This is a genomic window from Streptomyces sp. NBC_01176, from assembly GCF_045039825.1.
Taxonomy (GTDB): Bacteria; Actinomycetota; Actinomycetes; order Streptomycetales; family Streptomycetaceae; genus Streptomyces.
Window position 1 is genome coordinate 345,645 of sequence record NZ_CP108601.1, and the last position, 57,671, is coordinate 403,315.

Annotated in this window: 32 protein-coding genes and 3 pseudogenes (2 of these 35 cut by a window edge); 20 read left to right on the top strand and 15 right to left on the bottom strand. The window is 70.9% G+C overall.

What is annotated here, in order from left to right:
- The 9 genes and pseudogenes from OG199_RS44910 to OG199_RS44950 all read left to right on the top strand — a co-directional run.
- On the top strand, positions 1 to 27,096 hold the end of the coding sequence (locus tag OG199_RS44910) for a hypothetical protein (protein ID WP_405834979.1). 31,842 nt of this gene lie to the left of the window's left edge; only the last 27,096 of its 58,938 coding nucleotides appear in the window; its start codon lies beyond the left edge, outside the window; it ends in the stop codon at positions 27,094 to 27,096.
- Positions 27,097 to 27,138: 42 nt separating this feature from the next.
- Positions 27,139 to 27,546, top strand: a complete 408-nt coding sequence (locus OG199_RS44915; RefSeq protein ID WP_405834981.1) for a hypothetical protein — start codon at positions 27,139 to 27,141, stop codon at positions 27,544 to 27,546.
- Between the two features lie 147 nt (positions 27,547 to 27,693).
- Positions 27,694 to 28,371 carry a type VII secretion system-associated protein gene (locus tag OG199_RS44920; RefSeq protein WP_331728277.1) on the top strand — a complete coding sequence of 226 codons (678 nt, stop codon included), beginning with the start codon at positions 27,694 to 27,696 and terminating at the stop codon, positions 28,369 to 28,371.
- 293 nt (positions 28,372 to 28,664) lie between these two features.
- Positions 28,665 to 29,539, top strand: a pseudogene (locus OG199_RS44925) (IS5 family transposase).
- A 187-nt stretch (positions 29,540 to 29,726) separates the two neighbouring features.
- Positions 29,727 to 30,605, top strand: a complete 879-nt coding sequence (locus OG199_RS44930; RefSeq protein WP_331728279.1) for a GNAT family N-acetyltransferase — start codon at positions 29,727 to 29,729, stop codon at positions 30,603 to 30,605.
- Between the two features lie 204 nt (positions 30,606 to 30,809).
- Entirely contained in the window at positions 30,810 to 31,724 is a 915-nt protein-coding gene (locus OG199_RS44935; RefSeq protein ID WP_331728281.1) for an NAD(P)-dependent oxidoreductase, read from the top strand.
- Positions 31,725 to 31,863: 139 nt separating this feature from the next.
- A complete protein-coding gene (locus OG199_RS44940) occupies positions 31,864 to 33,504 on the top strand; it encodes an AMP-binding protein (RefSeq protein WP_405835045.1) in 1,641 nt (546 codons plus the stop codon).
- A 119-nt stretch (positions 33,505 to 33,623) separates the two neighbouring features.
- Positions 33,624 to 33,929 (top strand): hypothetical protein, encoded by a 306-nt coding sequence (locus OG199_RS44945; protein ID WP_331728285.1) that lies wholly within the window; start codon positions 33,624 to 33,626, stop codon positions 33,927 to 33,929.
- A 43-nt stretch (positions 33,930 to 33,972) separates the two neighbouring features.
- The gene (locus tag OG199_RS44950) at positions 33,973 to 34,263 is read left to right on the top strand and encodes a hypothetical protein (RefSeq protein ID WP_331728287.1); all 291 of its coding nucleotides are present in this window, start codon (positions 33,973 to 33,975) and stop codon (positions 34,261 to 34,263) included.
- Positions 34,264 to 35,308: 1,045 nt separating this feature from the next.
- Here OG199_RS44950 and OG199_RS44955 read toward each other — a convergent pair.
- Positions 35,309 to 35,482: a hypothetical protein gene (locus tag OG199_RS44955; RefSeq protein ID WP_405834985.1), complete on the bottom strand. Its 174-nt coding sequence runs from the start codon at positions 35,480 to 35,482 to the stop codon at positions 35,309 to 35,311.
- Positions 35,479 to 36,333, bottom strand: a complete 855-nt coding sequence (locus OG199_RS44960; protein WP_331728291.1) for an alcohol dehydrogenase catalytic domain-containing protein — start codon at positions 36,331 to 36,333, stop codon at positions 35,479 to 35,481. Before OG199_RS44960 ends, OG199_RS44955 begins: the two co-directional genes overlap by 4 nt.
- Positions 36,334 to 36,671: 338 nt before the next feature.
- Here OG199_RS44960 and OG199_RS44965 point away from each other — a divergent pair, with 338 nt between their 5' ends.
- From OG199_RS44965 to OG199_RS44990, 6 genes are read left to right on the top strand one after another with little or no spacing between them, the layout of a single operon-like run.
- The gene (locus OG199_RS44965; RefSeq protein WP_331728293.1) at positions 36,672 to 37,007 is read left to right on the top strand and encodes a nitrile hydratase; all 336 of its coding nucleotides are present in this window, start codon (positions 36,672 to 36,674) and stop codon (positions 37,005 to 37,007) included.
- Positions 37,004 to 37,312, top strand: a complete 309-nt coding sequence (locus tag OG199_RS44970) for an SH3-like domain-containing protein (RefSeq protein WP_331728295.1) — start codon at positions 37,004 to 37,006, stop codon at positions 37,310 to 37,312. Before OG199_RS44965 ends, OG199_RS44970 begins: the two co-directional genes overlap by 4 nt.
- A 4-nt stretch (positions 37,313 to 37,316) precedes the next feature.
- Positions 37,317 to 37,997 (top strand): nitrile hydratase subunit alpha, encoded by a 681-nt coding sequence (gene nthA, locus OG199_RS44975; RefSeq protein ID WP_331728297.1) that lies wholly within the window; start codon positions 37,317 to 37,319, stop codon positions 37,995 to 37,997.
- 32 nt (positions 37,998 to 38,029) lie between these two features.
- Positions 38,030 to 38,881 (top strand): aquaporin, encoded by an 852-nt coding sequence (locus OG199_RS44980; protein WP_405834987.1) that lies wholly within the window; start codon positions 38,030 to 38,032, stop codon positions 38,879 to 38,881.
- A gap of 5 nt (positions 38,882 to 38,886) precedes the next feature.
- Positions 38,887 to 39,327, top strand: coding sequence for a hypothetical protein (locus tag OG199_RS44985; RefSeq protein WP_331728303.1), 441 nt, complete (start codon positions 38,887 to 38,889; stop codon positions 39,325 to 39,327).
- Complete coding sequence (locus OG199_RS44990; protein WP_331728306.1) at positions 39,314 to 40,444, top strand: HoxN/HupN/NixA family nickel/cobalt transporter; 1,131 nt, start codon at positions 39,314 to 39,316, stop codon at positions 40,442 to 40,444. The genes OG199_RS44985 and OG199_RS44990 overlap by 14 nt, the downstream gene beginning before the upstream one ends.
- Positions 40,445 to 40,571: 127 nt before the next feature.
- Here the strand turns inward: OG199_RS44990 and OG199_RS44995 are convergent, their stop codons facing one another.
- From OG199_RS44995 to OG199_RS45015, 5 genes are all read right to left on the bottom strand, one after another.
- Complete coding sequence (locus OG199_RS44995) at positions 40,572 to 40,892, bottom strand: MoaF-related domain-containing protein (protein WP_331728309.1); 321 nt, start codon at positions 40,890 to 40,892, stop codon at positions 40,572 to 40,574.
- A gap of 378 nt (positions 40,893 to 41,270) precedes the next feature.
- The gene (ykgO, locus tag OG199_RS45000; protein ID WP_266944344.1) at positions 41,271 to 41,393 is read right to left on the bottom strand and encodes a type B 50S ribosomal protein L36; all 123 of its coding nucleotides are present in this window, start codon (positions 41,391 to 41,393) and stop codon (positions 41,271 to 41,273) included.
- A 38-nt stretch (positions 41,394 to 41,431) separates the two neighbouring features.
- On the bottom strand, positions 41,432 to 41,692 hold the full coding sequence (locus OG199_RS45005) for a type B 50S ribosomal protein L31 (protein ID WP_331728315.1): 261 nt from the start codon (positions 41,690 to 41,692) through the stop codon (positions 41,432 to 41,434).
- Positions 41,693 to 41,752: 60 nt separating this feature from the next.
- Positions 41,753 to 41,917, bottom strand: a complete 165-nt coding sequence (rpmG, locus tag OG199_RS45010; RefSeq protein ID WP_266684581.1) for a 50S ribosomal protein L33 — start codon at positions 41,915 to 41,917, stop codon at positions 41,753 to 41,755.
- A 262-nt stretch (positions 41,918 to 42,179) separates the two neighbouring features.
- On the bottom strand, positions 42,180 to 43,160 hold the full coding sequence (locus tag OG199_RS45015; protein ID WP_331728324.1) for a LysR family transcriptional regulator: 981 nt from the start codon (positions 43,158 to 43,160) through the stop codon (positions 42,180 to 42,182).
- Positions 43,161 to 43,338: 178 nt separating this feature from the next.
- On the opposite strand from OG199_RS45015, the gene OG199_RS45020 reads away from it, so the two are divergent.
- Positions 43,339 to 43,839: a cupin domain-containing protein gene (locus OG199_RS45020; RefSeq protein WP_331728327.1), complete on the top strand. Its 501-nt coding sequence runs from the start codon at positions 43,339 to 43,341 to the stop codon at positions 43,837 to 43,839.
- Between the two features lie 299 nt (positions 43,840 to 44,138).
- Here OG199_RS45020 and OG199_RS45025 read toward each other — a convergent pair whose 3' ends face one another.
- Both OG199_RS45025 and OG199_RS45030 read right to left on the bottom strand, forming a co-directional pair.
- Positions 44,139 to 44,858 carry an MFS transporter gene (locus OG199_RS45025; RefSeq protein ID WP_331728330.1) on the bottom strand — a complete coding sequence of 240 codons (720 nt, stop codon included), beginning with the start codon at positions 44,856 to 44,858 and terminating at the stop codon, positions 44,139 to 44,141.
- Entirely contained in the window at positions 44,843 to 45,346 is a 504-nt protein-coding gene (locus OG199_RS45030) for an MFS transporter (RefSeq protein WP_405834991.1), read from the bottom strand. The genes OG199_RS45025 and OG199_RS45030 overlap by 16 nt, the downstream gene beginning before the upstream one ends.
- 411 nt (positions 45,347 to 45,757) lie before the next feature.
- Here OG199_RS45030 and OG199_RS45035 point away from each other — a divergent pair.
- From OG199_RS45035 to OG199_RS45045, 3 genes and pseudogenes are all read left to right on the top strand, one after another.
- Positions 45,758 to 46,222, top strand: a pseudogene (locus OG199_RS45035) (transposase family protein); the annotation flags it as partial.
- Positions 46,223 to 46,292: 70 nt separating this feature from the next.
- Positions 46,293 to 46,805, top strand: coding sequence for an ISAs1 family transposase (locus OG199_RS45040; RefSeq protein WP_331728340.1), 513 nt, complete (start codon positions 46,293 to 46,295; stop codon positions 46,803 to 46,805).
- Between the two features lie 539 nt (positions 46,806 to 47,344).
- Positions 47,345 to 50,068, top strand: a complete 2,724-nt coding sequence (locus OG199_RS45045) for an AAA family ATPase (RefSeq protein WP_331728343.1) — start codon at positions 47,345 to 47,347, stop codon at positions 50,066 to 50,068.
- Between the two features lie 412 nt (positions 50,069 to 50,480).
- Here the strand turns inward: OG199_RS45045 and OG199_RS45050 are convergent, their stop codons facing one another.
- The 4 genes from OG199_RS45050 to OG199_RS45065 are packed head-to-tail and all read right to left on the bottom strand — an operon-like array spanning position 50,481 to position 54,148.
- Positions 50,481 to 51,056 carry an ATP/GTP-binding protein gene (locus tag OG199_RS45050; RefSeq protein WP_331728346.1) on the bottom strand — a complete coding sequence of 192 codons (576 nt, stop codon included), beginning with the start codon at positions 51,054 to 51,056 and terminating at the stop codon, positions 50,481 to 50,483.
- A complete protein-coding gene (locus OG199_RS45055; protein WP_331728349.1) occupies positions 51,037 to 51,435 on the bottom strand; it encodes a DUF742 domain-containing protein in 399 nt (132 codons plus the stop codon). The genes OG199_RS45050 and OG199_RS45055 overlap by 20 nt, the downstream gene beginning before the upstream one ends.
- The gene (locus OG199_RS45060) at positions 51,435 to 51,860 is read right to left on the bottom strand and encodes a roadblock/LC7 domain-containing protein (RefSeq protein WP_331728352.1); all 426 of its coding nucleotides are present in this window, start codon (positions 51,858 to 51,860) and stop codon (positions 51,435 to 51,437) included. The genes OG199_RS45055 and OG199_RS45060 overlap by 1 nt, the downstream gene beginning before the upstream one ends.
- On the bottom strand, positions 51,860 to 54,148 hold the full coding sequence (locus OG199_RS45065) for a nitrate- and nitrite sensing domain-containing protein (protein ID WP_405834994.1): 2,289 nt from the start codon (positions 54,146 to 54,148) through the stop codon (positions 51,860 to 51,862). Before OG199_RS45065 ends, OG199_RS45060 begins: the two co-directional genes overlap by 1 nt.
- A 380-nt stretch (positions 54,149 to 54,528) precedes the next feature.
- On the opposite strand from OG199_RS45065, the pseudogene OG199_RS45070 reads away from it, so the two are divergent.
- Positions 54,529 to 55,493 (top strand): annotated as a pseudogene (locus OG199_RS45070) (ISAzo13 family transposase).
- Here the strand turns inward: OG199_RS45070 and OG199_RS45075 are convergent.
- Together OG199_RS45075 and OG199_RS45080 are read right to left on the bottom strand one after the other, a co-directional pair.
- The gene (locus tag OG199_RS45075; RefSeq protein ID WP_331728355.1) at positions 55,450 to 56,241 is read right to left on the bottom strand and encodes an IS5 family transposase; all 792 of its coding nucleotides are present in this window, start codon (positions 56,239 to 56,241) and stop codon (positions 55,450 to 55,452) included. The pseudogene OG199_RS45070 and the gene OG199_RS45075 overlap by 44 nt on opposite strands.
- A gap of 476 nt (positions 56,242 to 56,717) precedes the next feature.
- Positions 56,718 to 57,671: the 3' portion of an alcohol dehydrogenase catalytic domain-containing protein gene (locus OG199_RS45080; protein WP_331728360.1), read on the bottom strand. Its footprint extends 75 nt past the window's final position; 954 of the gene's 1,029 nt are visible here — the last part of the coding sequence; its start codon lies off the right edge, out of view — the gene reads right to left on this strand; it ends in the stop codon at positions 56,718 to 56,720.

Here is a 57,671-nt window from a genome sequence, read left to right on the forward strand (position 1 = left end):
ACCGAGGGCATGCTGACCCGACTGCGCGAACTCGTCGCGAGCGGCGAGCCGCACGCGCGGGGAGCGGAGCAGATCGCGCCGTTCCTCGGCGGGCCAGGCGTGACCGGCACATCCCTGCGGGTCCAGTTGTACGAGCCGTTCACCGTCTCCGCCGGCGTCAACACCTCCCTGGACAACGTCCGGGTCACCACCGAGAGCCACTCCTCACGTGCCGACACGGCGATGAGCCCCACCGTCGGTGTGCAGACCGGTTTCCCCCTGACCGGCGCGGGTGACGCGGGCATGTCTGCCGGGTCGGCCCTGGCGGGCGACCGCCCGCAGGCGGGGCAGTCCACGGGCGCCTCCTCGCAGCTGCGCGATTACCTGCGCTCCGGCACCACCGGGGAGTCCGTGGACGGCGCCGGGGTGACGAGCTACCAGGTCGCGGCGGTCGCCAAGGTGACCGTGCAGGGCCCCACCGGCGAGCGGCGGTACGTCGTCGGCAACCTCTACCTGCACACCGTCGAACGTCCCCCGGCACCCGCCTTGAACCGGGCCGAACTCTCCGCCGCCGCGGACGACGCCGTACGGGCCGTTCGCCGCCACGCGACCCGGCAGGTGGACGGCGCGGGGCACGAGACCGGCTTGTCGGCCGGGCACGAAGCCGGCTCGGCGGCTGAACACGCGACCAGCCTGCTGGCCGAACTGCGCAACGCGATCTGGCAGCAGGCCGGCGCGGGAACCCGGCCCGCGGTGCTGCCGACGGACCTGACCTGGCACCCGGTCGGCGACTGGTCGTCGCTCGCCTCCAGGCTGGGGGACCTCGGTCCGGGCGCGCTGGCGCTGGTCCGGTGGACGGACTCGGACACGGGGCAGACCCGGGCGCTGGGCGCGTACCTGACGCGTGCGCGAGACACGCTGTGGACGGACCTCGATGCTCCGGCCGGAGAGCGGACCACCCCGCTGCAACCGGGCCTCTCGCCCGCCCGCGCGCTCGCCGTGGTGTTCGACGCGAGGGGCACGCAGGCCGAGACCGCCGGACGGGCCGGGGCCGGGGCACAGGAGCGCTCGGCGCAGGACGAACCGGGCGCGCGGTCGCAGGACTCCGCGGACACAGGGGTGCGGGATGCTGCGGACACACCGCTGCAGGACTCCGTTGACACGGTCGAGGAGCGCATTCTCCAGGTGATGCGAGGGAGCGCGGCGCAGCAACGGCCGGAGGCGGAGGGGGACCGTGAACCGCAGCTCCTGGAGGAGCCTGCGGCACAGCGTCCCGGGCCCGCGGTATCCACCGGCCTCCGCGCACTCACCGACCTGGTGGACGCGGTGGCCGACGGGGCCGAGCGCGAGCGGCAGGCCGCCCCGGAGGAGACGCGCCCCGGCCTCAGCGACCCCGCGTGGTCCGCGTTGCTGCTGGAACGCCTGATGGCGGCCCGGTACCCGGGAGCCCCCCTGCCAGACGGCCTGCGGCTGCCCGGCGGGGCCGACCCGGCGGCCACCGCCGACGACTCGGTGCTCGGCGCGCCCGGCACGGCGGCCCGGCTGGCGCCCGGTGAGGGCTGGGCTCAGGTGGAGTCGTGGCAGGCGCTGGCGGACGCGACCGACGGGGCGGGCCCGAACGCGACAGCACTGGTGCTGTGGAGCAGTCACGGTGCCTGGCACGCCTTCGCGTACGCCGCCGGGGCGTGGATCGAGATGCAGGGACCCAGCGGGCGCAGGGTGACGACGGAGCCCCCCGCCCGGGACGCCGTGCACGCCCGGGCCGTGGTGGTCGGCGGGGACGGCCTCGACGACGGCGGTGGCACGCGGCAGGGACGGCCCGGCGACGGGTCCGGCGGGTCCGGCGGGTCCGGAAGGCCGCCCCGGGGCCGGGGCGGAAGGGACACCGACCAGGACCGGTCTGCCCCGGCCGCGGACCACGCCGCGCAGCCCCCTGGCGCGTGGCGTCCGGCCGATTCACGGCATCCCTTCGTCGGTATGGCGAGTACGGACGCGATGATGGTGGCCGGTCTCAGGGCGGCGGCGGCCCAGGCTCTCGTGGAGGACAAGGGGGCCCAAGCGCAGCAGCTGGTCCGGGCGCTGGAGACCTATTCCGGGACCGCCGTCGACCGCGGGGACGCTTCCGGCACCGCCGCCGTCGCCGGTGCGGACGTCACCGAGTCCGTTGGTCGCGAGGAGGAGCCGACCGGGGCCGGGGAGGCCTCGGGGCTGCGAGACGGTACGGGCGGTGCAGGCAGTGCGGGCGGGTGGTCCGCGCAGCAGGCCCCGGCGCCCACCGAGCCCGCCGACGTGGTGCACAAACCGGCGGACGTCACCGCCGTGACCGGTGAGACCGAGGCCGAGAGGACGGCGCGGGAGCAGAACCCGGCGGCCGGGATGCCGGACGTGCGGTCGGCGGACGGGTCTCCCGGTGAGCGGACCCCCGCGGCGGGGACGTCCGATGCGCAGGTTGCGGTGGCGGGGACGTCCGATGCGCAGGTTGCGGTGGCCGGGTCGTCCGATGAGCAGCTCACGGCCGACGTCACTCCCGGTGAGCAGGCGCAGCCCGCGACCCGCGTCCCCTGGTACGCCGAGCACGGCATGCTCGGCTCAGGCACGGTCCAGGGTGTCGCCGAGTGGACGTCGGAGCAGGCCCGGCGGGCGGCCAAGCCGGTGGTCCGGGGGATTGCGGATGCCGCCCTCGCCGCGCAGGTGCGGGCCGAGGTCGCCGCCGTACTCGCGGGCAACGACCCCAAGACCTGGGGCGATCTGCTCGCCCTCGGCGCGCTGCGCGTCGTCGCCGGCCGGCTGGTGTGGATCCGCCCGGTGCCGGCCGGCATGGAGCCCGTACGGGAGGCGGACGTCCCGGAGGATGTGCGCAGCTACGGGGTGCGGTTCAACTCCACCGCGGCCGCCGTCGAGCGGTCCAGGACTGTCACCTCCGGCGTCGATCTGGTGCTGCTCACGGCGATAAACGTCGCCTCCGCCGCCGCCTCCGCGGTGGTGCTCGGCGCGCCGACGGTGATGACCGAGGCCGGGCAGACCCGGTCCCGCGGCGTGCGTCAGACAGTGATCAGCGGGAACAAGCTCTTCCTGGAGGGAACGAACAAGTTCACCGCGGGCGTGAAGGTCCGGCTGTTCGTCGACGGCGTGGAGCACACCGTGGACGAGACCGTAAATCGCGGCCTCACCATCGGCCTCCCCACCGTGCAGTCCGGGCCCGGGGAGCCGCGTCCGGGCCCGCGCGAAGCCGCCGAGGACGCGCTGCCCGGCGCCGCCCGGCCGCGGCTCGGCGGCGAGGTCCTGCACGCCGTCGACGTGACCCCCGTACTGGCCGACCAGCAGAACCGGCTGCGCACCGCAGGAGTGCACGCCGCCACGGCGCGCAAGGTCATGGAGGAACTGGGGCGCTGGGTCAACGAGCGCACGGTGATCAGCCGTTACAGCTGGCTGTCCACCAGCGGCGACTCCTCCAACCGCATCAGCCACGGCATCCTCCTGCGGGGTCTCGACGGGTTCGAGGGCCACATCCGCATGGACCTCTCCCCGCAGAGCCTGCGGTTCCTCGGCATCACCGACGGAGTGAAGACCCGCGCGGACCTCGGAGTGGGGCTGACGACGATCACCGGCGGCGGAGGTGAGAGCGCCGCCTCGCTCACCTTCGGAGTCAACGCCACCGGCCTGGTCGCCCCCGCGCTCGCGCAGCCCGCCGGCGCACACCACGCCGAGGTCAAGGGCCTGGCCCCGCTGGTCACCGTGACGGCCGGCACGTCCCGTGGCTGGCACCACCGCCTCACCTCGCAGCCGCTGACCCACAGCATCCTCAACACCAAGGAGAGGCAGGCCCGTTACGAGGCGGTCCTCGACTTCGGGATCACCTGGACGTCCTCCACCCACAAGAGCCTGGAGACCCCGGCCCCCGCCGTGCAGGTCGACGCCGACCTCGGGGTGCCCTGGCGCGACGGACGGGGCGCCGCCGACTTCGAGGAACGCACACTGGGCGCGGTCCGCACGCCGTACGTGGCCGAGGCCCTGGCCGCCCCGCAGGCACTGCCCACGCCGGTCGACGCCCAGCCGCACGTACGGGCGCTGCTGCGGGTCGCCGGTGTCCGCCCCGGCCCCCTCCTGGGCCGTCCGGACCGGCTGCTCCGCCCGGACTACCGTCCCGTACGCGATCCTCGCGAGCCCCTGGCCCTGGCGAGCCGCCGCGGCCTGGGACACGCCGTCGCGGCGGCGCTGCCCGGCGCCGAACTGGTGGAGGACGGCTTCCGGGCACGGCTCGCCGAACTCGCCCGGCAGGGCCGCCTGGGCCGGGTCGACTGGGCCGCGGTGGACCGCCAGCTCGCCGTGCACTTCGGCCGCCCCGCCCTGGAGGGCGACCTGACCAACGTCCTCGCGGGCGTCGGACACACCCTCCGGGTCGGCGGACGCGAGGTGGCCTTCACCGTCCGCGCGCACCTCCTCGACTCGCTGCGCGTCACCTCGTACCCGATGGTCTTCAACACCCGGGCGGCCGTCGGACAGTCGGTGACCGGCGGCACCGACAGCCGGTGGACGCTCCAGGCGGGTGCCGGCGGCGCCGTCCGTATCGGGCTGGGCGGCGCGGTCCGGCTCCAACTGGGCGGCCTGCGTCTGCTGGGCCGCGTCACCGGCGGCTCAGGCGACCACTTCACCGGGGCGGCCAAGACCTACCGGCGCATGGAGAACACCGGCGACGTCGACGAGCACGTCATCGACATCGCCTACGAACTGTCCCTGCGGATCGGGGACGAGACGCCGGACCCGTGGTGGCTGGAGCGGCCCGGCGACCTGGTCGCCCAGATCGTCGTCCCGCACGAGCACGTCCCCGCCTCACCGGTGCCCGGGGAGCAGGCGCTTGCGGCGGGCACACTGCGCTGGGCGATGCGCCGCTGGCCGGCCGACGTGGAGATGCTCGACCTCTCCTCGGGCGCCTTCGGGCTGTACCCGTCGTTCCTGGTGATGCCCGCCCTGCGGCAGACGGTCGCCGACATGTACGAGCGGCTCCACCCCAGGGTCCCGCTGCCGCGCGAGATCGCGGAGATGCTGAGCCCGCAGTCACTGGCCGCCTACTTCGACCAGTTCACCGGCGAGCGGGGCCGGACGGTCGACTTCCAGGCGCCCGACGGCTCGCGCACCACAGTCCGGATGAGGCTGCGCCTCTACGACCCCAGGAAGCTCGCGCCCACCGAGGGCGAGACCGAGATCGAGCAGTACTCCCAGGCCGTCGAGCGCCACACCAGGCCGGGGGAGACCGGTTACTCGGTCGAGTTCCAGGCCGTCGCCGGCCCGCAGATCCGGTTCGGTTCGGACTCCGGCGGCGACGCCGAGGTCACCGAAGGCCACGAGGCCGGCGAGGGCACCGGCCACCACGGTGGCGTATCCGGCGGCCGGGTGACCGCGATGGCACAGGGCATGGCCAGGCTGAACCGGGCCACCGCCCGGGAACACGACGAGGGCTTCATCGACGTCACCCGCGCCACCTACGCCGGAACACCGGACACCTACCGCACCGACCCCGTCTTCGAAATCGCCCTCAGCAGGACCAGGGGCGGCAGGACCGTCGAGGTGGCCCCCCGCTACCTGCGCTTCGCCGACGCCGTGGACCTGCTGGTGCCCCAGGGCCGGGTGGCCGACATCCTGCCGTCGCGCGCGGCGGCAGGACGGAACGGGCAGTCGTCCTCCGAAACACTGGCCCCCGCACCGGCCGTGACATCGACCCCAGCACCGGCCGAAGCACCGCCGGTCGCCCGCGGCTACCTCAACGACGGCCTGCTGCCGCGCACCGCCGCCCACCCCGAACTGCTGCGCGCCGACGGGGTACTCGACGAGGTCGTCAAGCGCCTGGAGTCGCGCGGGCTGCTGCGCCGCCGCTCCGGCGACGGGGCCGGCCCCGCCGATCCGCTGCGGCGGTCGCTGGAGGCCGTGTTCGCCTCCGAGGCACTCGTCGCCCGCCTCGGCAGCCTGCTTGGCAACGGCGTGTGGGTCTGGTTCCCGGTCAAGGTTTTCGCCGGTGCCACGGAGTATGTGTGGGTGCGGGTCTCGGTGGAGAGAGTCGAACCGGCCCACGCCCACCAGCACCGCCCCGAGGTGAAGCTCACGCTGCGCGGCGAGAGCCTCGAGGGACACAAGACCTCCCAGAAGCGGGGGAACACCGTCGGCGGCGGAGGGGTCTTCACCCTGCGCGGCGGGGACCACGACTCCGAGAGCGGCCAGCAGGGGCATGTCGGTGTCGACTACGCGGCGGGGTACCTCGCCGCCCAGGTCTCGGCGGGGACGGAACTGGCGAAGAAGGTCGCCATTCTGCGAGCGAACACCCGTGACGGCTCGCACGCGTTCGAGCACCAGCTGGCCTTCCGCGTCACGACGGGCACCACGCACGAACTGCCGCAGGCCGCGGCCGCCTTGGTACGGGGCGTCGACCTGCTGACCGGCGCGGTCGCCCGCGCCGCGGACCGGGGCGACGAGTGGGAACGGTTCCGGCAGGCGCACCGGCTCTGGACCTGGTACGACGACGGCCGCGACGACGACGGCCACGACCAGCTCATCCCTGGCAGCGTCCGGCTTCTGGTCCCCGACCACCTCACGACACCCGCTCAGCCGGGGGAGACACTGCCCACGCCGTTCCGGCGGATGTACGGCGAGAACCCGCGCTGGAACCTGCGACGGCCTGCCGGCACCGGGGCGGAGGCGCGGCCCGAGTCCCTTCCCGAGGCGCTTCCCGAGGCGCTGCGGAAGAACCTCCACACCTGGGACGTGCTCGCGGCCGACGCGGTCAACCGGTGGGCCAGGGTGGCGGCGCTGAGGTCCGCACGCACTCCCGACCTGACCGCCGAACTCGCGCGGCCCGACGGTACGGACTTCATGACCACGGCCGGCCTGGACTACGCGCGCCGCACCAGCGGCAGCTCGATGCGCCCCGACATGGAGAGGCTGCTCGAGTACCCGCATCAGTACGAGGTCCCGGTCGGCGGCCGGACGGTCCGGGTCGGCTTCCGGCTGACCAAGGCGCAGCTCCTGGGCCCGGCGGACGGCGTGCAGTTCAAGGCCCGCCGGTACCAGCAGCACGACGACGACCACGAGCGCACCGAGCAGCGGGTGAGGGGCTTGCACCACGGCGGGGGCGCGGACACGGGCGGTGGCGAGGACGGATATGCCGTACTGGGCCGGACCCCGTACGAAGCCGGCGTCATCAACGAGGAGAAGCTGGTGTCCGCCGCGGCGGAGACCGAGGAGCACAACAAGGAAAGCGTCCGCAGGTTCCGCCTCTACCGCTTCGACGTCACCGTCGTCATGGAGGCGGTCGACGGCCCGCCCAGGACGCTGGAGGTGGATGTCCCCGGCGGCCTGACCGGCATGCTCCCGCTGAAGGACGGCAAGCTCGTCGACGGCCTGGAGGAGTCGCTCCCCCACCTGTTCGCGCCTGCCCTGTTCGCGCCCGCCGGGGCCACGACGCCCGCGTCGGACACGGCTCCAGTGGCAGACGCGGCTTCCGCGACGAACGCGGCTTCCGGGGCGATCCCGGCTCCTGCCGCGGCCACGACTGCCGTGGCGGAGAACGGGGTTGGGCAGGCGGAGGCGGAGGCGGAGACGAGTACGGTTCCGTCCGCCTCCGTTGATACCGGGGGTCCGGTGCGGTTCGTGTCGAGGGGGCGGCTTCCGTCCATCGCGGAGGGAGACGAGCCGTCGGAGTCCGGGGTGGCCGAGCCCGGAGTCGGGCAGGCGCCGGTGCGGGCAGGGACAGCGGCAGACGCGGGCGCGGACGCGGGCGCTGTGCCGTCCGCTTCCGCCGGCGCGGAGATTCCGGTGCCGTCCGTGTCGAGGGGGCGGCTTCCGTCCATCGCGGAGGAGGACGAGCCGTCGGAGTCCGTCGCGGTGCCGGGTGAGGCCGACGGGCGTCCGGACGCGACGGTGACCGGAGCCATGCTCATCGATGAACTCCTCTCGCGGTCGCGGACGGCCCTGTACGGTGACCGGCCGGTCGCGGTGTGGCTGCCGGGGTCCGACGCCTCGGCCTCTGCGGTGGGCCTCGACCGGGCTGCCCTGGAGCTGTTGCCGCATCTGCTGCCGGACAACTCCGTCCTGGTCCTGGGCGAGCCCCGTGACGGCGGCCTCGCCGTCGGCGGCCGGCCGGTGAGCACCGAAGGGCTCGCCGCCCTGCTGTCCGCGGCGGCTCCCGGGTACGTCCCGGTGCTGGCCGCACCGGGCGCCCACCGGTTCGCGGTGCCGCTGGCCGAAGCCCTGGGAATGCCGGTCGTCGCCACCGCCGGCGGTGTGCGTCTGGACCCGGCCACCGGCACGCTGGGCGAGGCGCAGGCGGGCGTCACCGGGCAGGCGGCGGACGCCCGGCCGAGGGAGGGGTTCCGGCTCTTCGACGGCGAACATCCCGACGGGGTACCGCTGTTCCAGCAGCGGCGCACCGCGCCGTGGACCCCGCACCGAGCCGACGACGCCGCTGACGCGCACAGTGACGGTGACGGTGAATCCGGCCCGGCCGCCGAAGCCGCGGCCGACGGCGACCCGGGGCAGCACGTCTCGCCCGACGCCCGGCCGATGTTCGGCGACCCGGTCGAAGTGGACCCCGCGGCGCGGTCGATCGGCATCCCCCGGGGTGGGCTGCCGGGCGTGCCCGAAGTGATCCGGCGGCTGCGGGCGTTGGCCGAGAAGGCCGGGGCGGGCGTCACGGAAGACGTGTGGAACCGCCTTCCCACGCGCCTCGACTACCCCTACCTGCTGTCGGCGACGGACGAGTCGGTCGGCGGTCTGATCCTCACCCTGGACCGGGCCGAGGTACTGATCACGCTCGACCCGCACGACCCGAGGGAGGTGCGGTACCCGGCCGCGGCGTACGACGGGGCACCGACCACGGAGGCCGCCCCCGCGAAGTCCGCGCAGCCCCCGCTCGGTACCTCCGACGCCAAAACGCGCGCCCCGGACGCCGCAATGCTCGCCCTCAGGGCCGGACCGCAGGGCCTGGTGCCCGAGCGTGGCCAGGCGGCGGAGGGATTCCGCATCGTCGGAGGGATGAACGCCTCGTTCGCGACCGGCGCGCACGTGCAGTCCCACTCGGGGCCCACGAGCGCCACCCGCGCCGCGGTGTCAATGTCGTACGGCATCGGCCTCAGTCCCGGCGTGCTCCAGGTCGCCAGGGTCGGTGTGGGTGTTTCGGGCACGGCCAACGCGTCGGCCCGGTCCACCAACCGCCTCGGCGACGCCGAGGGCGGCCAGGTCGAGGTGTCCACGGACACGTCGACGCTGATCGCCTACCGGCCCGGCTGGTCGGTGCGGCTCCGCACCGACGCCACGCGCGGCTGGGACAGCATCGATCCGACCCCCGTGGAGACCGAGGACGGCCGGCGCCTGCTGCTCGCCCTCCCGGACCACTATCTGGGCCGGGCGCCGTCCCAGGTGACCGCGGTCGGCGCCGAAGTGCTGGAGCACCGGCTGCCCGCGATGCACTACGCGTCCGGCCTGACCGGCCTGCCCGCCCTGTTCGACCGGATCGCCGCCGCGCTGGACCGGCAGGGGCTGAGCCTTCCGATCGGCAGCGCCCCGCGCCAGGAGCTGCTGCACAAGCTCTGGCGTCTCCAGTCCCACCTGGACGAGACCGTCGGAACGGGGCACGGCCATTCGTTCACGCTCCACGACAGACACGGCAGGCCGGTCGCCACCGTCGAGCTGCACACCGTGCGGACCTCGCGCGGCGAGCGGGTGGGCGTGACGAGCAACAAGGCCCACCTGGAGCGGGTGCGGACCGCGATCGACGGTACGGGCGGCAGCCACACGATCGGCAACTCCAGCACGCTCACCGTGCCGTCGGCCGAGCTGAACCTGCTGCACGTGCCGACGGCGAGTCCCGCCCTGGGGCTCGGTGTCTCCGCGTCGCTCTCCATGACCTGGTCCAACTCCGACGGCATATCCGCCGGCCGGACCGGCCTGTGGGTCGTGGTGTCGCGGGAGGTGGGCCACACGGCCGCCTACCGGCTCGAGCTCACGCACAGCGCCGTGGTGGCGGTACGCGGTGGCACACCGGTCAGGACGCCGGCGGTGCCCGGCCAGGCACTGGTGCGGCTGCCCGAGTCCGACGCCCTCAAGTACGGCTTCCCCGTGGACGAGGAGGCGCTGCGGGGCACCGTCGTCCTGCAGGAGACCCCCTCGGCCGGTGCGGAGACCGAGCGGGGCCGCCGTACGCCCGACGACGGGCCGTGGATCACCGAGCTCGACACGGTCACCGATGCCGCCGAGCTGGCGGAGCTCGGTGAGCCGGTCCGCGGCTCCGTCGCCGAGCCGTCGGAGCGCGGTGCGTCGGCCCGTGGTTCCGTCGCCGAGCCGAGGGAGGACGCCGAGCCGTCGGACGGCTCGGAATCGGTCTCCGCCGCCGGTCGGGTGGTGATCGTCCGGGAGGGGCCGCTGGGCCGCACGGTGACGTACGAGGCCGGTCTGCTGAGGGGCACCGGGCGCCGCTCGGGCGATCCCGAGCACCTGGACGTCCCCCCGCACGTGGCCGAGGGCCGCGGCGTCGGCATGGGCCTCGTCGACGTCGACGAGAAGACGACGAGCACCCTGTACGAAGAGCTGGCGAAGAAGCTGACCGGGCTGGGCTTCCTGCCCGAGGACCACAGCGCACCGTTGGCCGGGAACAGCCGCTGGACGCACGCCACCGAACTCGACAGCCAGCTGGAGAACCTGGAACTGCTGCGCAAGTACTTCCGGGGTCCGCGCGGCCTGGAGTCGCTCTACGACGAGATGCACAAGGAGAGGGGCTTCCGGTTCACCCTGTACGTGCGGCGGGGTGTCCTCGCGACCGACCCGCTGGACGCCGTCCGGATCACGATCGCGGCCAAGGCCTCCGAGGACGCGCCGCCCCGGTTCGAGGGGTCGACCGACCGGATGCACGTGGTCAACCTGGGCATGGGCATGGACACCGCGAGCCAGTCCACGGCAGGCAGCCGGAAGGTCGCGCTCGGCTTCCGGTTCAAGGCTCTGTTCAACCAGCTCAAGGGGGCCGCGACCGGCGTCGACCTGTACCGGCAGGTCGGCGCGGGGGAGAACGTCTCCTTCCTCGGCAACCGGCCGGAGCTGCTCGAATACCACGGAGTCGTCAACCAGTTCACGCTGTTCAGTGACTACACGGTCACCCTGGAGCTCCAGCACAGCGGTGTGCGGGGCCGGCTGCGGCCGGGGGCGCGCGATCCCGAGCCGATCTCGCTGCCCCGGCAGGAGGCCCTTGCATACCTGCTGCCGCTCGGCCACGTCGGCCGACCCGGCACCTCGTCCGCCTCATCCAGCTCCTCCGCCTCGTCCCGTCCGTCCGCGCGGCGCACCCCGTCCTCGGTGCTCGACCGGGCGGTGGTCTACTACACCGACGCGAGCGGACTGCGCGAGGCAGCCGCCTCGGTGCTCGGGGATCTGACCGGCCCGCAGGGCCACGCGGACCCTGAACTGTCCGCATTCACCAGCACCATCCAGGTGCGCGGCCACCTGAAGGAGATCCTCAACAGGCATTACGCCACTGACCAGTTCTTCGACCCCGGTTGGTTCGGCGACACCTTCGCCGCGGTCGACATGCGGGGCAGCATGGGGCCCTCCGTCTTCGCCGGGGCCACCGAGGACCAGTTCGTGATGGGCGTCATCAGGTTCGCCCTGAACCAGGCCGGCACCACCGACACCAGTTCCCAGGGCCTGAGGTGGGTGCAGGCCGACGTCACCGTCGGTGGCCCGGTGGGCTCCGAAGGCACCGGCTCCGTCCAGGGCAAGACGGACGCCGGGCGCAATCTGCAGTGGAACGCCTCCACCACCGAGACACGCGCCGCCGCCCGCGAGCTGATCCAGCTCGACTTCAACCGTGCCTACGCCTACCGGACCTCCGTGGACTTCACCGTCACCGGCCGCCGGGAGGAGCACGGCAAACTGCGCCCGCAGACGAGCCGTTCGGACCGGCGGGAGGTGAAGGGCCGTACGGTCGTCTACCTGCTGTCCGAACCGGAGGCGCTCGCGCAGTACGCCGCGGACAACGTGCCGGTCTCCGACGAGCAGCTCGTCGACGTGATGAACCGCTGGTACGCCGGAAAGCTCAGGCTCAGCGGCAATACCGTCGCCGGTGTGCTGACCCGCTGGACGGCGGAGGTACCGGAGCCGGGCCGCAGGCCGCTGGACGAGACCGGCCAGGCGGCGGCGGACGCCCTGGCCGCACTCGTCGCGGACCGCAAGGCCCTGGCCGGGGCACTGGAGCACCTGCACCGCAGCGGCGCCCTGCCTGTCCTGGACGCGCGGACCAGGACCGCCTTCAACCACCGCTTCGCCCTGGACCTCGCCGAGCCGGGCGTCGGCTTCCCCGGCACGGGGCTCCCCGAGTACCTCACCCGGCAGGATCCGGGCGGCAGGATCCTCGGCCACAGCGGGGTGCACTCCATCCGCTACGACGACGGCCGCTCGACGTTCGACATCGTGCGCGACCAGGTCGATGGGGTCGCCCCGGGACTGCTTGCGTCCCGGCCCGAGCTGTGGACCGGCGACGGGCGCCGCATCGGCCGCCTTCAGGGCAGCGTCGACTCCCTGCAGGCCCTGCTCGCCGAGGGCCGCGACGCGAACATGTGGGACGACCTGCTCTCCTCGAACGGGCAGGCCTTCTACCTGGTCAACCCGATCGGCTGGCTACTGTCGGACGTCGTGGAGATCAAACTGTCCGCCGTGCTCACGTCGGCCCCCGAAATCCACGACTTCCGGCCCGACACCGGTCTGGAGAACTACTCGCACGCCGCCATGGCCACCGCCGTCGGCACCTCGCACGACTCCGCTCAGACGTTCACGGCGGGCAAGTTTGGCGGCGGGGAGGCGAACGCCGACGGGCACGCGGTAGTAGGTCTCGCGGAGGGCCGCCACCGTGGTGTCTCCCAGACCGCGGCGGACACGGACATCCGGACCGCCTACGACTGGAACGGCACCTACCTGGCCCGCGTCCGGCACGCCCTCACCGTCGAGGTCCGCCGCCTCGACATGGCGGGCCGGCCGCTGAACAACTGGCTGGCCGGGCTGTACCGCGGCCTGGACTCCGCTCGCTCCGCCACCAGTGTCAGCAGCGTCTCCGGCGTACTGGACCTGCAGATCCCTCGCGGCATCGGGGAGTTCCGCCCCATGTACGGTCCGCGGGCTCTGCGCGATCCGCGGCCGCTGCCCGCGCTGCCCGGCGACGTTTTCGTGGCAGGCGCCCTCCTGGACGACGGACTGCCGGCCGCCCTCGCCCTCATGAAAGATCTGTTCGGCCCCGACGCGGACGGCGCGAAAACCCGCACCAGTCTGACGATCCCCCAGCTGATGAGCCGCGGCCAGCTGGCCGGTCACATCCTGAAGGCCTCGGCAGGGCAGCGCCACCTGCTGACCCCCGGGCTGTACGTCCCCGGCCACACGTCCAAGAGGGCCGAGCTGTACCTGCGGGGCGACCTGTACGACCTGGAGATCCTCGGCCCGGTCCAGGGCACCGGAACCGGCCGTTACAGCAAGCACCAGGACGGCACCGCGGTCAACGCCGCCAACGACCGCTGGCGGCCCTCCGCCAGTGCGGGCGCCTCCGGCGCCGGGATCCTCCACTCGCACGACCCCGCGCAGTCGCCGGACGGCCGCGCCTACCCGCCGTACACCGCGGGGGGCGACACCAGCATGTCGCGGAACACCGGCAGCGGCCTGGCCGGCACGGGCAGCGAGAACCACCGGCGCGAGCAGCACATCAAACAGCAGGGACCGGTCTTCCTGGTGCGGGTGCGGGCGCGCTACTGGCTGGAGGCCGAGCCGTACGTCCGGCGGCTGATAGGACCGGTCACCCGGGGGAAGACGCAGTACAGCGACCCGTTCACCGGTGATGTCTACCTGGAGCTGTTCCAGGCCGAGGCCGACGAGCTGCGGGTCCGGCTGGCGAAGTCGCCCGAGCCGGCCGACCGCGCGGGCCGCGGCTGGGCCGGTCTCGACGGCGCGCCCTCCTTCGACCTGGCCGCCCTGATGGCCGGGGCTGCGTACGAGCCCGGTATCACCACGGCCCGGCTGCACCAGGTGGTGGCCCGCCGTGTCCGGGCCGGGACGGACGGCCGCCCGGACGCGGTGGTGCTCCGCCTGGACCGCGCGGCGCTGAACCGGCAGACTCACCGGGCCGTGCTCCGCTGGGCGGTGGACACCCTGAGCGCGGACCTGGCCGACGCCCGGTCCGCCCACCCGGACGTCGACGAGCCCGAGAGCCTCGCGCGTTACCGGACGCTCCTGGCGGCGGGGCCGACCACCGATCCGGGGTCGACCACCGATCGGGCGACGGTTGCTGATGCGGGGACGGTTGCCGGTTCGGGGACGGTTGCTGATCCGGTCGTGGCCGGTGCCACGGCCGCGGCCATCGACGAGGCCGCCGTCCACGAGGTCGTCCGCGAGGTCAACCGCGTCCACGACGAGCTGACCGTGGGTCCTGACAACGCTGTCATCGGGCCGCTCCCGCTCCCGCCGGTGGTCTCGTTCGCGGCTCTGTCCGTGGAGCACCTGGCCCGGGACATCGCCCACGAACTCGACGCGCACATCCGCGTTGACATCACCGAGCCGGACGGCACGGTGCACAGCGACTGGGTCCAGCCCTCAGGCCTGATGCACGCCTCCGACCCGCTCGCCCCGCCCGCCGAGACGGACCTGCCCACTGCCCGGCAGACAGAGGTCGCCGGGCAGCCCGCCTCCGAACAGCTCGAGCAGCCTGAACAGCACGTGGCCGTGGCGCTCAGGGGAGAGGACCGCGCACGCGTCGACCGGGCCTTCCGGCTCTGGGACTCCTCCGCGTCCGATGCGGTGGCGGACCTGGAGCGGCTGCTGACGGAGGCGGGGCCGAGCGCCCGCGCGCTGGTTGTGCCCGAACGCCTCGCGGGCGGACCGGGCCACCCGCTCTACGCGGTCAACGTCCGCGGCCGAGTGCGGTGGTTCGACCACCGCTCCGGTAATGCCCTGGAGGGGCCTACGGGAGTGGAGGGCACCGTCCGGTCGCTCGACATGGACGCGCAGGGCACGCTGCTCGACCGGTCGCGGCAGGCACCGCAGCAGGGGGTGGAAGCGGTCCGCTTCCCGATGCTGAGCGTCGGCGCGGACCTGCTCGGTCTCCTGGGGCCCGACCTCGGGGCCGACGTACGGGACGACCGGACCGGCCAGGAGCCCACGCCCCGGACCTGGGCCGACGAACTCGAAGCCGACGCGGCCGGATTCCGGCCCCACCGGGAGTCGTACGCCGATGACTTCCCGCGCACCCGCGAGGATGCGTGGACGCGTTACCTGGCGTCCCACGAGCGGGTCTCCGAGGTCCACGCGCAACTGCGGGCCCATCGCGTCGCCGCCGCACGCGGGATTCTCTCCGCCGGTTCCGACGCGTCCGCCCGGCAGGCCATCGGGTGGGCTGCGGCGAAGCTGAGGCTGTCCGGGGACGAGCGGGCTCTGAGGGCGTGGGGCCACACCGATCCCGAGGCACTCGTCAGCCGACTGCGGGAGTGGCAGGAGCAAGAGCAGGGCCCAGAGCAGCGTCAGGAAGCGGCGCAGGCGCAGATGACGGCTAGCGCGGCCGGTACGCGGGCCGACGCGGACGCGCCGCGGCGGACGACGGCCCTGGAGACCATCCCCGAGGAAGCACAGCCGCCCACGACCGGTACGCCGCTGGCGGCCATCGCCGAGGAGGCCGAGCTTCCCGCTGAGCCGCCCATCGGTACGGCTCTGCGCGGCGACGAGGCACCCGTCAGTACGCTGCCGGGCAGTCGTACCGATGATCTCTCGAACGGTGCCGACGTCCGGGAAGACAACCCGGACGGTGACGACGCCCGGGACGACGCCGACTTGGACGCGGGCGGCAGGACGGGCGTTCTTCGGAGCGGCGGCCCGGACACCGCGGGCCCGTCCGGTGGACACGCGCGGGAGCTTGCCCACGCGGACCCCGACCTCGCCCCCGCTGCCGACCACGGGTCTTCGCCCGCCCTCGGCACAAGTCCCGCCACCCCGGCCGACCCTGCCACCACGGCTGCCCAGACCGGTCGTACCGGTCGCGCCGACCGGCGCCGACCCAGCCCGCTGCTCCTGCCGGACAGCGCCCCGTCTCTCCTGCCAGACAGCGAAGCGTGGCCCGGTTCGCCGCTCGCCGGACTCACCGACGACTACACGGTGGTGCGCGCGGACGGTGCGAAGGCCGGTGGCGTCTTCCGCCGGATCACGTCCGCCCGACTGTCCGACGGCACCGCTACGGACTCCGTCGGCACGGCGAGGTACGCCAACGGCACCGCGAGGGACTCCGACGGGACCGCGACGGACTCCGTCGGCACGGCGAGGTACGCCAACGGCACCGCGAGGGACTCTGACGGGACCGCCCCCGGGCGCCTGGTGACCGTGGAACAGCACATCCTCACCGAGGACCACCCCAGGCTGCGGGTGTCGGGGGACGGCACTCTGGCGGTCGGCGAGGGGGAGGAGGTCCAGGAAGCGTTCGCCACCCGCAGGGCCTTCGAGCGGGCCTCCGCGGCGTTGCGCGCGGCCGGCAGCACCGTGGAGCTCGTCCTCGACCAGGACGTGTCGATCGCCCTGCGGCACAACGGTGCCGACCGGGTGCTGTTCCGGGTCCGGCCCAAGTCACCCCCCACCACGGACGTCTGCCGGGACGTGGCCAGGGACGTACTGGGCGGCGCCCCCGACCACCTGGTGTTCCGGGACGCGCGCGGCGTCATCGGCCTCGGCCCGATGAACGCCGCCGACGGGCTGAAGGTGAGCGAGATGCACCGGCTCGCCGCGGCCGTTACGGACGTCGCGGACGGCAGCCGCACGACGGCCCGGACGCCCGACGTAGCCTGGGCCGCGGAGAAGGCGAGGGGCGGCAGCCGGCCCGAGGCCCCGCCGACCCCGCTGCCGGGGCGGCGCTACGGTGCCCAGCTCGGCGCGCTCCCCGGGTACTCACCGCAGGGGCGGGCGTTGGGCAACACAGCCGGAAGCGTGGGCATCAACGACCACGCATGGGCCGAGATCGGCGAGGCGTACCTGACCCAGTCCATTGGCGCGTCCGACGAACAAGGCGGCTTCGTACTCGGTAACTACGCCGAGGCGTACCACCCGGTCGACCATCCCTTCGGCTACCACTTCGCGGCGCCGGTCCTTACCAGCGAGGACGGCGACTCGGCGGTCACGCTCGAGAACTACGCGCGCGGCGGGGGCAGGCGGCGTCTGCTCACCGAGGCGGTGGAACGGAACCTGGCGCTTCACGCCGACCGGCTCGAGGAAATCGAGGCCGCGCACCAGGACCAGGCGAACCGACTCCAGCCGGGGCGAGAGCGTGACGCCGCCGCCGCGTCCAAGGCGGCCGCGGCCAGCCTCCGCCTGCTGCGCGACGCACGCTCCCGTTCCGCCGAGGTGCGGGGGCTCGACGGGGCCGAGCAGGCCGACAGGGAGGCCGAGCGGGCTCTCGGGCGCGCCGTGAGCTCCCTCGGAGCCCTCTCGAACAAGCTGGGGCTGTTCCGGCCGGAGGAGCTCTGGCATCTGCGGTTCGTCAGCCGGCGTCCGCAGGAAACCTTCCACGACGCGGTGGCGGGGATGAATCGGCAGGACCGGCCCGGGATCGAAGTCGCTCCGCTCACCGCGGTGGTCGTGGGTGCGCACCGGCCACCGTCGGGACCGTCCTCCTGGTTCACCTTCGCCGAAGGGCAGATGCGGCTGTCGAAGGAGGAATCCAGAGGACTCGACCACCTCGCCGCTCGGGTGGCCCGTGTCGGTCTGTGGAACCACGCGCACGGCCTGCCGCTGCCGGTCGTCAACATCTCGGTCGGCGGCAACGGCAGCCGTGACAGCTTCGCGTCCCTGCCCGGCGTGGGGGACCGGGCCAGGCGGACCGCCCAGGCCCGCCTGAACTGGCTGGTCGCGGACTTCAGCGAGCGGCTGCAAGCCAGTCTCCGCATACTGAGGAACGGCCAGGGGGCCGTCGGCGGACCGACGGCCCGCGAATTCACGATCCATTCCCACAACCGGGGGCGTGACCTTCCGGGCACCACCCTTCCGAGCACCGAGTCTCGCCCCGAACTGCGCCGGCGCGCCGTGTTCGACGTCGATATGCATCCCGCGAGCGAGGGCCACCTCTCCCCGGCGGCCGAGGACACCCTCCGGTATCTGGCCCAGGGGTCTGCGCAGGTGGCCTCGCTGCTGAGCGAGTCCGCGGCACACCCGGGGGCGCTGTGGCCGGCGACCGCGGTCAGCGCCTCCGAAGGCGTTCCGTCGCCACGGCCGGTCTCCGAAGACGGCGGCCTGGACATCGCAGGCCTTCTCGGCGCTTCGCTGTCGCCGCTCCTGCCGTCCTCACCGACGGGCCACGACGCCGCACCGGGCGAGACGGGCGACGGGGCCGCCGGTCTCTTCCGCCCGCCCGGCTCCGTCGGCGCGCCCGAGCCCACCGATGTGCCGCAGCACGCGGACCGGCCCTCCGTCGCCCCTGGCTTCCACACCGCCCCACCAGCAGGGCAAGCCGAACGCCTCGACCTGGACGCCCAGTCGGCGCCGCAGGGTCTTCCCGCCCAGCGGGGACCCGCCGCTTCCACCCTCCTCGGTGACCAGCTGCCGGTGACCGTGACGGATGTGACCAGTGCGGCGAACGGGTCCGACGGCACTGGTCGAAGCGGTTTCAGACCGGGGGGGAGCCGCCCCGTGGATTCGGATCGGTCGAGTGAGCCCGGCGAGAGTTCTGGGCGGGTGCGGCGTCCGATCCACCCCGCCCGGCCGCACACCTCTGATGAGCCCGGCCAGACGCGGCTCGACTATGCGCGTCTGCATCCGGACGAGCAGCGCCGACTGTTCACCCAGGCGTCCGGCTACTTGCCGTCACGACCGGTGATCGGCCGTGACGCCCGGTCCGAGGCATTGCGGGAGGCCCATCGGAGACAGGTGACCGAGGTCGCCCAGGTCCTCCACACCCAGGGCAGGGACGCCGCTCTGCGACGGGCGGGGCGACTGGCCGCCGGCTCCGCCGCCCGCGTACTGCCCGGCGGATCAGCGGGCTCGACCGGTGAGGCCGGTTCCCGGACCGGAGAGCCGTCGCAGCGGCCGGACGCCGACCTCGATGACCTCTACGGCCCGGTCGTCGGCCCCAAGAAGGTCAAGGACCATGAGCTCTACCCGGGCGAGCACGGCACCGTGCGCCCCAATCCGCTGCTGACGAACCTTGATGAGGTCCCGCCGACCCTGCTGACCGCCGACCGTGGCGCCGCGTGGCTGTATGTGGTCACCGAGGACGGTGACATCGCGCTGGGCACCGAGAACGTCACCGGGGTGATGGGCGAGGAAGAGTTCCGTACGCTGCTGGAGGGTGTGCAGCGTGCCGAGCCGGACATGACGCCTCAGCGGTTGCGCGAGTTGCTGGACGGTGTCGGTCACACCGGTGTCGTCGTCCAGTTCGGGCGGGATGGTGACAGCCTTGTCGGCCTAGGCCGGGTGGCAGGAGAGTTCGCCTGGAACGAGAAGTCGGGAGCCTGGACGGTCAACGACAAGTCCGGCCGCTACATGAGCGCCAAGGTGCGCCCGGGGCTGACCGCCGAGAAGAGTGCCCAGTGGCTGGCCAACGTCGCGAGCCGGTTCAGCGACCGGCTGGGCGTCGAGGTCAGGCCCGTGCCGTACAAGGAGCGACCGGAGGCAGCCACCGTCCCGGCCGAGGAGCAGTGGCCGGAGCCTGTTTCCGGGGACGCCGCCGCGTTCCGGGGGCAGTCGGCGGAGCCCGTTTCCGCGGACGCCGTGACGGCTCCGCTGCCGACCGCCGCATCGGTGACGGCCGCGCCGGAACAGCCCACCGTCCAAGCCCGGTTCAGCTCCGCCGTCGCGAACTTCGGCACCGTTCGGGACGGCACGCAGGGCATGGTCCACATCGAGCCGGTGCCCGAGGAGACCGTCGTCTGGCTCCAGGACCAGGTCATCCGTCAGGTCGAGGGCGACCGGGGGGCGGACGAGGACGTCCGTGCCGCCGTGCGCGCCAGGCTCACCTCCCCCTTCTTGAGCAGCGAGTGGGCACGGCTGTTCAGCCGGTACGGCCTGCCCCTGGAAGTGCCCCGCCGGGGCGACTCCGTGTGGGCCGTCCTCCGGTTCACCCTGTCCGGTCCCCGCGCCGTCTCCCCGCAGATCGAGCGGATGCCGGAAGGACCGCCGGTCGCCGTACAGCGATGGGTGTTCGGCGTCAGCGAGACCGGCGGTACGGGCAGCACCGGCAACCTGCGTTCGGGGAGCCTGGCCCACGGACACACCTGGCAGCTCCCGCAGACCGGTTGGCTGCGGCGGGTGACGCTCAGCCCGAGTCTCAACGTCACCGTCAACCAGCGGACCGCCTCGCTCACGACCGGCATCACCGACCAGCCGATGCTCCTGCTGCGCAACCGCGAGCCCCAGGAGCGATTCGCGTACGACATCCACGCGCAGCTGCGGGTGACCGACTCGCTCCGGCAGGCGCTCACCACGGACCAAACCGGAGAGCAGCCGCAGACGGGCCGGACCGGAGAGCAGTCCCACACCGTCCGGACCGAAGACCAGTGGCACACGCCCCGCACCTCCGTGCCCGGCGCACTGACCGTGTGGTTCCCCCAGCACCTCGTCGACAGCGAGGCCGACCCCGCCACCCTGACCGGCCAGGACCCCGCCAATCGCCCGGCGTCGATGGAGACGCTGCTGGAGCGGGTGCCGCTGTTCGCGGTGGAGAGCGTGCCGCACGCCGACGAGTTCCTCGCCGACGTACTGAACTCCTTCGAGCGCGAACTGGCGGACATCTCGGAGTCCTCGCTGGACGAGCTGCGCCACTTCCTGGGCGAGGGCAACCTGCGCGGCAACCTGCCCCTGATGTACGGCGGCCGCCACACCTCGCCCACCCTGTTCGCCCGGGACGGCTCGGTCATCGGCATGCTGCGCCTGCGCAGCGAGCTGTCGCAGCGCACCGGCCCCGACGCCCTCGCGGGGCCGCCCACCCGGAACACCGTGCTGGAGTCGCACGTGATGCGCTCGGTGACTCTGGCCGGCAGGGCGGCGGCCACCAACGCGGCCGGTGTCGGCTTCAGTCTCGGCCTCGGCTTCGCGGCCGGCCCGTCCGACCCGGTCACCGGCACCGGGCAGATCGGTTTCACCCTGAGCGCGCAGGCCGGGGTCCAGCAGCAGATCACCCACACCCTCGGCTCCGGCGGCAGCGCCAAGACGTCGCACTCGCTGCGGACCGGCAAGCCCCTGCTGCTGGTGCGTGCGGACGCCGTCCACCACGTCACCCTGGTGCGCCCCGACGGCCCGGAGCACGTCCCGGCCGCGGGTACCCGACTGGCCGGTGCCACCACGTACCCGCTGATCCTTCGGGTGCCGTCCGAGGCCACCGTCACGGGCGTCCCGACGACCGTCCGTCATCTGCCGCCGGAGGTCCTGCACCTGCGCTCGCTGGGGGTGCTGACCACCCCGCTGAACGTCGAGGGGACCCGTCCGCTCTTCGACGACCTGGAGGCCTGGCTGGAGGAGCACGGCTTCCTGCCGCCGCGGCAGGACCGCAGCGCCTCCTGGCTGCGGATGCCGACCGAGAACGCTCTGCAGCTGGCGCGACTGAACAACGTACGCAAGCTCGAACAGCTCCGCTCCGGCGTGGGACTGCGCGCCGGACTCGACCAGATGGTCGAGGGCGGTCAGACAGTCCGGTTCGAGGTACCCGCGGTCACCGGAACCCGGCGCCTTGCCTTCCGGATCACCGCGGAACGCCGTTACCTGACGGACGAGCCCCACGGCGGGGTCACCCACGTCGCCGACCTGACCGGCGTCCAGATGCTCAACTACACCGGCTCGACCGTCCCCGGCGACGAGCAGGTCACACGCGTCCCCCGGGCCTACACCGGCACCGCGCGCGCCTCGCTGGACAACCCGTTCGACCGGCATGGCGACGCGGGGCTGCGGGGCGTCGCCCCCGAGTACACCCACATCCGGCAGACCTCGACCGCGACCGGCTCCAGCGCGGGAAGCGGACACGAGTTCTACGCCATGAGCCCCGGCGCGGACGGCATTCGGGTGCATAGGATCCCCGCCACCTACCGCACGTGGACGTCCTACAGCGACGGACCCGCCATGGCGCCGGGGGCGGCCGACGGGCACGTGACCATGGCGCTGCCCACCTACCGGACCCTCGACGACGCGGCCACCGCGGTGCTGCCCGCCCCGCCGGCCCCGCGCCCGCTCACCGCCGCGGACGCGAACGGACCGGCCGGCGTGCTGCGACTGCCCGAGACGGCCTGGGTGGACCGGGCCGCGGGCAGCGAGCCAGTACGCGAGGCGGTGCGGCAACTGTTCGCCGACCTCGACCGCGCGACCCCCACGGCGTGGGACGGCGTGGAAAGCGGGGCAACCAGGGCGACCGGAGAAACCGGGGAAGCGACCGCTTCCGTGGCTGCGGGGACCGACGAGGAGGCCGGTGCCCCGACCATGCCGGGGCAGTGGCCCACCACGGCGCCGCGCTGGACCGCTGCCCAGGCTGCGGACGTCGTGCGGCAGGCGGGGCGGCGGGCCGGGCGGGAGACCGGGCGGCTCGCGACCGGGGCCGGGATCCTCGACCCCCACGGCATCGTTCAGGAGGCCGTGGACGCGGGCCTGTCCCCGCACCACCTGACCGGCCACGCCCACCGGATCTTCAACGACTCGTACGTGGTGGAACTCCACGGCGTCGGCAGCTCCGGGGCCGTCTCCGGCACCCATGTCGTGATCGAGGTCGAGGGCCGCCTGACGGACGTGCGGGCGCTGCCGCGTCCCGGAGTGATGGACTACGAGCGGTGGATCCAGTCCGTCGACGCCGCCGCCCACACCGAGAACTCCGCCCGCGGCAACACCTACGGCCTCGGCGTGGAGGGCGAGTACGGGAATCCCGGGCGGTCGTTCACCCCGAGCGGCCGCTACACGCTCCGCAACACCGTTACCGACGGCTCCACGGTGAACGACAACTCCGGGGTCTTCCGCGTCAGCAGCGAGAACGACGTCCACGCCCACCGCTTCGCCGCCAAGGCAACCTACCGGGTCACCGTGCGGGCGGGCCGGAACAACGCGGCCGCCGCGGCGCTGGCCGGCGGACCCCGGTACGAGGGCAGCCGCATCGTCGAAGTGCCGGACGGCGTGGAGTTCCTGCTCTCCGACAACGACCTGGTCAACCACCCGGAGTTCAGGCTCGGCGACGTGCCCGCGCCACCGTCACCGGGCCCGTCGGACCGGCCGCTGCCCTCCTGGTTTGTGCGCGGCGGCGGACAGATCGGCTTCGGGGCCGTCACCGAGGTGCGCCCCGTGGGCGGCCGGTCCGCGTTCGAGAAGACCGTCCGGGGCCTCCTCGAACAAGTCGCCCCCGGGTCGACCGTTCCCGGCACTTCCGGCTACGTGCCCGGCGTTCTGACGCGCATCAACGAACACGCGACGTCGCTCGGCCTGCGGACCCTCGTCAACGCGGGCCCCCACGGCCACACCGCCTTCCACTTCGTGTATGGGTCCTGGCTGGGCCCGATGCTGGTCGAGGTCGCGCTGCGCGCCCGGCCCGCCCAGGACCTGGCGTCCGCCCGAGGCCGGCTCGCCGTCGGCAAACCGGGTCTGGACAACATCCTGGGACACACCAGCGGCGACGGCAGCGCACTGCCCGTCCCCGGCACCACCCGTCGGGCCCACACCACCTCGGTGGCCAACGCGCTGGAATTCTCACCGCTGGTCCAGAGCGACGGCCGCGCCTTCCGGACCACCCTGTCGGCCGCACGGCAGACGGGGGCCACCGAGACGGCCATCTCCACGCGTGAACGCCGTGCCTGGCAGCGCAGCATGCTGAGCGTCACAGAGGCCGACCTCCTCTACCGCTACGAAGTGACGGTCAGCTCCCGGATCCTGGACGAGGCCTCGCTGCCCGGAATGGCATGGCGGCTGGCCGCCGCCGCGGGCACGCTCACCGGCCTGACGGACTGGACAGCCTCGGTGTACGGGCGACTCCTCGGCCCCGTGGAGAACCTGACCGGGCCGCTGCCCCGGCCCCTCCAGCGGGTGTCCGGCGGCGTCGACGCCCACGTGGTGCACCGCTTCAACGGATCGGAGACCCCCGCCGTGGCGACGGCGCAAGCGCCGGACGGGCAGGCGGTCCAGGCCGGGGAGGCGGGCCAGGCCGGGCAGGCGGTGCAGGACGCGCAGGCGGGCCGGGCCGGGCAGTACTCCCGTATCACGCCGGCCGTGTACACCGACAACCCCGCCGGGCCGCTCGTAGCCCAACCCGGAGAAGTCGCCATCGACATGGAGGTCCCCGCCGCGCTGCGCCAACGCCTCTCCGGCTCGCCATGGCTCCCCGACCTGCCCATAGCGGTGTACGGCTTCGACGGTCTGCCCCACATCGACCAGGCGCTGCGCGCGGTCGATCCGGCGCTGGGAGACCGGCCCGCGCTGCCCGCCTCGGCATCGGTGGAGGGCATGCTGGTCCGACTCACCGGGCCGGTCATGACCGGCAGGGCAACCACGCTGTCACCGGCCGCCACGGCGCCGTTCCTGGGACAGCCGGGCACCGCAGACGTGTCGGTCCAGGTGTCGCTGTACGACCCGCACACCCTGACGCACAGCGTGGACACCGCCATCGACCGCGTCGAGATCTCCACGGACGGCTACTCCTCCCAGACAGACCTGACGACCTCCCCCGCTCTGGTCCTCGGCCACAGCGGCCCGCTCGACAGCGCCGACCGCCTCGGCCCCACGGTCCCGCTGCTGGGAGACCGCACCACCGCCGGGCAGACCCACACGTCCTCGGCCCCGCGGCGCGAAATGCTGCGCTTCGGCACCCCGAAGGCAGGTGAGGCGCGAGGCGCGCGCAGCGATCTGGTCGAAGCGATCGCCGTGGTGCGGATCACCGGACCGGGCGGCGTCACCCGATGGGTGACGGGCACGATCGTGCTGCGCACGTTGAACCCGCCACAGGCCTCGGTGTCCTCTGATGGGCAAGGCGAGGGCCGCGCCGAGGCAGTCGTGATCGTGGAGCCGGTAGCGGGGAGCACCGCTCCGGACGAGCCCGCGCACGATGACGCGTCCACCCCGGACCAGGTGATGTCGGAGGAAGACCGGATCGCGGCGGAGATGATGGGGCGGCAGCCTCGACGCGGATCCACCGCGGAGCGGGAGCGGGCAGGGGACCTTGGGGCAGGCTCATCGGGCACCGCACCGGACGCATGGGAGCCGGATCCGGGCACTGGGCGGTCGGTCCCCGCCGAGCACCCCGCCGAACTGGTCGAAGTGCCGGGCCTGAGGCTGGCGTTGAGCAGCGGGGAAACTCCCGTACAGCTCCAGCAGAGCCGCCGGCAGCTTTCAGGCACACCGCTGGTCGCGGGACCCAGCCGACTGCTGGGGCACGACTTCAGGGTGGCGGGGCCTGCCGTGGGGCCGCTCGACATCGCCACCTTCTACGTGGCGAGATCGGCCGGCCCGCAGGGAGGATTCACACAGGAACGTGTGAGAGCCCCCTGGCATGTCTCGACCTTCCTCTTCCCGTACGTCGTACTCCTCGACAGCGTGCAGGAGCGGGTGCGCGTGCGGACGGCCGACGGCGACACGGACATGGAGCACGCGGAGTTCGCCCAGCTCCTCGCCTCCCACCTCGCCGCCCAGCCCGTACGCCCGGGAGCCCCGATCGTGCTGCTGCTCGCAGGAGGCGGCGGCGAGGACCTGACGCTGCCGCGGCTGGTGGCCGCCTGGACGGAGCGCGAGGTATGGGCGCACTCCGGAGCCGTCGGTGTGCTGCCGGACGAGCGGCTCTCGCGCATCGTGCTCGTCGGTGGCGGCGCAGGACGGCCCGAGGGCCGGTGGATACGGACCCTGCCCGACGATCTTCGCACCGCCGTGCAACCCTACGGGGGGCAGGAGTTGCCCGGCCAGGCGCCGGCGGACTGGATCTCCGATCTCACCGGGCAGATGATCCCGAATGCCTCCGTCCACCACTACACAGTGGTCGACCACCTGAACCGGCCGGTGGGCCGGGCATCCCTGAACGCGGTGGACTGGGCCAGGGCGGAAGCAGCTTTGGGGCAGCACCCCCTGCCCCTGTCGGAGTTCTACCTCACCGGCCGCGCCATAGGTGACCGCTTGTTCGTCCGCGGCCTGCCCCAGCGCCGGCTTCCGTGGAAGCAGGACCTGCCGGACACGACGCCGTACTATTTCATCGCGCATGGAACCGAGAACTACGTACAGTTGCACCGTGGGAGGGCGGGCACCGCCTCGTTCAGCGGCACCGACACAGGGCGGTGGCTGAGGCGCCGACCCAGTCTGGAACGGCGGCGGCCGCGAGATCCGATCGTCCTGCTGGCGTGCTCCACCGGTGGTCTGACCACTGCGCCCGAAGGGAACGCCGCGCAGCAGGTGGCGAACGAGACCGGGCGCACCGTGTATGCGGCGACCGGCAAGGCTCGTTTCGAGTTCATCGTGGAGGACACACCGGACGGCTATCTGGGTGAGTGGCTGGTGTTCCATCCCGGCCACCCACAGGACCGGCACCTGTACGCTCCCGGCCGCCGGATAGTCGCCCCCCCGTTCGAACTGCAACCGGCCGCCGCTGGCGGCGCCGGAGGCTCGGGCCCGTTCGGCGTGTCCTTCGACGCGCCGGAGGCGACTTCACACGAGCCTGCCGCGCAGGGTGCCCGGCAGGACGAGGCACACATCGGCGATCCCATGCTGCAGGCGGCCCTTGCCGGGCCGTCCAGCACCGCACGGAAGGGCACCGTGATCCCGCAGCGGCCCCAGGGCGCCGACCTGGCCGTACCGGCACCGTGGCAGAACGTGCTCGACAGGGCCCGCGATGCCGTCCGCGGCATGGACGACACCGAACGCCGACGACTGCGCGCCGACGCCGAGGACATCATGGCGGCCCATGGCCTGGACGGGCCGTGGCCGTCCCAGACAGGCGGCGCACAGGGAGAATGGTACGGGCGGCTCCGGGACGCGGTGGCCCACTGGCTGCACGAGACGGGCCCGGTAGCCGCCGGGACACTGGCGCGGAACCTGCGCGAAGCAATGGACCCGAGACTCCAGTACGGCCTGCGCGGCGGCTCGACGGACCCGCTCCCCACCGGCGGGACCGACCCGCTCACCGACACCGTGCAGGAGTAACCCCTGCTCAACGGGCTGGGATCCGAGGTGGTCCGCCGGGCCATGGACATGGGCGGCCGCTCTCCTGGAGCTGTCGCCGTCGGCACGCCGGGCGCTGGGGTGGTGCCCGCACTCGCCGAGGCCCTGGCGGACGAGCCAAGGCTGCGCGGCGAGTTGGAGCGAGTGCCTTGGCTCGCGGGCGTCCTGGCGCGCAACGACCGGCTGCTGGACGACGCACGTGGCGAGAGTGCGCTGTGGCGTGCGGCGGTGGCGAGCGAGGTGCTGGCAGACGCGCTGATGCCGGCCCTGAGCCGGAAGCTGACGGGGCCGACCGCCCTGCTCGACCAGGATCCACAGCTCGCGGAGCGGTTCCTCGGCTCATCGTGGCTGCTGGAGTTCGCAGCCCGGGGCTCCGTGATCGCCGACGCGCTGCGCCAACTGAAGCGCGAGCGAGCCGCCCTGTTGATGTAGGGCGTCCACCGGGAGGTGCTCCGGACGATGGAGGAGACCGTGGCGCCGACGCGCGCCACGGCCGGGCCGGCCCGGCCGTCCGGGCGCGACGCGGAGACGACCAGACACGACCACCACCGTCGAGGACGGTAACGAAGGAGACAGCAGATGGTGAACGGCGACAGCGACCTCGGACCCGCGATGGCGGACGCCGAGGCGCAAGAGCGAGTACCGGAGGCCGGGGCGGCAGCACGCCCCGGCCTGGAGGGTGCTCCGGCGATGTCCCCACAGCTCAGGGAGGCCGCCCGGCTTGCCCCGGAGCACTGGCTCGCCATGACGGACCCCGGATGGACAGGCGAGGGGCCCCCACCGCCGTTTGCGGTGATGGGACAGGTGAGGTCCGGACCGGATGGCGAGATCCAGGAGTGGCGGGCGAACGATGAGCACCGGCCGTCGCCGGTGACGCGCGGCTGGCCGGCGCCCACGGACGAGATCGACGAGGCGATCCAGCTCGCGGTCACCGGTTACGGGCCCGGCGAGGACGTCGTCCGGCTACTCGCCACCGCCGAGGTGGCCTTCCCGGTCGATCCGGCCGGACAGCCGCTAGTGGGATCGACCGTGGACGGAATCCCGGCCCTGCCGGTCTACACCTCCGCGCCCCAGGTCGCCGCCCTGGGACGGCTGGCCCACGAGGCCATGCCAGTCACCCGGCTGCTCACCCTGCTCACCCCCGGGCAACGGCTGCTGGTCAACCCGGAGGGCGCCGCCTGCCTACTGATGGAGTCCGAGGCGCTGACCCGGGCGGAGACCGGGACCGAGCAGCCTGCGGGTGGTGGCGGGGGATGAGAGACGACACGGACCTCCGGAGACGCACAGGTGCGGGGCGTGCGGTTGAAGCGACGGCAAGTCATCGTCCGGCGCCTTGACGGGTCGTCCGGTCCGAAGCTCTGGCGGGTCGTCCGACGTCTACCGGCGGGGGCGAGGCGGCAGTGCCTCCCCACACTCGCATGACACCTTCCTGCATCGCGTCGCTCACACGTGTGATGACGTTGGGGGAATGCGGCCCGCCACGTCAGTGTGCCGTTCGCCACTAGGGCCTGTTGCGAAAGTCGATCTTGGTCGTGGAATGATCATGCGCTGTGGCGCGTGGAGATCTGACGGACGAGCAGTGGGCCAGACTGGAGCCGTTGTTGTCGAAGGGAATGAAGCCTGGCCGGCCGCCGATATGGCCGAGGCGACAGCTGGTCGACGGCATACGGTGGCGGACCCGGACCGGGACGCCGTGGCGGGATGTGCCCGAGCGGTACGGGCCGTGGGATCGGGTCTACGACCTGTTCCGGCGCCGCCAGCGCGACGGCACGTGGAAGCGAGTCTTCACCGAACTGCAGGCCCAGGCGGACGTGAAGGACCTGATCACCTGGGATGTCAGTGTCGACTCGACGATCTGCCGCGCCCACCAGCACGCTGCCGGAGCGGTCAAAAGGGGGCTCTTCAGAAGGAGCCGCCCGGCGGCGTTGAGGTCGAGCCGGACGACCCCGGTCTCGGGCGCTCGCGAGGTGGTCTGACCACCAAGGTCCATCTCGCGGTCGAGCAGGGGCAGAAGCCCATGTCGATTGTGATCACGGCCGGGCAGCGCGGGGATTCCCCGCAGTTCGAACCGGTCCTGGAGAACATCCGGGTGCCACGGCAGGGACTGGGGCGTCCACGCAAGCGGCCGGACAGAGTGCGTGCCGACAAGGCGTACGGCTCCCGGAAGAACCGTGCCTACCTGCGCCGACGTGGGATCCGGTGCACGATCCCGGAGAAGAAGGACCAGGTCCGCAACCGTAAGAAGCTCGGCTCCCGCGGCGGCCGTCCACCGACGTTCGACAAGGCCGACTACCGCGAGCGGCACGCGGTCGAATGCGGGATCAATCGCCTCAAGCGCCACCGGGCCGTGGCCACGAGATACGACAAACTCGCCGTCCGCTACGAAGCAACCGTGCTGGTCGCGGCCATCAATGAGTGGCTGTGACCCCGCGGCCGCAACAGCCTTCAGTTAACCCTTTGCCGAGGAACCGATAGACCAGCTACGTTCTCCCAGCCGTCCATGTTGATCCGGACCGGCACTGTCGACGAGGAGGTGTGGAGCACATGCGCAGGAGTGCCCAGCAGTTGAGCCCGCGTACTGACCTTTGCCACCTCCTCACGACGGAGACACCTTGTCGCTCCGCATCACCCCACTGACCGACCCCGCTCACGGGGCGCACAGCCGACGCCTTGCATGGCTGGCGTCCGACGCCGATGCCATCCCTGTCGGGACGGCCTTTCTGCGCCTGTTCGATGGCGGACAAGAGCACCTGGCCGAACTGACCCTCCACGTCCATCCCGTGGAGCGCCGCAAGGGCGTCGGCTCCCGGCTACTCGACACTGCCGTGGCCGCCGCCCGGGATAACACCCGACGCTGCGTCGTAACGCAGGCCGGGGCCGGATCGCCCGGCGACCACTTCCTGCCGGCCCGCGGCTTCCGCAAGGTCCTCACTCTGAGGTACTCCCGCCTGCCCCTGGCCGATGTGGACATCCCCTCCCTGGCAGATATCATTGAGCGTCCGCATTCCGGCTACCGGCTGGCGTCCTGGCAGGGAACCGTCCCCGACGATCTCGCCCAGACCTTCGCCGACTCACGTCGTGCCATGGACGACATGCCCATGGAGGACACCGACCACGGCACCACGACCTGGGACGTGGACCGGGTCCGGGCTGCGGCAAAGGCCGTCGAACAGCGCGGCGACCACCTGCACACCGTCGTCGCCATCGACACCTCCAACGGCTCGATCGCCGGGTTCACCGAACTCGTCGTGCCCGGCGGCGGCACTGGTGATGCCCAGCACTACGGCACCGGTGTGCTGCCCGAGCACCGCGGACACGGCCTCGGCCGCTGGATGAAGGCCGAGTCGATCCGACAGGCCCACGGGCACTACCCGGACCTCGGCGGCCTCCTGACCGACACCGCCGACAGCAACACGCACATGAGACACATCAGCGACAGCCTCGGCTACCTGCCCACTCACACGACACTGCAGTATCAGCTCGACCTGTAGAGACGAGCGGACGGGCCGGACCTGGGCATCACCTCGTCCGGCCCGTCGGCACTTTCACAACAGGCCCTAGGAGGCCAACACGCTTGTGGAATACACCAGTTGGGCGGGCGCGAGGAGTTCCCGGTCGATTGGCACACATCAGCTAACATCACTCGACCCATGACACACGTGTGTCCGTAGTCGCAGCGAAAGGCCCAGGCACTCATGCAAGTTGGCTTCATCGGCCTAGGAGTTATGGGGCAGCCAATGGCGCTACGCCTTGCCCGCTCCGGCACGCCCTTGGTGGTGTGGAACCGGACGACCGCCCGGACTGCCCCTCTGCGCGGAGCCGGCGTTGAGGTCGCGACGGATCCCGACGAGGTGTTCGCCCGTGCGGATGTGGTCGTGGTGATGCTGGCTGACGATCACGCCGTCGACGCGATTCTGGGCCGCGGCGGCCCGCTCTTCGCTGCCCGTGTCAGGGACCGGACGGTAGTCCACATGGGTACGACCTCGCCGGAGTACTCTCGCGCACTGGAGGCCGACATCCGTGCGGCGGGGGGAAGTTACGTGGAGGCCCCTGTCTCGGGCTCCCGCGTGCCCGCGGAAAGCGGTCAGCTGGTTGCGATGCTGGCCGGCGAGAAGCGGGACGTGGACGCGGTACGGCCGTTGCTCGCGCCCATGTGCCGTGAGACGTTCGTCTGCGGTCCTGCTCCCAGCGCACTGTTGATGAAGCTGTCGGTGAACCTGTTCCTGATCACTCTGGTGACCGGGCTCACCGAGGCATTCCACTTCGCGGACCGACTGGGGGTCGACCGGACGATGTTCTGCGACGTCATGGCTGCGAGCCCGATGGCAAGCTCGGTCTCCCTCATGAAGGCACCCAAGCTCCTGGCGGAGGACTTCGAGGTGCAGGCAGCCGCCCTGGACGTGTTGAAGAACAACCGGCTCATCGCCCAGGCAGCCCAGTCGTCCGGCGTCGCCTCCCCGCTGCTCGACGTATGTCACGCACTGTTCGAGGAGACGGTGGGTCTGGGACATGGCGCCGAGGACGTGATGGCGGTCCTCCGCGCACTCGAAGCCCGCACGGGTCGAATGGTGCACGCCAGGGCGGTGGACTTCGACTCGTCCCACTGTTGAGCACCCATCCGATATACGGAGGACAAAACCATGTATAAGGAGGAGAACGACCGTGCAACCTGCGAAATCGCCATGGGACAAGACCGCCGAAGCGGAAGCTGATGGGTTGGGATGGCTCGGGCTGAGGCCAGGACAGGACATGCTACGGACCTACCGCACTTCGGGGGTCTGGCGGAATGAAGGGCCGTTGGCAGACCTCCGGAAGTGGCGCGAGGAGATTCCGGAAGCAACCGCGATAGTCGCTTACCGAAACGGGGCGGATTTACGTCACCTTACCTATCGAGAATTCAGTCAGCAGGTGGAACGCTTCGCCGGTGCTCTGAGTGCTCTCGGGGTGGTTTCTGGAGACGCCGTGGCAGTCCAACTGCCGAACTGGTGGCAGGTGAGCGCATTGCTGTTGGCCTGCGCGAGAGTAGAAGCCGTTTTCACGCCCGTCATGATGACCATCGGCCCACGCGAGCTTGAACGGGTCCTCAAGAGACTCGGTGCCGTTATATGTGTGACGGCCGACCGATGGAATGACGCCGATTATGCGCGGCGGGTGGCCGAAATGGCCCCCCGACTCCCCGAGTTGCGGCACCGGGTGGTACTCACCGACGGGAAAGCTCCGGAGGGCGCGGTGCACTTCGGCCACCATTTCGAGCTGACCGCGTGGGAAGCAGAACGAGGAGCACTTCAGGAGGCGACTGCCGACGATCCGGACCGCGTGGCCGTAGTCCTGTTCACCTCGGGTACCTCCGGTGAACCGAAGGGAGCGCTGCATACGTTCAACACGCTTCATGCGGGAGCCACGCCCGTTGTTTCGGCCGAGGGGTTGGGGTGCCAGGACCGATTCTTCACCACGCAGGCACTCACCCACATGTTCGGGGTGATGTACAACATCATGATTCCCCTCCTGGCTGGCGGCACTTCGGTACTGTTGGACACCTGGGCCCCCGAGAGGGCGCTGGAGATCGTCTCGGAAACCGGGACCACTGTCCTGGGGGGTGCGCCCCCGTTTCTGACCGCGCTGGTCGATGCGGACCGGGCGAGCGGAAGGCCGCTGCGCTCGCTGCGCATGGTGCTCTGTGGCTCCACGACGATCCCCAGCCAGTTGGTCGCTTCCGTCCCACGCATATGGGGGGTCCCCCTGCGGAGCTTTTGGGGCATGACCGAGGTACCTGGACATGCCTGGACCCGGCGTGACGATCCCCCCATGTGGGCCCTGCACAGTGACGGGCGGCCAGGCACCGGAATCGAGCTTGATTTCCGGCCCGATACCGAGGCGCCGCCCACCGCAGAGCAACCAGCTCGCCTTTTCGTCCGCGGAGGCGGCGTCTGCCTGGCGACATTCGGCCGTGACAGTGGTCAACTGCGCGTGACGTCCCAGATTGACGACGGCTGGTACGACACCGGTGACCTGGCTGTTCCGGACGGGCGGGACGGCCTGCGCCTCATAGGCCGGACCGCGGATCGCATCGGCGGCTCTTTCATGATTCCTGTCAGAGATGTCGAGACCGAACTACTGAGGCATCCCGATGTCGAAGATGTCGTCCTCGTCGGTTACCCGGATACTCAGGCAGGTGAACTCGCCTGTGCGGTCGTCGTACCCGGTGAGGCCGCTCCCACTCTGGCCGGCCTCCGGGAGTACCTGTCCGCGCGTGGAATGACCCAGTGGTACCAGCCCAGTCGGCTGGAGCTGGTGACGGAGCTGCCTCGAAACGAGACCGGCAAGGTTCGGAGAGACCTGCTCCGAGCTCAGGTGAAGAAAGGGCATCTGAAGAACGGGTTGCCCACGTGACGGCGTGCGATGGTGCCGATGAGGACGAAGGTGCCGACGGATGCCAGTCGTCGATGCCGACGCTCGCCGTCGTCACGTTCAGGGACTTCGCGTAGCGTCCGGTGCCTTGGCGGCGACGGGTGCTGACGCCACCGGCCCGCGAGCTCCTCACCGGGTACCAGGCTTGGCAGGCCACCGAGGCCACCGAGGCCACCGACGACGACCTGTACGAGCTGATCGGCAAGGTGAACGAGGTCCACAAAACGCTCCGCGGGGACACATGCTCCGTAGGGCCGGTGAGCCTGCCCGACGGGCTGAGGTACGTGGAGCTGAACTGGGACCACTGGCTGCGCGTCTTCGCCCACGAGGCCGGCGTCCCCGTATGGCTGAGCTCACCGGGCCCGACGGCCGCTTCCACGGCAGGGCGGACCCGCCGGCCGCGTTGACGCCTTCGATTCGCGTCAGCGCGGGGACGTACTGAACCTGACCGTGGAGCAGGCCGGGCAGGCCGGACTCCTGACGCCCGAGCAGGCCGATGCCGTCCGCGACGCCGGCCCGATCCCGGCCGAGCTGGTACGGGCGTACCGTACCTCGTGGGCGGGCGGCAGGACCCTCGCGGAGCGGGTGTCGCTGGAGGTCGACCAGCGGCTGGGCGAACGAGTTCGCCTGGCCCTTCGCCCCCTGCCCGGCGAGGGCGCCGATGCGCTGGGGGTACTGGCGGCGGTGTCGCTGGCGGCTGGCCCGGGCGCCCGGGGGCTGGTGGAGACGGACGGCCGGTAGGTGTACGCGGTCAACAACCGACCTCCCTCCAGTTCTCCCTTCGAGATCGACGCCGCGGGCACGCTGCTCGACCGCGTGTCGGGCGACGGGTCGCCACTGGTGATGCAGGCGGACGGCGAAAGGCTCAGATCTTCTTAACTGCGCTTTGGAGCCGACCTGTTCGACTTCCTGCGGCGCTACGGCCCGGAGCACCCCGCAGCGGCCGACGAGCGGGACGGGCGTACGGTCGGCGAGCCGACGATCACCCGCGCGGTGCAGGCGCGTGTCCTGGAACCGATCGCCGAGGAGCCGGAGCAGGCCCAGTCGCAGGCGCGACACGACGGTCCCCACGACAAGGACCCGGACGGCGGCGGACCCGGAGGCTGGGGACCGAAGGCCGACGGTCCGCGGGACGGCGACGCACCGGGCGGCGCGGACCTCCCGGCAACGCCGCACCCGGACGCGGAGCTGGCCCGGTTGCGGAGCCCGGGGCGGGCGCGCGTGCGGACGGCGGAGCGCGGCCGGCGGGCTCACGGTGGGGGAGAACCCGGCAGGACAGCGTGTGGCGGTCGGCGTGTCCGCGGTCGTGGATGCCGGTCACCGATTACGGGCCCGGCGAGGACGTCGTTCGGCTGCTCGCCACCGCCGAGGTAGCCTTCCCGGTCGATCCGGCCGGACGTCCGCTGGTGGCGTCGACCCCAGACGGCATCGCGGCCCTGCCGGTTTACACCTCGGGCGGTCAGATCGTCGGGCTGGGCGGGCTGGCCCGCGAGGCCCGGTTGCGCTCCCTGCTCGCTCCGGAGCAATCGGCTGCTTGTGATTCCCGCGGGCGCGCGGCCTGCCTGCTGTTGGAGATCGAGGCGCTGCTCGCGGCGGACGCCGAGGCGCCGGCGGGCGCAACCAGGGAGCCGGCCGCGGCTGGAAGGGGGGCCCGCCGGGCGGCCGGCCTGATGAACGCGCACGCCGACCGAGGGCGGCTGGGGTCACCGCGGCCCCGGCCACTCGCTTGCCTCGGACCCGCGGCGAGGCGGCGGGTCACTTCCGGGCGCCGGTGCGGTCCACCCCGTCAGGAGGGGGTGAGAACCATGCGGAAGCGGGCCTCGCCGCGCAGCATGCGGTCGTACGCGTGCGCGGCGTCGGCGAGGACCGCGTGTTCCGTGAGCGGGGCGATGTCCTGTGCCTCGGCAAAGCGCAGGTTGTGTTCGTTGCCGGCGGGTGTCCCGGTGAGGGAACCGCTCACCTCCACGGCGCCGAAGACCAGCTGACGCGGCGTGACCCGGATCGGCTCGGGGCTGACACCGACGACGACGAGCTTGCCTCCGTGGGCGATTCCCCCCCCAGCAGGGGAGTCAGGTCTCCCGCGGCGGCGGTCGCCAGGACGAGGTGGGCGCCCCCGAGTTCGCTCAGCCGGGCGGCGACGTCGCTGTTGGAGCTGTCGATGTAGTGATGCGCGCCGAGCCGGCTGGCCAGGTCGGACTTGTCCGTACCCCGGGCGACGGCCGCCACGCGCAGACCGAGCTTGCGGGCGTACTGGATGCCCAGGTGCCCCAGTCCCCCGACGCCCTGAACGGCGACGAGGTCGCCCGGAGCGGCGCCGTCCCTGCGCAGCACGTTCCGGGTGAGGGCGTGGTAGACGGTGAAGCCGGCACACAGGAGAGGGGCGACGCGGAGCGCGCTCATGGTCTCCCGCACCGACACCAGCGCCGTCTGGCGTGCGTACATCACCTCCGCGTAGCCGCCGTCGGTGTTGATGCCCGTGTACGGCTGGTCGGTGCAGCCGACGAAATCGGCCTGGCGGCACCGCTCGCAGACACCACAGTGGCCACCGAGGAAGCCCACCCCCACCCGGTCGCCGACGTTCCACCCGGTGATGCCTTCGCCGAGCGCGTCGATGCGGCCCACGGCCTCGTGGCCGGGCACCCGGTTCGCGGTGCCTGCGTCGTGCGGGTGGACGGCCGCCCCGTCGCTGTGGCAGATCCCGCAGGCCTCGACCCGGATCCGCACCTGACCGGGGCCCGGCTGGACCAGCTCCCGTTCGGCAAGGCGCAGACCGCCGTCCGGAGCGACCTCGACAGCGCGGTAGACAGGCATCCTCGGTCTCCTTCTGGTGTGATGACGTCGGCCGGCGCGGCCCGACGGGACAGCCTCCGGCCGCGTCCCCCGTGCGCGCGTGGGTGCCGGACGGTGACACCGGCGCCGTCCGACACCCAGGGGTTCCCGTCGTCGGCCACGGTTGTGGACGTGTTGTGGGCGCGTTGTTGACCGCTCGCCCGGCATGGCTCGCACTGGGACAGCGCAGTCGTTTGACGGATGTCCCGGACCGAGCCCTCCCGCAGACTCACTTCCGATCGCTTGTGACGGAGACGTGAAGCGGGCCCCTGCACCGGTTCCCGTCCCGCCTCCTGAACCCCGCACGTCCAAGGAGAGCAGTGACCACCAAACGCGACATGATCGTGCGCCCCGCGCATGATCTCGGCGGGCTGCCGGCCGGGCCGGTCGTCCCGTCGGACCATGAGTTGACGCCCTTCGAGAAGAGCTGCCACGCACTGCTCAACGTCCTCGCCGCGCACAAGCTCGTCAACACCGAGGAGAAGCGCCGTGGAGTGGAGGACCTCGGGGCGCAGGTCATCGGTGAACTCACCTACTACGAGAGGTGGGCCGTCTCGGCGTCCAAGGTGCTGATCGAGAAGGGTGTCATCACCTCGGAGGAACTGGGCGCCAGGATGAACGAGATCCGCGCCCGGCTCACGGAGGTCGCCGCATGAGCACCCGCTTCGCCGAGAACCAGAGGGTGCGCATCGCCGACCGCGACGCGCCCGGACACGTGCGGACACCGTTCTACGTGCGTGGCAAGGAAGGCCGGATCGAGCGCGTCCTTCCCCGCTTCCTCAACCCCGAGCGGGAGGCCTACGGCGTCAACGAGGGCACCGATGTGCGCCTGTACCGGGTGCGCGTCGAGCAGTCCGCCCTCTGGCCCGACTACGACGGGCCGGCAGGTGACGTCCTGGAACTCGAGATCTACGAGCACTGGCTCGAACCGCTTGACCACTCCGACGCAGAAAGGGCGTGACGGCGTGACGGCTACGCACGACCACGCGGAAGACATCGTGGACCACGGTGACCACACGCACGGCGGCACCGGTGCGACCGACCCGCACGCCCCCATCGAGAACACCACCGAAGAACCTGACTACTTCGACGTCCTGCAGCAGGCCATCCGCGAACTGCTCGTGGACAAGGGCCTGATCTCCGCGGACGAGGTGCGCGCCATGGTGGAGACGCTCGACGCGCATCGGCCCGCACTCGGCTCGGCACTGGTCGCCCGGGCCTGGACCGACCCGGATTTCAGACAGCGCCTGCTCACCGACGGTACGGCCGCCATCGAGGAGTTCGGCATCGACAACTACGACGGCACCAAGCTGATCGTGCTGGAGCAGACGCCCGACGTGCACAACCTCGTTGTGTGCACGCTCTGCTCGTGCTACCCGCGCCCGGTCCTGGGACTGCCGCCGGACTGGTACAAGAGCCGCCCCTACCGCGCTCGTGCCGTGCGCGAACCGCGTGCTCTACTCGCGGAGTTCGGCACCGACGTGCCCCAGGAGGTGACCATTCGCGTGCACGACAGCAACGCGAACATGCGGTACCTGGTGCTGCCGATGCGTCCCGCCGGAACCGAGGACATGAGCGAGCGGGAGCTCGCCGCCCTCGTCACGCGGGACACCATGATCGGCGTCACCACGCCCAGGCTGCCGTGAGCGGGTTCCGCCGGCGGCCGGAGGGCTCCGGGGTGGCGGACACACGTGTGTCCGCCACCTCCGGCGGCGAGCGGGCCGGGGACGCCCGGTGGGTGTTTCTCGGCCGGCCGCTGTCCTCGTACCTCGCGGAGGCGGTGGGCTCGGCCTGGCTCGTCCTGGCCGCTCTCACCGCGGTCTCCGTCACGATGCGGGCGGACGGCAGCTATCTGTCGTCGTGGCCGTTGACCGTGCGTCTGGCCGTCGTGGGGGCCGTGGTCGGCGGCAGTGTCGCGGTGTTCTCCCTCACGCCGCCCGGCAAGGAGTCCGGCGCCCACCTCAACCCGGCGATCAGCCTGTTCATGGCCCTCCGCGGCGTCCTGGGCATCGGGGACCTGCTCGCGTACTGCGCCTTCCAGCTGGGTGGATCGGTACTGGGCGTGTACGCCGCCCGGGCGCTGTGGGGCGACCGGGTCACCACGGTGCACGACGGGCTGATCCAGCCCGGTGCCAGCTGGGGCGACTCCCTCGTCGTCGTGGCCGGTGAACTTCTCAGTACCGCGGCGCTGCTTTGGGTGCTGGCAGCCATGACGGCCAGACCCCGGCCGCGGTCGACACCGTGGGTGGTCGCCGCCGCGATCGCGGTACTGATCACCACCACCGGGTCGCGGACGGGAGCGAGCTTCAACCCGGCCCGCAACTTCGGGCCCCACGTCGTCTCCGGTGACTACCACCTGTTCTGGGCCTACATGCTGGCACCCCTCGCCGGGGCCCTGGTAGCCGCGGCGGCGGCCCCCGCCGCGCATCGCACGGCATGGACACACCGGGTGTGCTGCGAACGCGACATCCACCGCTATCACCGGTCCCAGCCGCCCGCGCGGCACCGTCTTCCCTCCATCCCCAGGTGATCACCATGTCCCACACCACCATCGGTACCGCGGCGGTCGCGTCCGCCGCCCGGCCGGCCCCCGCGGGTGCGCAGGACCCCGTCGGCGAGAGCCTGCGCCGGCAGGCACGGACCGTCGTGGCCGAGCTGGGCCTCGACGGCACCGAATTGGCTCCCCCTCTGGTCTTTGCCCTCCTGCGCGCGGGGTTCGGGATACAGACCGGCCGCCTGACCGGGGGAGTGGAGATCCGGCCCTGCCCGGAGTACTACGGGTCCGGGTCCCTCCTGGTCAGCTGGGCCCCCCACGAGGCGGCGTACACACCCCTGGACCCCCGCGTGACCCATGTGGAGGGCGTCATGGCCTGCGCCCTGCTCGACACCGTGCGGGCGCTGGGGTTCCGGGCCAAGCGGCTGGGCGCTTCCTACTCGGTCCAGGTGCAGCCGTGGGGGTCCGATGCCCCGAGCTGACGCGACGGTCCGGTTCGTCCGGGAGCACCGGAGCACGTTCGCGCTGGTGTCGGGCATCGTCCTGACGACCGTCGGCGCCCTGGCGGTGCTCGCGTACGTGGTGTCCGCACACCGCTTCTCCGTCGGAACCCAGGTCTTCGGGACCGGGCTCGGTGTCACGGCCTACATGCTCGGGGTGCGGCACGCGTTCGACGCCGACCACATCGCCGCGATCGACAACACCACCCGACGCTTCCTGGCCGAGGGGCGGCCCTCAAACAGTCTGGGCTTCTGGTTCGCGCTCGGGCACTCGTCGGTCGTCGTCGCACTGAGCCTGCTCACCGCCCTCGGAGCCCGCCTGGCGACCCGGCTGACCGACGACTCCTCCTCCGCCCGCCTCGCCCTGTCGGTGCTCGGCACCTCCGTCTCCGGGCTGTTCCTGTGCCTGGTGGGCGTTCTCAACCTTGTGGCGCTGCGCCGTATCGCGGCTCTGTACCGGTCGGCCCGCCGAGGCGATCACGACGAGGAGCGGCTGAGCCGGGCACTCGACGACCGGGGACTGCTGTCCCGCCTGCTGCGCCGCCTGACCGCTTCGACGACGCGGCCTTGGCACATGTTCCCCCTCGGACTGCTCTTCGGCCTCGGCTTCGACACCGCCACCGAGGTCTCGCTGCTCGTCCTCTCGGGCGCCGGCGCCACGTCCGGTGTCCCGTGGTGGGCGCTGATGCTCCTGCCCCTGCTCTTCACCTGCGGGATGAGTCTCTTCGACACCCTCGACGGGGCCTTCATGTCCGCCGCCTACCGGTGGGCCTTCGACCATCCTCTGCGGCGCATCCACTACAACCTCACCACCACCGGCCTGTCGGCGGCCGCGGCACTGATGGTCGGAGCGGTGAACCTGGCGACTGCGCTGAGCAGCAGAATGCCCACGGTGGACAGGGTCCTGCCGTGGCTGGCCGACATCGACCTCAACGCCGTCGGCTACCTGATCGGCGGGCTCTTCCTCGTGGCATGGATCTTCTCCGCGCTGTACTGGAAGGTCGCCGGCTCCCCGGGCCGGCGCCATGGGACGGCGGGCCGCGCCCCCGTCACGACAGGAGTGCGGGTCGCGACCGCGCCGGCCGAACAGGAAGCCTGACGCGCAGCGGCACGGGGAGTGCTCCCTGCCGCCGTAGCGGCCGTGAAGAGGCGGCGGGGGCGAACCCGTTCGCGGTTCGCCCCCGTCCGAAAGATGTCAATCGTGAGGAAAGCCGGTTACCGGCCGCTCAGTCCAGCGGCTTGATGGTTCCCGTGAGGGCGATCGGAGTACCGTCCGCCTCCGTGATGCGGGAGTAGACCTGGCCGCGTTCGATATCCTCCAGGTGGGTGACGGTCGCCCCCGACTCCTCCTTCCACGAGGTGAGGAACACCTCGGGCCGGATCTCCTGCGTGGTGACAGCGACCGTCTCGGTGTAGCCGTCCGGTACCAGGCCCCCGCCGTTGACGACGGTGAAGGTCATCTGCCCTTCGGGCTCGAAGCGCATCTCCAGGGACAACTGTCCCAGGTCGGCGAAGAAGTTCCGGTGGGCCAACGGCTCTTGTGACATGACATGCCTTCCTGACGGGCTCGTACGTGTTCCTGCCAGGATTCCCCGGCACTCGCAGCGGGGCATCCGTCGTCTGACCTAACGTTCCGCCTCGCGGATGACGTACGCAATCGAGCGCGACCTGGAGGACGGCCTCGCCGGCTGACGCCGCGTAGGCGCCGGGACGGCGGCCCGCCACCGGCCGCCGGGGGCGGTACGACCGCGTCCGGCAGCCTTCCCGCGCGTCGTGAGCAGGGTGCGCCCGGCCGCACACCCGGAGACGGCCCGACGCCACTGCGCCCCACCGGTCGACACCGGTGGGGCGCGGAGAGAGCCCCCGTTTCGCCCAGGCCTTCCGGACGCCGGGGGTGGGCCGCTCGTGTGCCGGAGTGCCGGCTGTCAGCCCTGGCGGGCCTTGGAACGGGGGTCCTTCTTGTTGATCACGTACGTCACCCCGCGCCTGCGGACCACCTGGGCGCCGGGCTTGTTCTTCAGCGAGCGCAACGAGTTGCGTACCTTCATGGCTGTCTCCTTGTGAGCGATCGAACCGGCGGTCGCCGTCAGCGGTGAGCCCGAGCGGTGCTTCCGTAGCGCTGCTCGAACCGCTGGACCCGTCCCGCGGTGTCGACGACGCGGGAGGTGCCGGTGTAGAAGGGGTGGCTCGCCGAGGAGACCTCGACGTCGACGACCGGATACGTGTGGCCGTCCTTCCCCTGGACCGTGTGCTGCGTGGCGGCGGTGGAGGGGACGAGCAGTTCGAAGCCCGCCGCGCGGTCGCGGAAGAGGACGGGGCGGGAGACAGGGTGGATGGCATGCCTCATGGCGGTGTCCTTACTGGGTGCTCCCGTCGCCGAATGGCGCCGGGGTTGCCGGGGGTGGGGTCAGCGCTCTTCGCGGAAGAGGACGTGTGCGCCGGCCTTGGGGTCGTACTTGCGCAGGACCAGCCGGTCGGGGTCGTTCAGGCGGTTCTTGCGGGTCACGTAGGTGACGCCGGTGCCGGCTGTCGACCTCAGCTTGACGACGGGCCGCGTGGTGCTGCGTGCCATGAGGTGCCCCTTTCACGTGCACCCGAGTCGATTGACTCGAGCATGTCAGACGAGAGTCATAACGGCATCCGCCAGCCCCGCATTCCCGACGCCGGCTGAGGGGGCCGAGCACACGACGACGCCGCATGTGCGCGCTCCGCCCACCGCGCGCCCACGACCGACGCCTGCCGTAAGCCGGGCGCCCGGACGGCCCGGACCGGGTGACACGGGGCCACGACACACGTGAACCGTCCGTGGTGAGCCGGCTACTGGCCGCGCCGCCTCACGGCGTCGGATCCCGGTGGGCCGGCTGCCACACGTCGGGGTGGGCGGCGGCGAGGCTTCGGGCCGTCGCCCGGCATGCGCTGACGAAGTCGGCCACCGCCGCCGAATCGTCGTCGCCGCGCCACATGACGCTCATTCGGTTGTAGAGGCCCGGGATCGGCACGAAGGCCACTTCCGGATGAGCGGCGAAACGGAACGAGGCCGGAACCGCCGACACCCCGAGCCCCGCCGCCACCAGATCGGTCACCGCCGAAGGCGCGGTGGGTATCACCTTGAGTCCGACACGCGCGGCTTGCGCGGCGGCCTGCAACTGCGCCCAGCAGTGCCCACGTTCCCGCAGCGGGAAGAGCAACGTGTCGTCGGCCAGCTCGGAAACCGTGACCTCCGGCGCGCGCGCCTTCGGGTGTTCCCGTCCCAGGAGCGCGCTGGTGTGCTCCTCGATCAGCGCCTCGCTCACACACCCGTCGGCGGGGTACTCGTCCCAGGTCAGCACCACGTCGACGCGTCCGCCGACGAGCGCGGCCGTCTCGTCGTGGTCGTCCAGGCCGGTCACCGACACCTGCACATGGGGATGAGCGGTGCGGAAGGACCGCAGCGTCTCGGCGAGGAGGCCGCCGGGCGGTCCGGGCAGCGGGGCGGACACCGTCAGCACCACGGCGCCCTCGCGGCCCGTGGCCAACGACCGGGCGGCTCGCACCAGCCGGTGGTTGTGCGCCAGTGCCCGCTCGGCGTACGGCACGATCACACGGCCGCCCGGGGTGAGTTCGGCTCCCCGGGGCGTGCGGTCGAAGAGCACCACCCCGAGCAGCCGCTCCAACTGCTGCACCTGTCTGCTGAGCGCCGGCTGGGCGACGCCGATACTGCTCGCGGCATGACCGAAGTGCCCCTCCCGCGCGACGGCGAGGAAGGCCCTCAGCAGCCGGGGCTCGACGTCCGGCTCGGACGGTGTCGTCCTGAACGGTGGTTCAGACGTGTTCACAGGAGAAGTCACCTTCGGGTCGGGACGCCGGACGCGGCACAAGCCACGTCCGTGGGGGAGAACCCACGTGGCACCGGGGGCATTCCGTCGCGGCATCGCCTGATGACGGAACGGTCTTGGACGGTACCGGACCCGGTCTGTTGAGATGACAACGAACGCATCGGAAGCGAGGAATCACGTGACGTCCCTGTCCGGCAACATCAGTTCCCCCGTCCTGACGGACCCCGACACCCAGACCGCCGTCAACTTCCTGGGCGGACTGGTCCGTATCCGGGCCCGGGCTGCGGACACCGCAGGCGCGTACGCACTGCTGGAGCACAGCGGAGAACGCGGCTACATGTCTCCGTTGCACCTGCACGAGTCGGACGAGGAGACCTTCCTGGTCCTCGAAGGCACCCTGCGGGTCGAGGTCGGCAACGAGGTGCGCAGTGTAGGCGCGGGTGCCCTGGCCCTGCTCCCGAGGGGGCTTGCGCACGGTTTCGTGGTGACCTCGCCCCAGGCCCGGTTCCTGACCCTGCACACCCCCGGCGGCGGCTTCGACGAGTTCGTGGCCGAAATGGGCATCCCGCTTGCGGCAGGCGAGGCCCTGGTCGGCGGCGCGGGTCCCGACCCGGAGGAGTTGACGCGCATCGCAGCCTCCCACGGCATCCAGATCGTCGGCCCGCCGCTGCTCCCCTGAGCCCGGCGCCCGGTCCGAACGGGCTGGCGGTTCGTGCACCCCTCCCGCGCGAGGGGGACGGTCCCCCGTGGAGGGGCTGGCGTGCGGCCTTCCCCCCACCCGCCCGCCGGCCTCCCGTCGCCGGCCCCGGCCGCCCGGGAGCCACTCGTCCGACGCCCGGTGCGGCCCGCCGGGCAGGGAAACCCGGGCTCAGCTCCTCACGGGGCGCATTCACGCCGATGGGGCGTCCGGCGCATGTCGTGCGAGCACGCTGCGCCGGGCCGGCTCCTCAGCCGGCCAAAGGACACGTCCGGTCTGTGTCACACACGCAGTGGTGCGTCTTCGTTCTTGCCCGGCTCGCCGGAGCCTCTGCGGGTGTGGGAGGCCGGGGAGTCAGCTTCCCGGCGTAGCCATAGCGTGCTCGGCCAGAGGGCGAACAGCACGGCGGCGACGCCGGCGAGCGCGATGGCCGCGCGGGCGCCGGTCACCTGGGCGACCAGGCCGGCGAGGGCGGCACCGAAGCCCTGCGCTGTGAGATTCATGGACGCGGCTACACCCATTCCCTGCGCACGCTGGGCGTCGGGTAGCATCTCGCCGAGGAACGACACCGAGAGAACGACCTGGATCGCCCACAGCGTGCCGCTCAGTCCGAAGACGATCAGGGCCGGGTACGGGCCACCACCGAGCAGCACCAGCGGCAGTGGTGCACCTGCCGCCAGGCAGGCGATCGGGAATACGAGCGTCCTTCGGTGTTCGGGCAGGTAACGGGCCAAGAGGCCCAGCCCCAGAAAAGAACAGGCGGCGGAAGCCGCCAGGGGAAAACCCACCCAGGCCGGATTCGCGCCGATTTCGTGCACGAGCGGGGTGACGAGGCCGTCGGGTGCCATCAGGAAAAGCCCGGACAAAGTCGAAGCGAAGATCGCGCGCTGTCCGCGACCGCTCCACACCACACGCAGGCGACCGACGAGTGAGCGTCGCTGAGTGGGGGTGGCCGAAGCGGGCCGGAAGCCGACGAAGGACCTGATCAGGATCGCTGACAACGCGAAGGTCGCGGCGTCGACGGCGAGGCCACCCGGGGGCTGACGGTCGAGGCGATGATGCCGCCCGCAGCGAATCCGGCCAGCTGCCCCGCCTGGTTCACGGACTGCCGCAACGCCATGGCGGCCGTGTACTGCTTCGCGTCGACGATGTCTCGCACGAAAGCCAGATGGGTCGCCTTGTAGGGCCCGTTGAGGAACGACGACGCGGCGACCAGGGCGCACAGCGCCGCCAGCGGGATGCCGGGAACCGTCATGGCGGCCACCCCGACCGCACGGACGGCGTTGATGGCAATGATGATCTCGCGGCGCGGCCTGCGGTCCGCGACCGTGGACAGTACCAGGGCACCGGCCATGGTGGGCAGGTAGGTCAGCCCGTAGGTCAGGCCGGTGAGAGCAGCGGAGTCCGTCCGGTCGAACACCATGACTGTCAAGGCGACACGGGAGAACTGGTCCCCGATGACGGAAAGGAATTCCGTCGCGCTCGTCACGCGGAATTCACGGACCCGAAGTACGGACCACATTCTCATGACCTGTTGATTCCTGGTGAGCCACGAGCAGTCTCGTGGAGGAGCCGACCCTTTGCGCCTCGTGCGCCGACGGGGTGGACGGAAGACTCAGTCGCTGGTCCACTGCCCAGGGCTTCGGCGTAGTCGCCAGGCGTCCGGTTCATGACGGTCCGCCAGGTTGGCCGGCCGGGGAGAGCGGAACAGGCACGGCTTCCAAGATCATGGAGTTCTCGACGCCCCGTGACCTGCCTGGAAGACCGTGCCTGCCGAAGCATCATCGCTGATCCCGCCTGCCCTTGACCGACTCCGCGAGCATCCAGAGGTCGCGCCGGAAGAGGTGCCCGGACTGCTGGGCGCCTCGCCCAGGTGCCCGATCCGCGTGATCCCCGTAGAGTGCGCCACGCCCTGGTCGGCGTCCTTGCCCTGGCCGCGTGCGCGGTGCTGGCGGGGGCAACGTCGCTGCTGGCGGTCGGCGAATGGATCACCGACGCTCCGCCCCACGTGCTGCAACACGTCGGCATGCGACTCGACCCCCTGTTCCCTGAACGGTCCCTGCCTGCGGAAACAACGGTCCGACGGCTGCTGGCCCGGATCGACGGCGACGCGCTGGACCTGGCGGTCGGCCGCTGGCTCGCCGACCGCCGCAACCGAACCCGGGACCGGCTGCGCGGCCTGGCGGTCGACGGCAAGAGCCTTCGCGGAGCGGCCAAGGCCGACGGCCGCAAGATTCACCTGCTCGCAGCCCTGGACCACACCGGCCTGGTCCTGGCCCAGCTGGACGTCGGTGAGAAGACGAACGAGATCATCTGCTTCCAGCCGTTGCTGGAGACCATTGCCGACCTGGCCGGGGTGGTCGTCACCAGCGACGCCATGCACACCCAACGCGAGCACGCCGACTACCTCCTCGGCCGCGAAGCCCCTGTACATCGTGATCGTCAAGGGCAACCAGAAGAAGCTCCGCAAGCAGCTCAAATCCCTTCCATGGACAGAGATCCCGCTGCAGGGCCGCGTGAGGGGCATCGGCCACGGACGCTCGGAGATCCGACGGATCAAGGTGGCCCCGGTCAACGGCCTGCTCTTCCCCGGAGCCCGGCAGGCCGTCCAGATCAAGCGCCGCCGCACCGACCGCAAGACCGGCAAGACCACCATCAAGACCGTCTACGCCGTCACCAGCCTCGCCGCCGAGCAAGCCGACCCCGCCCAACTCGCGACCCTGATCCGTGATCACTGGCAGATCGAGGCCCTGCACCACGTCAGAGACACCACGTTCGCCGAAGACGCCTCACAATTGCCAACCGGGAACGCGCCCCAGGCGATGACCACCTGGCGCAACCTCGCCATCGGCGCCCTGCGACTGGCCGGCGCGACCAACATCGCCGCCGCTGTGCGACACAACGCCCGCAACGCGGACCGCCCGCTCACCCTGCTCGGCCTCAAGTGATCACGAAACGGACACCCGCCGACTACGCCGAAGCCCTGGTCCACCGCCCACCCCCTCGGGCTACTCGGTGGACCAATCCGGGGGACCCGCGAACCCGTCCGGAGGGGGGAGTTCCGTCGCTCGGTACATAACGAGCCACCCTTCTGCCTGGGTGACACGGCAGCCAACCTGCCTTTGCAGACAGTAGGTTTGACCGTCACACCCGGCCATAAGGAAGGTCACACGCGCAGAGTTGAACTCCATGTGGCTCGCCGCCGTTCACACGTGGGTACGGCAGGGCTGTGGCCAGGACGGTGGGCTCCGCCTCGAAAGAGGCGGTGACAGGCAGTGGGGCGGAGGGGCCCCGGTGATCGGAGGGGGAGCGGACGCCGCCGCAAGCGGCACACCTGCCGGTGCGATCACTGGAGGTGTGCCGTGACTACATTGTCGTAAGATGACGGAATCCGGCCTGCGGCACGAACTGTCCCAGCACACGGTTCAGGCCGCAGACTGCGTGACGACTGCCGCGCGTCCGGACAACTCGCGGGAGGTATGTGCACGTGATCGGGCGGGAAGCGGAATTCAGACGGCTGGCCGGCCTCGTTGATTCGGCGCGGCGGGGACAAGGGTCCTCGGTGCTCGTGTCCGGTGAAGCAGGCATCGGAAAGAGCCTGCTCGCGTCCGCAGTCGTCGAGGCGGCGTCTTCATCAGGTTTCGAGATCCTGTCGTGTCACGGCATCCGCGGTGCGGGCGCGGCCGGTTTCGAGGGATTGCACGAACTACTGCTTCCTCTGCTCGACCGCATCGACACACTGCCGCCGCGCCAGCACACAGCTCTCGACGTGGCGTTCGGGGCGGAGGGAGAACCGGCCGACCGCCTCATCACCGGGCTTGCCGCCTTCGGGCTGCTGGAGAAGGCCGCAGCGGCGAGTCCCCTCCTGGTGCTGATCGAGGACCTGCATTGGCTCGACCGGTCGACAGCCGAGATCGTCACGTTCCTCGCGGCCCGCATGGGCGTCATGCCGGCCCTGCTCGTGGCCACCACCCGAGCCGATCCCATGTACCCGGACCAGGAGTCGCGCTTCAAGCACCACGTGCCCCTGACGCCGCTCAGCGAGGAAGAGGCGCTGAGCCTGATCGACAGACACGCGCCTGCGATGGCGATGCCGCAACGGCATCGCCTGGTCGCGTACGCACGGGGCAACCCGCTCGCACTGACCGAGTGGTCGGCCGACCCGTCCTGGATGGAGGGACCACCTTCTGCCGAGCGCAGCCGTATCCCGATGGGTAAACGTCTGGAAAAATCGTTTCTGGCCGAGGTCGCCCTGTTGCCCCGGGCGACGCGGCGCGCCCTCCTCGTTGCCGCTGCCGGCGAGGACGCGAGCAGCTACGAAGTGATGGAGGCGGCCCGTAACCTGGGTCTGGACCAACGTGACTTCACGCCGGCCGAGAGCTTCGGACTGATCACAGTCACCGGTGGCACCTACCGGTTCCGTCACCCGCTGGTGGCTTCAGCGGTGTACGACAACGCCGACTTCGACGCACGGTCACGCGTGCACGCACAACTGGCGGCGGTCATGGTTGATCCCGCACGCGCCGTCCAGCACCGGGCTGCGGCAGTCGCCGGATGGAACGAGGAGGTCGCCGCCGAACTCGAGGAAGTCGCCGTGTCGACCGGCCGTCGGGGCGCCCTGGCCGAAGCAGCCGCCACCTGGCGACGCGCGGCCTCACTGACTCCGGTCGCAGCGGAGCGGGCGCGACGCACGGTGATGGCGGCCGAAGCCGCGCGGCAGGCGGGCGCGCCCGCCGAGGCCGCCGCCCTGCTCGCCGAGGCGATGCCAGTCGTTCATGACCAAGCGTCACTGGTGCAGTGCGCACGCACCGAACTGCTGATCGCCACCACCAGCACGGCGCTGCAAGGGCGCCGCGGTGACGAACTCGTCGCGCTGGCACGGACACTGACCGACCCGGCTGACAGAGTGGAGATCCTCATCTGGGCTGCGGTGCGAAGCTACCTGCACCAGGACTCCTCCGCTGAGATCAGGGCGGCCGTGGCCGACGAACTACGGCGACCCGATCTCGCCGTCACTGAGGAACAGCAGGTGCTTCAGGAAATCGGCCTTGCTTTGATCAGCGCCGCGGACCCCATCGCATCTGTCGAGAGGGCATTGTCGATCTTCCAGGGGCAGGTGCGCGATACGGACGCGACGCTGCTGAGCTGCCTCGCCTTCGCCGTCGAGGAAACCAACGACCTCACCGAGGCCGAACGTGTCTGGAGCACCGAGATCGACATATTCCACCGATCGGCACGGACGACCGACGAGACGATAGCCTTCTCCGGACGCGGAACCCTACGCATCACTGCCAACGCGATCGCCGCCGGCCTCGCCGACTCGGAGCACGCATTGCGCCTCAGCTCCGATCTCGGCCTATCGGCGATTGTTGGGGCCCTGGCCGCGGCGAACATCGCACGCGCACGCGCATGGCGAGGCGAACAGGAACTTGCGACCTCCGCTCTGCGTACCAGCGCCGAGTTGTCCGGACTGACCCCCGTCCCCAGGGTGGCGGCCACCGCATCTTGGGCGTCCGCTCAGGCAGCGGCGAACGAACACCGTCCGGACGAGGCGGTTGCGCACCTACTGAAGAGCATCGAGCATCCACCCATCGGTGTCTGGGCGGGCGGCGACCTCGCCGACGTGGCCGTGCGCGCCGGGCGACCGGAGGTGGTGCAGGGCTGGCTCGACATGGCCACGGCCGCTCTCGCATCCGGATACTCCGACCATCTCGCCATGCTCATCGAACGGTCGCTGGCGCTGTTGACGCCAGGCAGCGGGGCAAAGGAGCACTTCGAGCAGGCGATAAGATGCGGCGAGCAGAGCACCGCGTTCCTCGACCTGGCCAAGACCCGATTGTTCTTCGGGGAGTGGTTGCGGCGAGAGCGACGGATCATGGAGGCACGTGCCCAGCTCTCCGCGGCACTGAACGTTTTTGAGTCGCACCACGCAAAACCGCTCGCGCAGAGAGCGGCACAAGAGCTACGTGCTGCCGGCGGTGGAGAGCTGACCCCGTCGCCCCCGAACAGCTTGGATGCCGGGAGTGTGCTCACCGCTCAGGAACTGCACGTCGCTCAGCTGGCCGCCGAGGGGTATACGAACAAGCAGATCGCCGACCGGGTGTATCTCTCCCACCGCACCGTGGGAGTGCACCTGTACAACGCCTACGCGAAGCTGCAGATCAACCGGCGATCGCAGCTCGCCGCCGTCCTCGCGTCCGTGCCCGACTGACGCGGTGCGTGCCTCATGCCGGACCGGGTGTGTGACACGCGGACCGCCCTCGCCGGAATCATCTCGGACGTGTGCGACGCGCAACCCGCCAGGTGCCAGAGATGCGTCCCCGGTGTCCGGCTCCCGCCCAGGATGCGGCACCGCGCTAAAGGGGCCGGTCAGTGCCTTGTACACGGCTTCTTCTGGGCGAAGGTCGCTCCCAGGCGTCGCGGTGGTCTTCCGAGCCTCACCCCCGCTGTGCGGCATGGAAGCGGAAGCGGTCGGCACGGCGGACACGGGAGCGAGGTGCCGGAGGTGTGTGGGGGTCAGGGTGGGTACGGCGTAGAGGTCCGCCAGGTCGCCCGCTCCTCCTGCTCTGGGACCCTGATGCCTGACCAGAGAGGTCAGGCCGCCCCGGCGAGAAAGAGCGAGGCTAGTTCCGGCCACCCATGATGTGCTCGACGAGTATCACCAACGCATCCCGCCCCGCCCCCCGGTCGCGGGCGTCGCAGAACACCAACGGCACCTGCGCATCGAGATCGAGCGCCGCGCGGATCTCCTGCTCTGTCCGGTCTCTGATGCCGTCGAAACAGTTGACACCGACGACGAAGGGAATGCCGCGGCCCTCGAAGAAATCGATCGAGGCGAAGCTGATGTCCAGGCGGCGCGTGTCGACCAGGACGACTGCGCCCAATGCTCCGTGAACGAGGTCATTCCACATGAACCAGAAGCGTTCCTGCCCGGGGGTTCCGAACAAGTAGACAACGAGGTCTCGATTGATGGTGATACGTCCGAAGTCGAACGCGACCGTCGTGGTCGATTTTTCTCTCACGCCTTCCAAGTCGTCCACACCGACACTGACGCTGGTCAAGTACTCCTCGGTGCGGAGGGGAGCAAATTCGCTCACCGCTCCCACCATGGTCGACTTCCCCACACCGAATCCACCGGCGATGAGGATCTTTACCGCCAGGGGGGCCAGAATCCGCCGGTCAGATTCTGCGTAGTCCATCCCTCACCGCCTTGAGAATTGCAATGCTGGGAGCACCGCCTGCTTGCGTGTAGGCCAGTTGCGGCCGGATTCGCATCCAGCCGGCTTGGATCAGATCTCCGATGAGAATCTTGGTCAATGACACGGGTAGGGCCAGCGCGGCAGCGACTTCGGCCACTGCCGTGGGGCCTGTACAGAGAGTGAGGATGGTGCGGTGCTCGGGTTGCATTTTCCACGGGCCGTGCCGGATCTCCGAAGGGACGTCGGAAATCGCCGTCACCAGGGTGAGCAGCCTGAGGTTGTCCTGCTCCGGAAAGGTTCGTCCGCCGGTGACGGTAAAGGGACGGACCAGGGGCTCGTCGGCCTCAGCGCCGTCGAAGCCGTCCGTCCAATGCTTCATCAGTCTTGGCCGGCGTCATTGGTCAGCGAGGACCGCTCAGCGGTCCCCAACTTCTGACCCACCTGCTGTACCAGGGTATGCATCGCAACGGCCATCACCTCGGCGTCCACTTCTTGAGAAGCAACAACGGCCAGATGTGTTCCTTTGCCCGCAGAAGTGATGAAGAGCCATAGATCAGCCATTTCCACGATGACCTGATGAACCGACCCGCCCTGAAAGAGCTGCCCGACGCCGCGAGCCAGGCTCTGCTGGCCCGTGGCGATGGCCGCGAGGCGTTCGGCATCCGAGCGTTCGATGGTCTGGGACCGGCTGATCACCAGGCCGTCGTCGGACAGCACGATGGCGTGCCGTGTGCCCGTAACCTGATCGACCAGGGCATCCAGGAGCCAGTCCAGGTCCGCATCCGTGGCGGTGCTTCGGTACATCATCCTTGATCTTCCATCATTGGGATATTTCGCTCGGACACTTCGTGCGCATGGTGCTGAAGGGCGTCGGCGGCACTACGGGCCCGACGGGACTCCCGCTGGAGCACGCCGATCGTGGCACTGGATCGGTTGCTCTGCTCGTGTACCGGCGGCGGCTGCCGGTTCGTCTGTTCAGCGGCAGAAGCCGGCGCCTTGAGCTCGGTGACCAGGCTGGCCTGACGCACTCGCTGAGGCAGCGGCTGATGCTGATTACCCGAGAGCGGAGGTGTGTCGTCCGTCTCCTTGGATCCGGCAGTGGGGGACGCGACGACTGCTGGGGGGCTCGGGCTTCGATGAGAAGCCGTGGGGCCCTCGGATACCTCTTGGGCGACAGTCTCCGGCTCGGGCTGTGTGGCGGGTCGGTCCACCACCAGCGGCTTCGGGAGCAGGACGATGACACGGGTGCCGCCGAACGCCGACGGCCGCAGCTCCACTCGGATCCCCTGGGCCGCGGAGAGCCGGGCAACCACGTACAGGCCCAGACGCGCATCGTCGGCGTGGGTCAACACGTCGAGTTGCGGCGGCGACTCTATGAGGGCGTTGGCGGCGGCATACTGCTCAAGCTCCATACCGAGGCCGCGGTCCTCGATCTCCACCGTGACGCCCCGGCTGACCGCTGCGACCCTGACGTCCACAGGTGTTGGCGGCTTGGAGAAGGCCGTGGCATTCTCCATCAGTTCCGCGAGGATGTGGATCAAGGAACCCACGGCTCCCGCAGCCACCCAGGTCTCGTCCTGGACCTCGAGCGAAATGCGGCGGTAGTCCGGAACCTCGCCTTGTGCAGCGCGCAACACTTCGAGCAGGCGCACCGGCTTGCGCCAGCGGCGCTGAGGCTGACCACCAGCGAGAATCACCAGGCTCTCCTCATAACGGCGCAGCCGAGCAGTGAGGTGGTCGAGGTCGAACAGGCCCTCCAGCACCGCGGGGTCCTCGTGCTTGCGTTCCAACTGGTCCAGTTTCCTCATCTGAAGGCCGATGAGGATCTGAGTACGGCGCGCGACGCGTTGGAGCAGCCGCTCGAAGCCACGGTGCTGATCGGCCTGACGCGCCGCGGCGGAAACAGCGCTGCGCATGGCCAGGTTGAGTGCCTGCGCGAGCTCCCCGAGTTCGTCTGGGGTGGGCTCGATCAGTCGTACTTCCGCGTCCACTTCGATGCCCTCGCCGCGCCCCAGCCGGGCGATCGCGTCCGGCAGCCGTTCCTGCAGATCCTGGGCCACCTCGCGCAGTTCGCGGATACGGCGACGCAGGATGGAGGTGAGGCGCCAACTGGTGACGAGGATCAGGCCTACAGCGAGTACTCCTACGGCGCTGATGCTGATGAGGACGGCGAGGATCCTGTCGGCGCTCTTGGTGGCGGCACTGCTGGCGTTGTCGCTCTGGAGGCGCAGGATGTGCAGCAGCTGCGAGGTGAGCGCATCAACCGACGAGCGCCACTCGGCACCCGCCCTGGGGAGCGTCACCTGGTTGGTGTCGGCACTCGTCCGAGCGCCGATCAGTTGTCTCTCCAGGTTCGCTCGGGTCTGCCACGGCTGACTGGCCGTCATTGATCGATACAGGCCTGCCTCCTCGTCGGGGAGGCTGGGACCCACCCGCTCCCGCAGCAGGTACTGGCCGGTGCTGATCGAGTCGACGACACGGCCGTATTCATCGCTCGTCAGGTACCCCGTTCTCCATCCGTGGGTCAGAAGCGCGTCTTCGCGACCGATCATGTCGACGGATGCCAAGAGGTCGACCAGCGTGTGCCTCATGGCAATCACATCGGGCTTGCCGTCGTGGGTGAGCTCATCGAAGACGCCGACTATTGACTCAAGGATGCCGCTGTAGTAGAGGAACGCGCTGTCTTTGCTGGACGAGCCGATGTCCGCTCCCCGACGCTGCTGGGTGAGGGAGTCGAGACTGTGTCCAGTCCGTGCCACGGCTTTGGCCAACCCGTGCCGCGTATTGCCGGTGTCCCAGACTGCGGTGTTCCAGGTTTCCAGCGGACGAAAGGCACTCACAGCCCGGTCAGTCGCCGCGCGTTGCTTGGCCAGTTCCTCCTTGACGACAGAGCCGGGGTTGGCCTGCGCCTCCTCAGTGAGCCGGCGTTCCCGCTCGAGGCTGACGAACAACCCGGTGGCAGAGGCTCCGATGTCGTGGGCCTGACCCGCCTCGGTCTTCTCCTTCTGCCACACGGTGAAGAGTTGAAGGACGCCGGAACCCAACAGTGGGACCAGGGTCACCGTGGGTACGAGCACTACGACGACCAGCACCGTACGCAGGGGAAGTCGGCGGGAAGCCGCCACTGGCCGCGATCGGCTCCGACTCGGTGCCGATGGCCCCTTCAGGTCCCGCGTCCCTCCAGCTCTCCGTCGCTCGGCCCTGCCAAATACCTTCACAACCAGGCCCTTCCTCGCCGCCCGTGCTCTGACGAAACCCTCGCCCAGCGGCTGGCGATGCAGACTGATGGTAGCCACCAGACAGTTTCAGCCAAAGGATCATCGAAAGGTTGCCCTATTGCGCTCATGGCGATGCCCTTTCGTGCAACCAGAAACGGAGTGATTGCTTGAACGGGCCTTGACCCAAGGCCGGGTAGTTAGGGCTTGCCGGGAAACAAGCCGTCGCTTCCGGCTCCGAGGCTCGTTGCCATGGTATGGGGAGTCCGGAGGGGATCGAGGCGGCCCTGGCCGCCAAGTTCGCGACGCTGTTTCCGCATCTCGACGAGCGGCAGCGGCGGCTGGCCATAGGAGCAGAAGCACGGTCGCTGGGCCATGGAGGCATCAGGCTCGTCGCTCGTGCGGCCGGAGTCCGGGAGGGCACCGTGTCGTGCGGTGTGACGGAACTGGAGTCCGGCGATGCGTCGTTGGGGCGGGTGCGCCGCACCGGTGGGGGCCGCAAGCGTGCGGTGGACCTGGATCCGGGCCTTCGGCCCGCGTTGCTGGCCTTGGTGGAACCGGATGTACGCGGGGACCCGATGTCGCCGCTGCGATGGACGACGAAGTCGACCCGGCAACTGGCTGCCGAGCTGACCCGGCAGGGGCACCGGGTCTCGGCGGACACCGTGGCGGCCGTGCTGCGCGAGGAGGGCTTCAGTCTCCAGGGCAACGCCAAGACCATCGAAGGTGCCCAACACTCGGACCGCGATGCACAGTTCCGCTATATCAACGACCAGGCCAAGGACTTCCAGGCCGCCGGAGACCCGGTGATCAGCGTGGACACCAAGAAGAAGGAGTTGGTCGGCAACTACAAGAACGCCGGCCACGAGTGGCATCGTAAAGGTGACCCGGTCCGGGTTCACACCCACGACTTTCCCGATGCCGATCTGGGCAAGGTGATCCCATACGGGATCTACGACCTGGCCGCGGACACGGGCTGGGTCACGTCGGCACCGACCACGACACTGCAGCCTTCGCCGTCGCCTCCGTCCGCCGCTGGTGGCACGCGGTCGGGCGCGACACCTACCCGCGCTCGCACCGTCTGCTGATCACCGCGGACGCGGGCGGCTCCAACGGCTACCGCACCCGGGCCTGGAAGTTCGAGCTGGCCGCGCTGGCTGTCGAGACCGGCCTGGAGATCACCGTGTGTCACTTTCCTCCGGGCACATCTTGCGGGTCATGAGCATAGTGGCCGAGAAGTGGATGAACGCTTCGCTGCTGGCGGGTAGCGTCTCGTAGTCCCGGGCCAGACGCCTCGTGCGCAACAGCCATCCCAGAGTTCGTTCCACCACCCACCGTCTAGGCAGTACCACGAACCCCTTCATGTCGTCGCTCCGCTTGACGATCTGCAGGGTGAGCTGGAGTTGCTCCTTCGCCCAGTCGACCAGGACGCCCGTGTAGCCGCCGTCGGCCCATACCAGGTTGATCTTCCTAAACCGCACCCGCAGCCGGGGCAGCATGATGCGGGCGGCCTGCCGGTCGGTGACGTCCGCGGCGGTCACCAGCACCATGAGCAGCAGGCCGAGGCAGTCCGTGATGACGTGCCTGCGCCTGCCGTTGATCTTCTTCCCGCCGTCGTAGCCGCGCGTGGCGGACGGCACCGAGGCGGCGCCCTTCACCGACTGCGAGTCGATGATCGCCGCACTCGGCTCCGTCTGACGGCCCTCGGCCTCACGGACCTTCCCGCGCAGCCGGTCGTGCAACTCCTTGACCAGGCCGTTCTCCCTCCACCTGCGGAAGAAGGCATACACGCGGTCCCAAGCAGGGAAATCGGCAGGAACCGAGCGCCACTTGATCCCGTTGTCGGTGACGTAGAAAACCGCATCCAGCATCTGTCGGTGACAGTAGCCCTCCGGCTGCCCGCCCCGGCCCTCCAGCCACGCCGGCACTGGCAGCGCGTCACGCACCACCGCCCACTCCGCATCCGTCATGTCCGACGGATACCGCCGTACCCTCTCGGGCCGGTCGGCCGCGTTCCCGAACCGGTGAGCGAGGCAATCGCACACCGACACGCGGAAGTTGGACGGGACGAGAGCGGTCACGCAAGACTGGAACAACAGGGCCTCCTGATACTCGAGTGGCGTCGCAACCCCGAGCTACCAAGGGGCCCTGTTCTCATGCATCCACCCGGCCAAGATCACCCGACCAGGCACCCTGTTCGACCAGAACCGTCCTCATGATCGATAGGAATACGGCTTCTGATGCCATGGCCGATTCGCTGGCCCGGGCCCTTACCGAGATAGTCGAACACCCAAACCCCGCCCGACGGCACCGCACCTGCCCCCGTGCCGTTAAACGCCATCGCCTCAGCCCGCATCGCATCAAATACCCCGGTGACACCAACAATCGACACCACGGACCACCCAGCCTGCAACTCGGAAACTCAGCTATCTAAGTAGCATTGCCATCAGACCCGGAGCGCTTCAGTCGTGAGGACAATGCGGAAGCGGGCTTGGTTGTTCATCATGCGCGTGTAGGCGGTGGTTGCTTGCTCGAGGGGTGTTTCCTCGATGTAGGGGCGTACTCCGGTCAGGGCCGCGAAGTGCAGGGTGTCCTCGACGTCGGCGGCGGTGCCAGCGGGCAGGCCGATGACGGTTTTCGTTTGGTCGATGAGTTGCAGGGGGCTGATCTTCATGGGGTCGGGGTCGACTCCCATGACGACGAGCGCGCCGTTGGTTCCCAGGCCGTCGATGGCGGCTGCCATCGTGGCGGAGTGACCGGCGGTGGCGATGACGGCGCGGGCACCGCCCAGGGCTTGCAGGGCGGCGCCCATGTCCTGAGCCGTGGAGTCGATGTAGTGGTGGGCTCCGAGTTCCCGGGCCAGTTCGCCCTTTTCCGTTCCTCGAGCGATCGCGACCGTTTCGAAGCCCATCTTCACCGCGAACTGCACACCGAGATGTCCCAGACCGCCCAGTCCAAGGACAGCCACCAGGTCTCCCGGTCCTGCACCGCTGTGGCGAAGGCCGTTGAACGTGGTCACCCCCGCGCAGGCCATGGGTGCCGCCACCGCTGAACCGAGGCTGTCCGGAATACGTGCCAGCCCTGTGGCAGGCACGATCACGGCCTCGGCGTAGCCGCCTGGGTAGGCCCAGCCCGGTACCTGGAGGTTGTCGCAGTGGATGAAGTCGCCCCTGCGGCAGGCGATGCAGTGGCCACAGTAGCCTCCGCACCAGCCGACAGCCACGCGGTCACCCTGCTGCCAGCCCTCCACATACTCACCGGTCGCGTCGACGCGACCGGCAATCTCGTGGCCGGGGGTCATCGGAAACGCCAGACCAGGCATCTGCCCGTTGACCATCTGTGAATCAGTGTGGCAAACACCGCACGCCTCAACAGCGATACGCACCTGGAGCGGTCCAGG

Bases quoted from the DNA above. Each gene is read 5' to 3' on its own strand.
- OG199_RS44940 (WP_405835045.1), top strand. From the start codon at position 31,864: ATGCTACGGACCTACCGCACTTCGGGGGTCTGGCGGAATGAAGGGCCG.
- OG199_RS44990 (WP_331728306.1), top strand. From the start codon at position 39,314: ATGCCCCGAGCTGACGCGACGGTCCGGTTCGTCCGGGAGCACCGGAGC.
- OG199_RS45060 (WP_331728352.1), bottom strand. From the start codon at position 51,860: ATGTACCGAAGCACCGCCACGGATGCGGACCTGGACTGGCTCCTGGAT.
- ykgO (WP_266944344.1), bottom strand. From the start codon at position 41,393: ATGAAGGTACGCAACTCGTTGCGCTCGCTGAAGAACAAGCCCGGCGCC.
- OG199_RS45055 (WP_331728349.1), bottom strand. From the start codon at position 51,435: ATGAAGCATTGGACGGACGGCTTCGACGGCGCTGAGGCCGACGAGCCC.
- OG199_RS44920 (WP_331728277.1), top strand. From the start codon at position 27,694: ATGGTGAACGGCGACAGCGACCTCGGACCCGCGATGGCGGACGCCGAG.
- OG199_RS44995 (WP_331728309.1), bottom strand. From the start codon at position 40,892: ATGTCACAAGAGCCGTTGGCCCACCGGAACTTCTTCGCCGACCTGGGA.
- OG199_RS44960 (WP_331728291.1), bottom strand. From the start codon at position 36,333: ATGCCTGTCTACCGCGCTGTCGAGGTCGCTCCGGACGGCGGTCTGCGC.
- OG199_RS44935 (WP_331728281.1), top strand. From the start codon at position 30,810: ATGCAAGTTGGCTTCATCGGCCTAGGAGTTATGGGGCAGCCAATGGCG.
- OG199_RS45075 (WP_331728355.1), bottom strand. From the start codon at position 56,241: ATGACGGATGCGGAGTGGGCGGTGGTGCGTGACGCGCTGCCAGTGCCG.
- OG199_RS45005 (WP_331728315.1), bottom strand. From the start codon at position 41,692: ATGAGGCATGCCATCCACCCTGTCTCCCGCCCCGTCCTCTTCCGCGAC.
- OG199_RS45050 (WP_331728346.1), bottom strand. From the start codon at position 51,056: ATGGACTACGCAGAATCTGACCGGCGGATTCTGGCCCCCCTGGCGGTA.
- OG199_RS44985 (WP_331728303.1), top strand. From the start codon at position 38,887: ATGTCCCACACCACCATCGGTACCGCGGCGGTCGCGTCCGCCGCCCGG.
- rpmG (WP_266684581.1), bottom strand. From the start codon at position 41,917: ATGGCACGCAGCACCACGCGGCCCGTCGTCAAGCTGAGGTCGACAGCC.
- OG199_RS44915 (WP_405834981.1), top strand. From the start codon at position 27,139: ATGGACATGGGCGGCCGCTCTCCTGGAGCTGTCGCCGTCGGCACGCCG.
- OG199_RS44970 (WP_331728295.1), top strand. From the start codon at position 37,004: ATGAGCACCCGCTTCGCCGAGAACCAGAGGGTGCGCATCGCCGACCGC.